43 protein-coding genes, 2 tRNA genes and 1 pseudogene (1 of these 46 running past the window's edge) are annotated in these 43,146 nt (G+C 73.1%); 31 read left to right on the forward strand and 15 right to left on the reverse strand.

Annotated elements, in window-relative coordinates:
• The 4 genes from ettA to ACGFI9_RS24245 form a co-directional block, all read left to right on the forward strand.
• On the forward strand, window positions 1-657 hold the 3' portion of the coding sequence (ettA, locus tag ACGFI9_RS24230; protein WP_393181177.1) for an energy-dependent translational throttle protein EttA. The gene continues 1,020 nt to the left of window position 1, outside the view; 657 of the gene's 1,677 nt are visible here — the last part of the coding sequence; the start codon falls outside the window, past its left edge; its stop codon occupies window positions 655-657.
• A complete protein-coding gene (locus ACGFI9_RS24235) occupies window positions 650-1,093 on the forward strand; it encodes an acyl-CoA thioesterase (RefSeq protein ID WP_393181178.1) in 444 nt (147 codons plus the stop codon). Before ettA ends, ACGFI9_RS24235 begins: the two co-directional genes overlap by 8 nt.
• Window positions 1,090-1,758, forward strand: coding sequence for a hypothetical protein (locus ACGFI9_RS24240; RefSeq protein ID WP_393181179.1), 669 nt, complete (start codon window positions 1,090-1,092; stop codon window positions 1,756-1,758). Before ACGFI9_RS24235 ends, ACGFI9_RS24240 begins: the two co-directional genes overlap by 4 nt.
• 131 nt (window positions 1,759-1,889) lie before the next feature.
• Window positions 1,890-2,471, forward strand: a complete 582-nt coding sequence (locus ACGFI9_RS24245; RefSeq protein WP_393181181.1) for a YbjN domain-containing protein — start codon at window positions 1,890-1,892, stop codon at window positions 2,469-2,471.
• A gap of 57 nt (window positions 2,472-2,528) precedes the next feature.
• Here ACGFI9_RS24245 and ACGFI9_RS24250 read toward each other — a convergent pair whose 3' ends face one another.
• The 3 genes from ACGFI9_RS24250 to ACGFI9_RS24260 all read right to left on the reverse strand — a co-directional run bounded on the left by ACGFI9_RS24250 (window position 2,529) and on the right by ACGFI9_RS24260 (window position 5,675).
• Window positions 2,529-2,918, reverse strand: a complete 390-nt coding sequence (locus tag ACGFI9_RS24250) for a globin (protein WP_393181275.1) — start codon at window positions 2,916-2,918, stop codon at window positions 2,529-2,531.
• An 84-nt stretch (window positions 2,919-3,002) separates the two neighbouring features.
• Window positions 3,003-4,394 carry an MFS transporter gene (locus ACGFI9_RS24255; RefSeq protein WP_393181183.1) on the reverse strand — a complete coding sequence of 464 codons (1,392 nt, stop codon included), beginning with the start codon at window positions 4,392-4,394 and terminating at the stop codon, window positions 3,003-3,005.
• Window positions 4,395-4,637: 243 nt separating this feature from the next.
• The gene (locus tag ACGFI9_RS24260) at window positions 4,638-5,675 is read right to left on the reverse strand and encodes a mechanosensitive ion channel family protein (RefSeq protein ID WP_393181277.1); all 1,038 of its coding nucleotides are present in this window, start codon (window positions 5,673-5,675) and stop codon (window positions 4,638-4,640) included.
• 307 nt (window positions 5,676-5,982) lie between these two features.
• Between ACGFI9_RS24260 and ACGFI9_RS24265 the strand changes: the two genes are divergently transcribed.
• Complete coding sequence (locus tag ACGFI9_RS24265) at window positions 5,983-6,522, forward strand: HNH endonuclease (RefSeq protein ID WP_393181185.1); 540 nt, start codon at window positions 5,983-5,985, stop codon at window positions 6,520-6,522.
• An 8-nt stretch (window positions 6,523-6,530) separates the two neighbouring features.
• Here the strand turns inward: ACGFI9_RS24265 and ACGFI9_RS24270 are convergent, their stop codons facing one another.
• From ACGFI9_RS24270 to ACGFI9_RS24280, 3 genes are all read right to left on the reverse strand, one after another.
• The gene (locus tag ACGFI9_RS24270; protein ID WP_393181278.1) at window positions 6,531-7,304 is read right to left on the reverse strand and encodes a class F sortase; all 774 of its coding nucleotides are present in this window, start codon (window positions 7,302-7,304) and stop codon (window positions 6,531-6,533) included.
• 369 nt (window positions 7,305-7,673) lie between these two features.
• Entirely contained in the window at window positions 7,674-8,183 is a 510-nt protein-coding gene (locus ACGFI9_RS24275; RefSeq protein ID WP_393181186.1) for a hypothetical protein, read from the reverse strand.
• A 121-nt stretch (window positions 8,184-8,304) separates the two neighbouring features.
• Window positions 8,305-8,775, reverse strand: coding sequence for an Lrp/AsnC family transcriptional regulator (locus ACGFI9_RS24280; RefSeq protein WP_393181188.1), 471 nt, complete (start codon window positions 8,773-8,775; stop codon window positions 8,305-8,307).
• A gap of 141 nt (window positions 8,776-8,916) precedes the next feature.
• On the opposite strand from ACGFI9_RS24280, the gene ACGFI9_RS24285 reads away from it, so the two are divergent.
• The 14 genes from ACGFI9_RS24285 (at window position 8,917) to ACGFI9_RS24350 (ending at window position 21,806) form a co-directional block, all read left to right on the forward strand.
• Window positions 8,917-9,801, forward strand: a complete 885-nt coding sequence (locus tag ACGFI9_RS24285) for a tryptophan 2,3-dioxygenase (protein WP_393181189.1) — start codon at window positions 8,917-8,919, stop codon at window positions 9,799-9,801.
• A gap of 14 nt (window positions 9,802-9,815) precedes the next feature.
• Window positions 9,816-11,093, forward strand: coding sequence for a kynureninase (gene kynU, locus ACGFI9_RS24290; protein WP_393181190.1), 1,278 nt, complete (start codon window positions 9,816-9,818; stop codon window positions 11,091-11,093).
• The gene (locus tag ACGFI9_RS24295; protein ID WP_393181191.1) at window positions 11,090-12,421 is read left to right on the forward strand and encodes an FAD-dependent oxidoreductase; all 1,332 of its coding nucleotides are present in this window, start codon (window positions 11,090-11,092) and stop codon (window positions 12,419-12,421) included. Before kynU ends, ACGFI9_RS24295 begins: the two co-directional genes overlap by 4 nt.
• 20 nt (window positions 12,422-12,441) lie before the next feature.
• Entirely contained in the window at window positions 12,442-13,923 is a 1,482-nt protein-coding gene (locus ACGFI9_RS24300) for a 2-hydroxymuconic semialdehyde dehydrogenase (protein WP_393181279.1), read from the forward strand.
• Window positions 13,924-13,979: 56 nt separating this feature from the next.
• Window positions 13,980-14,774, forward strand: a complete 795-nt coding sequence (locus ACGFI9_RS24305) for a 2-keto-4-pentenoate hydratase (protein ID WP_393181193.1) — start codon at window positions 13,980-13,982, stop codon at window positions 14,772-14,774.
• A complete protein-coding gene (locus tag ACGFI9_RS24310) occupies window positions 14,771-15,712 on the forward strand; it encodes an acetaldehyde dehydrogenase (acetylating) (RefSeq protein WP_393181195.1) in 942 nt (313 codons plus the stop codon). The genes ACGFI9_RS24305 and ACGFI9_RS24310 overlap by 4 nt, the downstream gene beginning before the upstream one ends.
• Complete coding sequence (dmpG, locus tag ACGFI9_RS24315; protein WP_393181197.1) at window positions 15,709-16,773, forward strand: 4-hydroxy-2-oxovalerate aldolase; 1,065 nt, start codon at window positions 15,709-15,711, stop codon at window positions 16,771-16,773. The genes ACGFI9_RS24310 and dmpG overlap by 4 nt, the downstream gene beginning before the upstream one ends.
• The gene (locus ACGFI9_RS24320; protein WP_393181199.1) at window positions 16,770-17,543 is read left to right on the forward strand and encodes a 2-keto-4-pentenoate hydratase; all 774 of its coding nucleotides are present in this window, start codon (window positions 16,770-16,772) and stop codon (window positions 17,541-17,543) included. Before dmpG ends, ACGFI9_RS24320 begins: the two co-directional genes overlap by 4 nt.
• Entirely contained in the window at window positions 17,540-17,962 is a 423-nt protein-coding gene (locus tag ACGFI9_RS24325; RefSeq protein WP_393181201.1) for a RidA family protein, read from the forward strand. The genes ACGFI9_RS24320 and ACGFI9_RS24325 overlap by 4 nt, the downstream gene beginning before the upstream one ends.
• Complete coding sequence (locus ACGFI9_RS24330; RefSeq protein WP_393181203.1) at window positions 17,959-18,483, forward strand: 3-hydroxyanthranilate 3,4-dioxygenase; 525 nt, start codon at window positions 17,959-17,961, stop codon at window positions 18,481-18,483. Before ACGFI9_RS24325 ends, ACGFI9_RS24330 begins: the two co-directional genes overlap by 4 nt.
• Entirely contained in the window at window positions 18,483-19,484 is a 1,002-nt protein-coding gene (locus ACGFI9_RS24335; RefSeq protein WP_393181205.1) for an amidohydrolase family protein, read from the forward strand. Before ACGFI9_RS24330 ends, ACGFI9_RS24335 begins: the two co-directional genes overlap by 1 nt.
• 97 nt (window positions 19,485-19,581) lie before the next feature.
• Window positions 19,582-21,045 (forward strand): amidase, encoded by a 1,464-nt coding sequence (locus ACGFI9_RS24340; RefSeq protein ID WP_393181207.1) that lies wholly within the window; start codon window positions 19,582-19,584, stop codon window positions 21,043-21,045.
• A 73-nt stretch (window positions 21,046-21,118) separates the two neighbouring features.
• Complete coding sequence (locus tag ACGFI9_RS24345; RefSeq protein ID WP_393181280.1) at window positions 21,119-21,406, forward strand: hypothetical protein; 288 nt, start codon at window positions 21,119-21,121, stop codon at window positions 21,404-21,406.
• Window positions 21,393-21,806 (forward strand): DUF5130 family protein, encoded by a 414-nt coding sequence (locus ACGFI9_RS24350; RefSeq protein WP_393181209.1) that lies wholly within the window; start codon window positions 21,393-21,395, stop codon window positions 21,804-21,806. Before ACGFI9_RS24345 ends, ACGFI9_RS24350 begins: the two co-directional genes overlap by 14 nt.
• Before the next feature lie 164 nt (window positions 21,807-21,970).
• Here the strand turns inward: ACGFI9_RS24350 and pepN are convergent, their stop codons facing one another.
• Window positions 21,971-24,517 carry an aminopeptidase N gene (pepN, locus tag ACGFI9_RS24355; RefSeq protein ID WP_393181211.1) on the reverse strand — a complete coding sequence of 849 codons (2,547 nt, stop codon included), beginning with the start codon at window positions 24,515-24,517 and terminating at the stop codon, window positions 21,971-21,973.
• Between the two features lie 225 nt (window positions 24,518-24,742).
• Between pepN and ACGFI9_RS24360 the strand changes: the two genes are divergently transcribed.
• The 4 genes from ACGFI9_RS24360 to ACGFI9_RS24375 all read left to right on the forward strand — a co-directional run bounded on the left by ACGFI9_RS24360 (window position 24,743) and on the right by ACGFI9_RS24375 (window position 27,819).
• The gene (locus ACGFI9_RS24360; protein WP_393181213.1) at window positions 24,743-25,366 is read left to right on the forward strand and encodes a DsbA family protein; all 624 of its coding nucleotides are present in this window, start codon (window positions 24,743-24,745) and stop codon (window positions 25,364-25,366) included.
• A gap of 174 nt (window positions 25,367-25,540) precedes the next feature.
• Complete coding sequence (locus ACGFI9_RS24365; RefSeq protein ID WP_393181215.1) at window positions 25,541-25,930, forward strand: hypothetical protein; 390 nt, start codon at window positions 25,541-25,543, stop codon at window positions 25,928-25,930.
• A gap of 145 nt (window positions 25,931-26,075) precedes the next feature.
• A complete protein-coding gene (locus ACGFI9_RS24370) occupies window positions 26,076-27,275 on the forward strand; it encodes a DUF1015 family protein (protein WP_393181216.1) in 1,200 nt (399 codons plus the stop codon).
• A gap of 73 nt (window positions 27,276-27,348) precedes the next feature.
• A complete protein-coding gene (locus ACGFI9_RS24375) occupies window positions 27,349-27,819 on the forward strand; it encodes a ribose-5-phosphate isomerase (protein ID WP_393181217.1) in 471 nt (156 codons plus the stop codon).
• A gap of 20 nt (window positions 27,820-27,839) precedes the next feature.
• Here the strand turns inward: ACGFI9_RS24375 and ACGFI9_RS24380 are convergent, their stop codons facing one another.
• Together ACGFI9_RS24380 and ACGFI9_RS24385 are read right to left on the reverse strand one after the other, a co-directional pair.
• The gene (locus ACGFI9_RS24380) at window positions 27,840-28,217 is read right to left on the reverse strand and encodes a hypothetical protein (protein WP_393181219.1); all 378 of its coding nucleotides are present in this window, start codon (window positions 28,215-28,217) and stop codon (window positions 27,840-27,842) included.
• A 131-nt stretch (window positions 28,218-28,348) separates the two neighbouring features.
• Complete coding sequence (locus ACGFI9_RS24385; RefSeq protein ID WP_393181221.1) at window positions 28,349-29,566, reverse strand: GNAT family N-acetyltransferase; 1,218 nt, start codon at window positions 29,564-29,566, stop codon at window positions 28,349-28,351.
• A gap of 99 nt (window positions 29,567-29,665) precedes the next feature.
• On the opposite strand from ACGFI9_RS24385, the gene ACGFI9_RS24390 reads away from it, so the two are divergent.
• Window positions 29,666-30,202, forward strand: coding sequence for a hypothetical protein (locus ACGFI9_RS24390; RefSeq protein ID WP_393181223.1), 537 nt, complete (start codon window positions 29,666-29,668; stop codon window positions 30,200-30,202).
• A 145-nt stretch (window positions 30,203-30,347) separates the two neighbouring features.
• Here the strand turns inward: ACGFI9_RS24390 and ACGFI9_RS24395 are convergent, their stop codons facing one another.
• The 4 genes and pseudogenes from ACGFI9_RS24395 to ACGFI9_RS24410 all read right to left on the reverse strand — a co-directional run bounded on the left by ACGFI9_RS24395 (window position 30,348) and on the right by ACGFI9_RS24410 (window position 35,032).
• A complete protein-coding gene (locus ACGFI9_RS24395; RefSeq protein ID WP_393181225.1) occupies window positions 30,348-30,602 on the reverse strand; it encodes a hypothetical protein in 255 nt (84 codons plus the stop codon).
• Window positions 30,603-30,689: 87 nt separating this feature from the next.
• Window positions 30,690-33,683: an Hsp70 family protein gene (locus tag ACGFI9_RS24400; protein ID WP_393181226.1), complete on the reverse strand. Its 2,994-nt coding sequence runs from the start codon at window positions 33,681-33,683 to the stop codon at window positions 30,690-30,692.
• Between the two features lie 137 nt (window positions 33,684-33,820).
• A pseudogene (locus ACGFI9_RS24405) lies at window positions 33,821-34,042 on the reverse strand (LPXTG cell wall anchor domain-containing protein); the annotation flags it as partial.
• Between the two features lie 916 nt (window positions 34,043-34,958).
• A tRNA-Gly gene (locus ACGFI9_RS24410) sits at window positions 34,959-35,032 on the reverse strand.
• A gap of 328 nt (window positions 35,033-35,360) precedes the next feature.
• On the opposite strand from ACGFI9_RS24410, the gene ACGFI9_RS24415 reads away from it, so the two are divergent.
• The 5 genes from ACGFI9_RS24415 to clpX all read left to right on the forward strand — a co-directional run bounded on the left by ACGFI9_RS24415 (window position 35,361) and on the right by clpX (window position 39,924).
• Window positions 35,361-35,434: transfer RNA gene (locus tag ACGFI9_RS24415), tRNA-Pro, on the forward strand.
• A 145-nt stretch (window positions 35,435-35,579) separates the two neighbouring features.
• Window positions 35,580-36,926, forward strand: a complete 1,347-nt coding sequence (tig, locus tag ACGFI9_RS24420) for a trigger factor (protein ID WP_393181228.1) — start codon at window positions 35,580-35,582, stop codon at window positions 36,924-36,926.
• 173 nt (window positions 36,927-37,099) lie between these two features.
• A complete protein-coding gene (locus ACGFI9_RS24425) occupies window positions 37,100-37,741 on the forward strand; it encodes an ATP-dependent Clp protease proteolytic subunit (RefSeq protein WP_393181230.1) in 642 nt (213 codons plus the stop codon).
• Between the two features lie 14 nt (window positions 37,742-37,755).
• On the forward strand, window positions 37,756-38,418 hold the full coding sequence (locus tag ACGFI9_RS24430; protein WP_393181232.1) for an ATP-dependent Clp protease proteolytic subunit: 663 nt from the start codon (window positions 37,756-37,758) through the stop codon (window positions 38,416-38,418).
• Between the two features lie 210 nt (window positions 38,419-38,628).
• Entirely contained in the window at window positions 38,629-39,924 is a 1,296-nt protein-coding gene (clpX, locus tag ACGFI9_RS24435) for an ATP-dependent Clp protease ATP-binding subunit ClpX (protein ID WP_393181234.1), read from the forward strand.
• Between the two features lie 60 nt (window positions 39,925-39,984).
• Here the strand turns inward: clpX and ACGFI9_RS24440 are convergent, their stop codons facing one another.
• Window positions 39,985-40,611, reverse strand: a complete 627-nt coding sequence (locus ACGFI9_RS24440) for a helix-turn-helix domain-containing protein (RefSeq protein WP_393181235.1) — start codon at window positions 40,609-40,611, stop codon at window positions 39,985-39,987.
• A 41-nt stretch (window positions 40,612-40,652) separates the two neighbouring features.
• On the opposite strand from ACGFI9_RS24440, the gene ACGFI9_RS24445 reads away from it, so the two are divergent.
• Both ACGFI9_RS24445 and ACGFI9_RS24450 read left to right on the forward strand, forming a co-directional pair.
• Window positions 40,653-41,486 (forward strand): EamA family transporter, encoded by an 834-nt coding sequence (locus tag ACGFI9_RS24445; protein ID WP_393181237.1) that lies wholly within the window; start codon window positions 40,653-40,655, stop codon window positions 41,484-41,486.
• Window positions 41,487-41,526: 40 nt separating this feature from the next.
• Window positions 41,527-42,324 carry a carbon-nitrogen hydrolase family protein gene (locus ACGFI9_RS24450; RefSeq protein ID WP_393181239.1) on the forward strand — a complete coding sequence of 266 codons (798 nt, stop codon included), beginning with the start codon at window positions 41,527-41,529 and terminating at the stop codon, window positions 42,322-42,324.
• A gap of 6 nt (window positions 42,325-42,330) precedes the next feature.
• On the opposite strand, the gene ACGFI9_RS24455 is transcribed toward ACGFI9_RS24450, so the two are convergent.
• Window positions 42,331-42,561, reverse strand: coding sequence for a hypothetical protein (locus ACGFI9_RS24455; RefSeq protein ID WP_393181241.1), 231 nt, complete (start codon window positions 42,559-42,561; stop codon window positions 42,331-42,333).
• Window positions 42,562-43,146: the final 585 nt, after the last annotated feature.

Below are 43,146 nucleotides of genomic sequence, written 5' to 3' on the forward strand. Positions count from 1 at the left end.
AGCTTCTCGCTGCCGCGCAACGGCATCGTCGGCGTGATCGGCCCGAACGGCGTCGGCAAGACCACCCTGTTCAAGACCATCGTCGGGCTGGAGGAGCCGACCTCCGGCTCGGTCCGGGTCGGCGAGACGGTGTCGCTGTCGTACGTCGACCAGAGCCGGGCCGGTCTGGCCGGCGACAAGACGGTCTGGGAGACGGTCTCCGACGGGCTGGACCACCTCCTCGTCGGCAAGGTCGAGATGCCGTCGCGGGCGTACATCGCCGCGTTCGGGTTCAAGGGGCCGGACCAGCAGAAGCCGACCAAGGTGCTCTCCGGTGGCGAGCGGAACCGGCTCAACCTGGCGCTGACCCTGAAGATCGGCGGCAACGTGATCCTGCTCGACGAGCCGACCAACGACCTCGACGTGGAGACCCTGGGCAGCCTGGAGAATGCGCTGCTGGAGTTCCCCGGCTGCGCCGTGGTCATCTCCCACGACCGGATGTTCCTCGACCGGGTCGCCACGCACATCCTGGCCTGGGAGGGCGACGACCAGAACCCGGCCAGGTGGTTCTGGTTCGAGGGCAACTTCGAGGCGTACGAGAAGAACAAGATCGACCGGCTCGGCGCCGAGGCCGCGCGTCCGCACCGGGTGACGTACCGCAAGCTCACCCGTGACTGACAAGTTCATCTACCACTGCACGCTGCGCTGGTCCGACCTGGACGCGTACGGCCACATCAACAACGCCCGCTTCCTCACCCTCTACGAGGAGGCGCGGGTGGCGATGATGTTCGCCGGCGGCCGGGCGTGGGGGGTGGGCTCGTTCGCCGACGGGGTCGTCATCCGCCGGCACGAGGTCGACTACCTGCGCCCGGTCGACTACTCGCTGGGCCGGGCCAGCGCGGAGGCGGCCCCGACGGTGCGGATCGAGCTGTGGGTGGAGCAGCTCAGGGCCGCCTCGTTCACGGTCGCCTACGAGCTGTACGACGGCGACGTGCTGGCCAGCACCGCCCGCTCGGTGCTGGTCCCGTTCGACCTGGCCGCGCAGCGGCCCCGCCGGATCTCCGCCGACGAGCGGGCCTTCCTGCTCCGCTACGCCCCCGGTCTGACGCCGTGAGCGCGCCGGGGGCGGGGCACGGGCTGGCCGGGGTGGCCGACGCGGGGGCGTTCCTGGCCCGGCTGGTCCGGCTGGACCCGGCCACCCTGGTCCGGCTCCGGCCGGTGCCGGGCGCGGGGCGTACCGCCCTCTGGGCCCGGCTGCCGTGGGACGTCCTGGCGGTCCGGACGGTCGCCGGGGTGGCGCCGGGCGACGTCACGGTGGCGGCGGCGGAGCTGCTGGCCGAGTTGGAGGCGGGCGGCGCGGCGCTGCCCCGGCGCCGGGACGACGGCTGGCGTTGGCCGCTGCCCCCGGCCGCCAGCCGGGCGGTGGAGGCGCTGCCCGCCGAGGACGTCCGCCGGATCGCCGCCGCGGCGGCCGGGGCCCTGCGCGAGGCGGCCACGCACGGCGTGGCGGGCCGCGCGGTGGGGCAGCGGGCGCTGCGCGACGCGCTGCTGGACCACGTCGCGGTGGTGGTCACCCCCGACGACGCGCCGGACGCCCCGGTGGAGGTCCGGCAGCGGCTCGTGCAGGGGCTGGTCCGGATGGGCTTCCTCGGCACCGGCGACGTCCAGGTGAGGGTCGCCGGCCGTTGGGTCGGTCTGGTCGGACCGTATGGGGCGGCGTGGTCGCGGAAGGTTTCCGAACTCAGCCTTACGCCCGCAACTGGTCGTCCGAACGGCTGACCCCCATTCATTCTTCCGGCTTGGGGCGTCCGTTGGGGGGATGCCTCATCCCGGCTGTCCGGGTACCGTCCATCCTCGGATCCAACGCACCGTAGGCGGCTGGATCCGCTGGGGAGTGAGGTGCGCGAGCGATGCCGTGGTGGTCATGGCGCCCAGGTCCCGCCGTTGGCGGCGATCCGGAAACTCGAAGCGGGATCACAGTGGATGACGCCGTCCGGGTCGGACCACCGACCCCCCGCCAGCCGGGGGACGACACCGCCGCCGAGCGGCCGGTGACGCCGGAGATGCCGGCCACCGTCGGCCCGGTCACCCTCCGCCGGGTCTGCGACGCGCTCGACCTGCTCGACGTGCGCTACCTGGCCGACGGCGACGGCAACCTGCTGGCGATGTGGGAGCGGCACGCCGTGCTGGTCACCCTCGAAGGGCCGGAGGACGAGATCCTGGTGATGCGCGCCCGGCCGCACGCGACGGTGCCGCCGGACTGGGCGGACCGGGCCTACCGCGTGGTCAACGAGTGGAACCACACCCGACGGTTCTGCAAGGCGTACATCGGCGACCCGACCGAGCGCGGCCAGCTCCCGATCTACGCGGAGCTCCAGGTCCCGCTCGGCGCCGGCGCCCACGACGCGTTGCTGGTCGAGATGCTCGACTGCGGGGCCGCGGTGGCCACCACCTTCGTGGACTGGCTGCACGACGAGGGCGCCCTGCTCTGAGTCGCCGCCCGGCCGCCCGGGGGCCACGGCCCCCGGCGGCGCGGTGGCGGGTCGCGGTCAGGCCCCGGCGGCCGGGTCCTCCATCACGTTCACCATGAAGTACGCGGCCCGCTCCAGGTAGTCCCAGAGCGCGCCGGCGATCTCCGGCGGCAGGTCCAACCGGTCCACCGCCCGCCGCATGTGGTGCAGCCAGGCGTCCCGCTCGGCCGCCCCGATCCGGAACGGCGCGTGCCGCATCCGCAGTCGCGGGTGGCCGCGCTGGTCGGAGTAGGTGTGCGGGCCACCCCAGTACTGCATGAGGAAGAGGGTCAGCCGGTCGGCCGCCGGGCCGAGGTCCTCCTCCGGGTACATCGGCCGCAGCAGCGGGTCGGTGGCGACGCCGGCGTAGAACTCGTCCACCAGCTTGCGGAAGGTGGGTTCGCCGCCGACCGCCTCGAAGAGGGTCATCGACTCGCCTGGGGAATTCACCGTTCCATCCTGCCAGGTGCGGGCGGCGGGCGACTCGCGCCCACCGGCCGGCCAGCATCCGGGTCAGGTCACCGCGTGCCGGCGGCGGTTGCGGTCACCGGACCGCTCCCCGGCGGTCGCCGGAGCCGCGCCCCGGCCCGCCAGGTGCGGTCGGGGTTCGGCCGCGGCGGCCGCCGTCGAGTTGGCCTTCTCCGCGGCCTCGACGGCCGCGTCCACCGTCTCCCGGCGTGGCCAGGTGAGCGCCGCCACCAGCATCAGCACGACGCCGGCCGCGCTCCACACGCCGACCACCCTGGGGATGGTGAAGTGCTCGGCGAGCGCCCCGGTGGCCAGCACGGCACCGCCCTGGATGACCTGCGTACCGCTGGCCATCACGCCGAACGCCCGGGCGCGGTAGCCGTCGGGCAGGGCGCGGACGAAGAGGCCGTTCGCGACCGGGACCAGCCCCGCGACGGCGAATCCGCACGCCGCAGCGAGGAGCGCCACCACGAGCGGCGACGGGTCGAGCAGCGCGGGGACGAGCACCGCCGGGGCGAGGACCGCCAGCGGACGCATCAGCGCCAGCCGCCGGGCCGGGGCCACCAGCCGGCCGACCAGCAACCCGCCCAGCACGTAGCCGACCGGGTTCGCGGCCATGATGATCGCCTGGGCGGCGCCGCTGTCGAGGCCGTGGCTGCGCTCGGCGGCCCACGCGGCGGCGAGGCCCTCCGGCACGATGGAGAAGAGCGACGAGCTGAACACCAGTACGGCGATGGCCCGTAGCACCCGCTGCCCGAAGACGATCTGGAAGCCCTGGCCGGTCTCCCGCAGCAGGTGGCTGCGGTGGGCCTCGGTCATCGCGGGTGGCCGGTCCCGCAGGCCGAACCGGACCAGGGCGGCGGACGCCGCGAAGGTGGCCGCGTTGATCAGCAGGGCGGCGGCCGGGCTGACCGCGGCGATCGCGGCGCCGATCAGGTAGCCGACGACCTGGGCGGCCTGGCCGGCGCTCGCCAGGACGGACAGGCCGACCACCAGCCGGTCGCCGTCGAGGATCTGGGGGGACACCGCGGAGCGGGCCGCCTGGCTGGGCGGATTGGCCAGCGTGGCGGCGAAGATCAGGGCGAGGATCGCCCAGGGCGGCATCCCGGGCACCGCGACCAGCACCATCAGCGCCATCCGGACCAGGTCGCAGGCCGCCATGACCTCCCGGTAGCGGTGCCGTTCGGCGAGCGCGGCGAGCAGCGGGCCACCGATCAACCAGGGCAGGTAGCTGACCGCGAACGCCGCCGCGGAGAGCGCCACCGAGTCGGTCTGCTGGTAGACCAGCACCGTGACGGCCGCCTTGGCGACGTAGTCGCCGACCCAGGACAGGGCGTTGGCCGCGAAGAGGGCGCGGAACTCGGACTGACCGAACACGTCGCGAAAGGTGGCGGGGCCTTCCGGGGCGGGTCGCTCGTCGGACACCGTCGCCTCCATTGTCCTCGGTTACGGCCACTCGTGATGGCCCGGCCGGGGACCGTCGTCAGATCTGAGGATCAGCGAGGACACGAGCACGCTCCCACCGGGAGCGTGTTCACCGGATTCTGCCCGATCGTCTGAGAGCTGGCTAGGGCGAACGGATTGATCGTCGCATCTCCGACTGAACGAACGGACGATACCCGAGGGGCCGCGCGATGCGCGACCCCTGAAATCGTCCGAGTGAACGACGAGTGGTGACGGTCAGGTGGCGCCGCCGGTGCCCGTCTCGCCCGGCGCCGGAGCGCGGGTCGGCACCCCGGGGTAGAGCCGCGCCGCCGCGATCCGCGCGGTGATGCCGGAGTTCTCCAGCGCCTCGGCCAGCCGGCGGCGCAGCTCGCGGCCGACCGCGAACTGCCCGTCGGCGGTCGTCTTGACCACCGTACGGATCACCGCGCCGTCCACCGTGATCTGTTCGACGCCGAGCACGTCCGGCTCCTCCACGATCTGTGGCGCCAGCTCCGGGTCCATCGCCACCGAGGCCGCCGCCGTCCGCAGCACCGCGGTGGCCTCCTCGGTGCCGGCGAAGCCGATCGGCAGGTCGACCACCACCAGCGCCCAGCCCTGGCTCTTGTTCCCGACCCGGATGATCTCGCCGTTGCGGATGTACCAGAGCACGCCGCGGCCGTCCCGGACCGTGGTGACCCGCAGGCCCACCGCCTCGACCACCCCGGTCGCCTCGCCCAGGTCGACGGTGTCGCCGACGCCGTACTGGTCCTCGATCAGCATGAACAGGCCGGCGATCAGGTCCTTGACCAGGCTCTGCGCCCCGAAGCCGAGCGCCACGCCGGCGATGCCGGCGCTGGCCAGCAGCGGAGCCAGGTCGAAGCTGAACTCCTTGAGCACCATCAGCAGCGCGATGCCGAAGATGAACGCGGTGACCATGCTGCGCAGCACCGAGCCGATCGCCTCGGCGCGCTGCCGGCGGCGTTCGGGCACGAACTGCTCCGGGTCGAGCGAGGCGCTGGGGATCCGCTCCCGCAGCGGCCTCAGCATGGTGGGCACCGCGCCTTCGGTGGTGGTGCGGACCAGCCGGTTGATCGTCCGGTGCAGCGCCCAGCGGGCGACGTACGCGAGCAGCAGGATCAGGATGATCCGCAGCGGCTTGAGGATGATCCAGTAGCTGCCCTCGGCGAACCAGGCCGATCCCGTGATCTCGTAGACGTTCTTGCACCAGGTGTCGGTGCGGCAGTCGGCGGACGGGGCCGGGCTCGGGCTCTCGGCGGTCAGGACGTGGAGCATCAGGTTGGCAGCACTACTCACCCTGCTTTCGTACCGCAAGGCGGCTGGGCGTCGGCTGCTGACCCACCGTCCGGCCACGGACCGGTCGACCGGTGATCATCCCGGGCGGAACCGGTCATCATGCCACGGCCGGAAAAAGCTTCATGAGGTACCCAGGATTAGTGCGTGCAATCCGGGGCGCGATCAGGGACGATTGGCGCAACGGACGTCGGTGATCCGGCCGGCGTCGGTGTCGTTCCCCGCTGCCCGCGGGGCGGGCGTCGACGCGACAGCGGCGGGAGCGGCTGGACCGGGAGGGTGATGCGCGATGCCTGACATACGACCCACGGTGGGCTCCGGTGCACTCGTTCTCAACGCCACCTACGAGCCGCTGTGTGTCGTGTCGGTGCGTCGTGCCGCGATTCTCGTGCTCTCCGCCAAGGCCGTCTGTGTCGCCGACGGCGACGGCGTCCTGCACAGTGCGCGCAACGCGTTGCCGGTCCCCTCGGTGGTCCGGCTGACCCGCTACGTCCGGGTGCCGTACCGGACCCACGTCGGGCTCTCCCGCCGGGCGATCTTCGCCCGGGACGGCTGGCGCTGCGCCTACTGCCGCGGGCCGGCCGAGACCATCGACCACGTCTTCCCGCGCAGCCGGGGCGGCCGGCACGCCTGGGAGAACGTGGTGGCCGCCTGCGCCCGCTGCAACCACACCAAGGGCGACAAGACACCGGCCGAGCTCGGCTGGCGGCTGCACAACCTGCCCGCCGCCCCCAAGGGCAACGCGTGGCGGGTGCTCGGCCACCGGGCGCCGGACCCGCGCTGGGCGGACTGGCTCGACCTGCGCGAGCCGGAGCCCGAGGCGGCCTGACCGGCCGTTCACCCGTCGCGCGCCTTCACCAGCGACGCGTACACCACGAGGTTGTCCGCGTACCCGGTCTCGCCACCCACCCACCGGCCGCCGCAGGTGATCAGCCGCAGGTTCGGCCGGCTGAAGTCGCCGTAGATCTCGTCCACCGGCAGCTTCTCCTTGCCGTACCGCTGCACCGAGGTGACCTCGAAGATCGCCACCGAGTGGTCCTCCCGGGTCACCTCGACCTGATCACCGTCGTCGAGTTTCTTGAGGTCGTGGAAGACCGCCGGGCCGGTGGTGGTGTCGACATGGCCGACGATCACCGCCGGGCCGTACTGCCCGGGGGTGGGTCCCTGGTCGTACCAGCCGGCCTCGCCGGCCTTGTCGAGCTCGGGCACCGCGATGGTGCCGTCAGGGGCCAGGCCCACCCGGTGCACCGGTGCCCGCAGGCCGACCTTGGCGATCGAGATGTCCGTCGGCGCGCTCGCCGGCAGCACCGGGAACTTCCTCGGCGGCGGCTGCAGCCCGGCGAACAGCCGGTCGGGCAGCACGCTGACCCCGGTCGCCCGTTCCACCCCGAGCATGGCCACGATCAGCACCATCAGCGTCGCCACCACCAGCACCGGTGCGCCCGGGCCGCGGTGGGCGGCGTACCGCCAGCGGCCGGCGGCCGTGGTGGGCCGGACCGCGACCGGGCGGTCCGGGGCGTCGGTGGTGGCGACGCTCGCGCTGGAGGCGTGGCCGGCGGCGCGGGCGAACCGACGGGCCGCCGCGGTCACCAGCCGGAGCGAGGTACGCAGCCGGGCGCCGGCGGAACCGCCGGACCGGGTGTGCCGGACCGGGCTCCGGTTGCTGCCGCCGCCCCTGGGTCCCGGCACCCGGCCGACACCGCGCGCCGGGGCGGTGCGCCGCGCGTCGCCCCGGTGGATCCGGCTGGTGCGGCCGTCGCCGTGGATCCGCGTCGCCGGGGTGTCCCGCCGGGTCGGCGCGGTGCGACAGGGATCGTGGATCCGGGACGTGCGGCCGTCGCCGTGGATGCGGGGCGCCGGGGCGTCCCGTCGGATCGGCGCGGTGCGACCGTCGCCCTTGATCCGCGTTGTCCGGTCGTCGTCCCGGGCGTCCGGCTGCCGGCCGGCTCGGGTCGGTTGGCGGGCCATGGCCGCACCTCGTCAGAAGCGCGACCCGGTCCTGCGACGGGCGCTCACGCCGGCCACCACCGCCACCGCGACGAGCCCGCCGACCAGCAGCAGCGAACCGGCGCCCCGGCCGCCCGCGGTGCCCCCGCCGCCGGTGGCCGGGCCCTTGCTGGGCGAGGCCATGTTCAGCACGGTGAGCACGGTCTGGGCCGTGTTGCCGTTGGAGCAGCGCAGGTCGACCGGGAAGTCCCCGGCCTGCTTGTTGGCCGGGATGGTCACCGCCCCGGTGAGGAAGCCGTTGTCCGGGCGGAGCATGACCCGCCCGAAGGCTTCCGAGTTCACCTCGGCCTGCCGGTTGTTCGCGTTGTCGCAGTTGGCCCGGATGCTCACCCGGGTGCCGGCCTGCGCCGGATTCGGCGTCACCTCGACGAAGACGTTCTCCCCGGCCCGCGCCGGGCTGACGGTCATCAGGACGAACGCCGCGACCAGTCCGAGCACGCTCAGGACGGCCGACAGGGCGCGACGTGCCACGAGCCCTCGCATGATTCCCCCCTTCCGGTGCGGGCGCACCGGAATCCTGCTGACGGGCAGTGGCGCTGGGTTCCCGGTGGGGCGGGGTGTTAACAGGGGGCCCGTGCTCCACGGCAGGCGTTGACCGGGGCCCTCAGCGGCGGCGGCCGGCGGCGGGCGGACCGGCGGGCGGGAGCGGGGTGACCGGGTGCCAGTCCAGCGGGGTGGAGAGGACCATCGTGCTGGACGGCTGGCCGTACGGGGCGAGCCGGTCGATGACCTGCTCGAACTCGCCCATCGACCCGGCCGCCACCTTGAGCATGCTGCACGCGTCCCCGGTGATCCGGTGGATCTCCATGATCTCCGGCCAGCCCGCCACCTCCGGGTCGTTGAGGATGCAGCGCGAGCCGTAGCAGGACATCCGGATCAGCGCGAGCACGGTCCGCCCGGCCCGGGTCAGGTCCACGTGCGCGTGGTAGCCGGTGATCACCCCGGACTCCTCCAGCCGGCGGACCCGCTCGGCCACCGCCGGCGGCGACAGGTGCACCCGGCGGGACAACTCGCTGTACGAGAGCCGGGCGTCGGCCTGGAGTTCCCGCAGCAGCGCCCAGTCCATGTCGTCCACGCGGTGACCTTTCTTCCGTGAAGTGAAGCCCAGGAGAAGCCTTCGGAGCGGCAGGTGAGACCACCGTACCGCCGTTGAAGAGGCATTCCATCTGCGGATCCACCAGCGGCATCATGTCGTCTACCCCGGGTTCGGAGGGAGATGACGGTGGAACAGACCACGGCGGTACGCCCGGCGACCGCCCAGCAGCGGGCGGCCCGGGCGGCGCGCAACGGCGGCGAACCGACCCTGGACTTCGCCGAGCGGGTGCCCTACGACGCGTACGTCCGGGCGAGCACGCTGCACCAGCTCCAGCAGCCGCTCAGCGACGACCCCGGCGAGATGTCCTTCCTGATGGTCAGCCAGATCATGGAGCTGTACTTCGGGCTGACCTGCCACGAGCTGCGGCACGCCCAGCGGGAGCTGCGGGCGAACCGGATCTGGGAGGCGCTGCCCGCGCTGCGCCGCGCCGCGCTGCACCTCGAGGGGCTCAACGCCGCCTGGCAGGGGCTGCGCTGGATGACCCCGGCCGACTTCAACCGCTTCCGGAACATGCTCGGCGAGGGCTCCGGCTTCCAGTCCGCGATGTACCGCCACCTGGAGTTCCTGCTCGGTCTGCGCGACCCGGCGCTGATCCGCCCGTTCCGCCGGCAGACCGAGGTGTACGCCGAGCTGACCGCCGCCCTCGCCGCGCCCAGCCTCTGGGACGACGTGGTCGCCCTGCTCGGCCGGCGCGGCTTCGACCTGCCGGCCGAGCTGCTGGACCGGGACGTGGCGACCGAGCACGAGCCGCACCCCGCGGTGGAGGCCGCCTGGGTGCGCGTCTACGCCGACGGCGGCCCGGACAACCACCTGCGGCTGCTGGGCGAGGCGCTGACCGAGGTGGCCGAGCGGTTCGGCGACTGGCGCTGGCACCACATCAAGGCGGTGCAGCGGACCATGGGCGCCAAGGTCGGCAGCGGCGGCTCCGCCGGGCTGGCCTGGTTGCAGCGCAGCATGGCCCGGGTGGTCTTCCCCGAGCTGTGGTCGGCCCGGACCGCGATGTGACCGGAGAACGCGACATGCACACCGAAGAAGAAGCCCGCAGCCTCGACGCCGCCGACCCGGGGCACCGGCACCTGTTCCACGTGCCGCCGGCCGAGGGCGGGCGCTACCCCGAGGTGGCGTACCTGGCCGGCAACTCGCTGGGCCTGCAACCCCGGGCAACCCGGGACGAGCTCCTCGCCGACCTGGACGCCTGGCGTCGGCTGGGCGTGGAGGGGCACCTGGAGGCGGACCGGCCCTGGCTGCCGTACCACGAGCTGTTGACCGCGCCGGCCGCGCGGCTGGTCGGCGCGCTTCCCGCGGAGACCGTGGTGATGAACTCGCTCACGGTCAACCTGCACCTGCTGATGGTGAGCTTCTACCGGCCGGCGGGCGAGCGGACCCGGATCGTCATCGAGGACAGCGCCTTCCCGTCCGACAGCTACGCGGTGCGCAGCCAGGCCCGGTTCCACGGCCTGGATCCGGACGCCGCGGTGGTCCGGCTGAAGCCGCGCCCGGGCGAGGACACCCTGCGTACCCAGGACGTCCTCGACTTCCTGGCCGCCGAGGGGCACACCGTGGCGCTGCTGCTGCTCGGCGGGGTCAACTACCTGACCGGCGAGCTGATGGACATCCCGGCGATCACCGCCGCCGGGCGGGCCGCCGGGGCGGTGGTCGGCTGGGACCTGGCGCACGCGGTCGGCAACGTCCCCCTCGCCCTGCACGACTGGGGCGTGGACTTCGCCGCCTGGTGCTCCTACAAGTACCTGAACTCCGGGCCGGGCGCCCTGGCCGGCGTCTTCGTCCACGAGCGACACCTCGGCGACCCGGCGCTGCCCCGCTTCGAGGGCTGGTGGAGCACCGAGGCCGCCACCCGGTTCGAGATGACCCCGGTCTCCCGGCCGCCGGCCACCGTCGAGGCGTGGCAGATCTCCAATCCGCCGATCTTCGCGATGGGCCCGGTGCGTACCTCGCTGGAGCTGTTCGACGCGGTCGGCATGCCGGCGCTGCGGGAGCGCAGCCTGCGGCTCACCGGCTACCTGGAGCGGCTGCTCGACGCGGTGACCGCCGACCGGCCGCTGACCGTGGTCACCCCGCGCGACCCCGCCCGCCGGGGCTGCCAGCTCTCCGTCCGGATCGGGGTCGGCAGCGCCAACGAGCTGACCAAGCGGCTGCGGCACGAGCACGGGGTGATCGCCGACGCCCGGGAGCCGGACATCGTCCGGTTCGCCCCGGTGCCGCTCTACTCGACGTACCACGACTGCTGGCGGGTCGCCGACGCGCTGGCCGCGACGGTTTCGGAGGAGGGCCGATGACGGAACGGGACGAGATCGCGGTGGTCGGCGCCGGGCTGGCCGGCTGCCTGCTGGCCTGCTTCCTGGCCCGGCGCGGCTACCCGGTGGCCCTGTACGAGCGCCGGCCGGACCCGCGTACCGGGACGGTCGAGCGGGGGCGCTCGATCAACCTGGCGCTCTCCGAGCGCGGCCTGGGCGCGCTGCGCCGGATCGGACTGGACGAGCAGGTGATGGCGGACGCGCTGCCGATGCGCGGGCGGATGATCCACCCGGTCGAGGGGGAGCCGCAGTTCCAGTCGTACAGCGTCTCCGGGGACCGGGCGATCAACTCGATCAGCCGGGGCGCGCTGAACAACGCGCTGCTGACCGCCGCCGCCGCGCTGCCGGGGGTGCGGATCGCCTTCGACCACCGGCTGGTCGGCCTCGACCCGACCACCGGCGAGATGACCTTCGAGACCCCGCAGGGCAAGGTCAGCGAGACCGCGTCGGTGGTCCTCGGCGCCGACGGCGCCGGCTCCGCCGTGCGCGGGCAGCTCCTCGCGTACGGGGTGCTGACCGAGAGCCTCGACTTCCTCGACTACGGCTACAAGGAACTCACCATCCCGCCGATCGGCGGCGAGTTCGCCCTCGACCCGGGCGCGCTGCACATCTGGCCGCGCGGCACCTCGATGATGATCGCGCTGCCCAACCCGGACCGCTCCTTCACCTGCACGCTCTTCTGGCCGACCCACGGCACGCACAGCTTCGCCTCGCTGGGCAGCCCGGCCGCCATCGAGAGGTACTTCGCCACCCACTACCCCGACCTGGTGCCGCTCGCCCCGAACCTGGTCGACGACTACCAGCACAACCCGGTCGGCGTGCTCGGCACGGTGCGCTGCACCCCGTGGCAGGTGGACGGGAAGGTGGGCCTGCTCGGCGACGCGGCGCACGCCATCGTGCCGTTCTACGGCCAGGGCGCGAACTGCGCGTTCGAGGACGTGGTCGAGCTGGACCGCTGCCTGGACGAGTGCGGCGACCACTGGGCGTCGGCGCTGCCGCTGTTCCAGCACCGCCGCCAGGCCAACGCCGAGGCGATCGCCCGGATGGCGCTGACCAACTTCGTGGAGATGCGGGACAAGGTCGCCTCGCCGGTGTTCCAGACCCGCAAGAAGATCGAGCACGCCTTGGAGCGCGCCCTGCCCGGCCGGTACGTGTCGCAGTACGAGCTGGTCTCCTTCTCCACCACCCCGTACGCCGAGGTGCGCCGCCGGGTGCGCCGGCAGTACCGGGTGGTGGGCGCGTTGGCGGCCGGGGCGGTCGCGGCGCTGGCCGGCGCGGCGGTGGCGTTCGGGAAGGGACGGCGGCGGTGACGCTCTGGGATCCCCGGCTGATGGCCGGGCACGCGCCGGACGGGCCCGGCCTGCTGCGCAACTTCGTCGGCGGCTCCTTCGTCGACACCGGACCGAGGTTCACCAAGCGCAGCCCGGTCACCGGCGAACCGGTCTTCGAGGTGGTCGAGGCTTCGTCGTCCCTCGTGGACGACGCGGTGGCCGCCGCCCGGGCGGCGCTGCGCGGGCCGTGGGGCCGGATGGGTGAGCGGGAGCGCGCCGAGGTGCTGCGCCGGGTCGCCGACGAGTTGGAGCGCCGCTTCGACGATCTGGTCGCCGCCGAGGTCGCGGACACCGGCAAGGCCATCTCCCAGGCCCGCACGCTGGACATCCCGCGCGGCGCGGCCAACTTCCGGGCGTTCGCCGAGATCGTGGCGACCGCGCCGACCGAGTCGTTCACCACGGTCACCCCGACCGGCGGCCGGGCGCTCAACTACGCGGTCCGCAAGCCGGTCGGCGTGGTCGCGGTGATCGTGCCGTGGAACCTGCCGCTGCTCCTCCTCACCTGGAAGGTCGCCCCCGCACTGGCCTGCGGCAACGCGGTGATCGTGAAGCCCAGCGAGGAGACCCCCGCCTCGGCCACCCTGCTCGCCGAGGTGATGGCCGCCGCGGGCGTGCCGGACGGGGTGTTCAACCTGGTGCACGGCTTCGGCCCCGGCTCGGCCGGCGAGTTCCTCACCCGGCACCCGGGCGTCGACGCGATCACCTTCACCGGCGAGTCGGCCACCGGCAGCGCCATCATGCGCGCCGCCGCCGACGGCGTGAAGGCGGTCTCCTTCGAACTGGGCGGCAAGAACGCCGGCCTGGTCTTCGCCGACGCCGACCTGGACGCCGCAGTGGCCGGCTCGGTCCGCTCCAGCTTCACCAACGGCGGCCAGGTGTGCCTCTGCACGGAACGGATCTACGTGCAGCGACCGGTCTTCGAGGAGTTCACCGCGCGGCTGGCCAAGCGCGCCGACGAGCTGGCGTACGGCTGGCCGGCCGACGAGGCGACGGTGAACATGCCGCTGATCTCGCACCCCCACCGGGACAAGGTGCTCGGCCACTACGAGCTGGCCCGCGCCGAGGGCGCCGAGGTACGCGCCGGCGGCGGCGTGCCGCGCTTCGGCGACGCCCGCGACGGTGGCGCGTACGTGCAGCCGACCGTGCTGACCGGGCTCGGGCCGGACGCCCGGACCAACCGGGAGGAGATCTTCGGCCCGGTGGTCCACGTCGCCCCCTTCGACGACGAGGACGAGGCGTACGCCCTGGCCAACGGCACCGACTACGGCCTGGCGGCGACCGTCTGGACCCGGGACGTGGGCCGGGCGCACCGGGCCGGGTCCCGGCTGGACGCCGGCATCGTCTGGGTGAACACCTGGTTCCTGCGGGACCTGCGTACCCCCTTCGGCGGGGTGAAGGCGTCGGGCATCGGCCGGGAGGGCGGCGTGCACTCGCTCGACTTCTACTCCGAACTCACCAACGTCTGCGTGGACCTCACATGAGTGACCGCCCCGGGCAGAATGGCCGGCGTCCCAAGAAAGGGAAGCGAGGAGCCGGCATGACCGTCGACATCGAAGCCGCCAACCGGGAACTGGCCGTCGCCCGGCAGGAGGAGAAGCCGTGCCCGCCGCTGCGCGGCCGGCTGCTGCCCGAGGGCGACATCGAGGCCGCCTACCAGGTGCAGCAGGTCTACACCCGGCAGCGCCTCGGCAAGGGCCACCGCCGGGTGGGCGCGAAGATCGGCCTCACCTCGCGGGCGGTGCAGGAGAACTTCGGCGTCTTCCAGCCCGACTTCGGGGTGCTCTTCGACGACATGGCCGTCGGGGACGGGGTCGAGGTGCCGATGAGCCGGCTGCTCCAGCCCCGGGTGGAGGCGGAGATCGCCTTCGTGCTCGGCGCGGACCTCCCCGACGAGCGGGTGACCGGTGTGGACCTGATCCGGGCGGTGGACCACGTGCTGCCGGCCATCGAGATCGTCGACTCGCGGATCGCCGCCTGGGACATCTCCATCGTGGACACCGTCGCGGACAACGCGTCCAGCGGGCTTTTCGTGCTCGGCACCGCGCCGCGTCGGCTGGCCGACGTGGACCTGCGGCTCTGCGGGATGGTGCTGGAGCACGCGGGGGAGCCGGTCTCCGTCGGGGCCGGGGCGGCCTGCCTCGGCAACCCGTTGCACGCCCTGGAGTGGCTGGCCGGGACGATGGCCCGGGCCGGCGACCCCCTGAAGGCCGGCGACGTGGTGCTCTCCGGGGCGCTCGGCCCGATGGTGCCGGTCACTCCCGGCGCGGCGTACGAGGCCCGGATCTCCGGGCTCGGCTCGGTACGGACCTGTTTCTCGAGGGAGGGGCGATGAGCGTCGGGGTGGCGGTGCTCGGGTCGGGCAACATCGGCACCGACCTGATGATCAAGGTGCTCCGGCTGTCGACGTCGCTGCGGATGGTGGCGATGGCCGGCATCGACCCGGCGTCGGACGGTCTGGCCCGGGCCCGCCGGCTCGGCGTGGCGACCACCGCCGAGGGCGTGGACGGGCTGGTCGCCCTGCCGGAGTTCGCCGACGTCGAGCTGGTCTTCGACGCCACCTCGGCCGGCGCGCACCGGCGGCACCACGAGGTGCTGCGGGCGCACGGCCGGACGGTGGTCGACCTGACGCCCGCCGCCATCGGTCCGTACGTGGTGCCCCCGGTCAACCTGGACGAGCACCTGCACGAGCCGAACGTGAACATGGTCACCTGCGGCGGGCAGGCCACCGTGCCGATCGTGCACGCGGTCGGCCGGGTCACCCCGGTCGCGTACGGGGAGATCGTCGCCTCGATCGCCTCGAAGTCGGCGGGGCCGGGCACCCGGGCCAACATCGACGAGTTCACCGAGACCACCGCCCGGGCCATCGAGGTGGTCGGTGGCGCCGGCCGCGGCAAGGCGATCATCGTGCTGAACCCGGCCGACCCGCCGCTGCTGATGCGGGACACCGTCTACTGCCTCTGCCCGGACGCCGACGCCGATCGCGCCGCGATCGCCGCCTCGGTCGCCGACATGGTGGCCACCGTGCAGGAGTACGTCCCGGGCTACCGGCTCAAGCAGGACGTGCAGTTCGACCGGGTCGACACCTACGTCCCGGCGCTGGGACGGCCGTTCACCGGGCTCCAGGTCTCGGTCTTCCTGGAGGTCTCCGGCGCCGGGCACTACCTGCCCGCGTACGCCGGGAACCTGGACATCATGACCTCGGCCGCGCTGCGTACCGCGGAGCGGCTGGTCGCGCTGGGCTCGACCACGACGGAGGTGGCCGCGCGATGACGGACCTCTACATCCAGGACGTGACGCTGCGGGACGGCATGCACGCCATCGCGCACCGGTACACCGTGGACCAGGTGCGGACCATCGCCGCGGCGCTGGACGCGGCCGGGGTGGCCGCGATCGAGGTGGCGCACGGCGACGGCCTCGCCGGCTCCAGCGTCAATTACGGCCACGGCGCGGCCGGCGACGCCGACTGGATCTCCGCCGCCGCCGAGGTGCTGACCACCGCGAGGCTCACCACCCTGCTGCTGCCCGGCATCGGCACCATCGCCGACCTCAAGGCGGCCAAGGCGCTCGGGGTGACCAGCGTGCGGATCGCCACCCACTGCACCGAGGCGGACATCTCCGCCCAGCACATCTCCTGGGCCCGGGAGAACGGCATGGACGTCTCCGGGTTCCTGATGATGTCGCACATGAACGACCCGGCCGGGCTGGCCGCCCAGGCCAAGCTCATGGAGTCGTACGGGGCGCACTGCGTCTACGTCACCGACTCCGGCGGCCGGCTGCTGATGTCCGACGTGGCCGCGCGGATCGACGCGTACCGGCAGGTGCTGGAGCCGGAGACGCAGATCGGCATCCACGCCCACCACAACCTGTCGCTCGGCGTCGCCAACAGCGTGGTGGCGGTCGAGCACGGCCGGATCCTCGGCTCCACCCCGGCCGGCCCGGACGCCGCACACGGGCGGACCGTCCGGGTGGACGCCTCGCTGGCCGGCATGGGCGCCGGGGCGGGCAACGCCCCGCTGGAGGTGTTCGTCGCGGTCGCCGAGCTGCACGGCTGGAAGCACGGCTGCGACGTGTTCGCGCTGATGGACGCGGCCGACGACGTGGTCCGCCCGCTCCAGGACCGGCCGGTCCAGGTGGACCGGGAGACGCTCTCCCTCGGGTACGCCGGCGTCTACTCCAGCTTCCTGCGGCACGCCGAGCGCGCCTCGGCGAAGTACGGCGTGGACGTCCGCTCGATCCTCGTCGAGCTGGGCCGGCGCCGGATGGTCGGCGGCCAGGAGGACATGATCGTGGACGTGGCGCTGGACCTCGCGAGCAAGGAGGGGACCGCATGATCGGACCGGACATCACGGGGATCGCCGAGAAGCTGGGGGCGGCGGCCGACACGGCCAGCGCGATCCCGCAGCTCGCCGCCGAGACCGGCCTCGACGTGGACGCCGCGTACGCGGTGCAGACCGCGCTGGTGCAGCGCCGCCTCGACCGGGGCGAGCGGCTGGTCGGGCTGAAGATGGGGCTGACCAGCAAGGCGAAGATGGCCCAGGTCGGGGTGGACGAGGTGATCTGGGGCCGGCTCACCGACGCGATGCGGGTGCCCGACGGCGGCACGGTCGACGTCGCCGACTTCATCCACCCCCGGGTCGAGCCCGAGGTGGCGTTCCTGCTCGACCGGCTGCCCGAGCCCGGCGAGCCGGTCGGCGCGTTCACCGACGCGGTCCGCGCGGTCGCCCCGGCGATCGAGCTGATCGACTCCCGGTACGCCAACTTCACCTTCTCCCTGCCGGACGTCGTCGCCGACAACACCTCGGCCGCGGCGTTCGTGGTCGGGCCGTGGTCGCCGGTGCCGGACGACCTGGACAACCTCGGTGTGCTGCTGGAGATCGACGGCCGGGTGGCGCAGGTCGGCTCGACCGCGGCGATCCTCGGCGACCCGCGGCGCGCGCTGGACGAGGGCATCCGCCTCGCCGGCCGGCACGGCGTCCGGCTGCGCGAGGGCTGGGTGTTCCTCGCGGGCGCCGCCACCGCTGCCGTTCCGCTGCGTCCCGGCGCTCACATCCGTGCCGTTGTCGAGAAGCTCGGCACGGCTTCCCTGAAGGCGGCGGCATGACCGCGCGCGTCGTCGCGGGCAAGGCGGTGCCGCGGGGGGCGTTCCCGCACGTCAAGGTCGCCGGGGGGTTCGTCTTCGTCTCGGGTACGTCGTCGCGGCGGCCGGACAACACCTTCGCCGGTGTGTCGGTCGACGAGTTCGGCACGACGGACCTGGACATCCGGGCGCAGACGCGGGCGGTCATCGAGAACGTCCGTGATCTGCTGCGGTCGGTCGGGGCTGACCTGACCGATCTGGTGCAGGTCACCAGCTACCTGGTCAACATGAATGACTTCGGTGGCTACAACGAGGTGTGGGCGGAGTTCTTCGACGCCACCGGGCCGACCCGGACCACGGTGGCCGTCCACCAGCTCCCGCACCCGCACCTGCTGATCGAGATGCAGGCCGTGGCCCTACTTCCGTCGGGAGGTCAGTCGTGAGTGAGATCGCCGAGCCGTTCAGCTTCCAGGGCTGGATCGGGGAGAACCAGCACCTGCTCAAGCCGCCGGTGGGCAACAAGGAGATGCTGCCCGGCAGTGACGACTTCATCGTCATGGTGGTGGGTGGCCCGAACCAGCGCACCGACTTCCACGTCGACCCGTACGAGGAGTTCTTCTACCAGGTCAAGGGCAACATGCACATCAACCTGATGCTCCCCGAGGGGCCGCGTACGGTGCACGTGCGCGAGGGTCAGATGTGGATGCTGCCGCGCAACACCCCGCACTCCCCGCAGCGGCCGGAGGCCGGCTCGATCGGCATGGTGATCGAGCGGGTCCGCGAGGAGGGCACCCTGGAGAAGTTCCAGTGGTACTGCCCCGAGTGCAGCCACAAGGTGCACGAGGTGGAGCTCCAGGTCCGGGACATCGCCGCCGACCTGCCCCCGGTCTTCGCGGCGTTCTACGCCGACGAGAAGGCCCGCACCTGCACCAACTGCGGCGCGCTGCACCCGGGCAAGGGCTGATGCCCGGACCGGTCGTGGACGTGCACACGCACGTCGTACCGAAGGGCTGGCCGGACCTCGCCGCCGCGTGCGGCGGGTCCGGCTGGCCCTGGCTGCGGGTGGACTCCGAGCGGGCCGCCATGATCATGGTGGGGGAGACCGAGTTCCGACCCGTCGGCGCGGAGTGCTGGGACGCGGACACCCGACTGTCCGACATGGTCGCCGACGGGGTCGACGTGCAGGTCGTCTCGCCCACCCCGGTCTTCTTCAGCTACGACCGGCCGGCCGACCAGGCGGTCAAGGTGGCCCGCATCTTCAACGACCTCACCCTGGAGGTCACCGCCGCCGGCGGTGACCGGCTGGTGCCGTTCTGCCAGGTGCCGTTGCAGGACCCGGACGCGGCCTGCGCCGAGCTGGACCGCTGCCTGGCCGCCGGCCACGCCGGTGTGGAGATCGGCAACCACGTCGGTGACCGGGACCTCGACGACGCCGGCATCGTGCAGTTCCTGACCCACTGCGCGCAGGTCGGCGCGCCCGTCTTCGTGCACCCCTGGGACATGCCGGGCGGCCCCCGGTTGGACCGCTGGATGGCCCGGTGGCTGACCGGGATGCCCGCCGAGACGCACCTGTCGGTGCTGGCGCTCATCCTCGGCGGGGTCTTCGACCGGGTGCCGGAGACGCTGCGGATCTGCTTCGCGCACGGCGGTGGCAGCTTCCCGTTCTGGCTGGGCCGCGCCGACAACGCCTGGCATCGCCGGGGCGACCTGGTACGCGGCGCCTCCACCGCCCCGCCCAGCGCGTACGTCGACCGGTTCTGCGTCGACTCGGTGGTCTTCGACCCGGCCGCGCTGCGGCTGCTGGTCGACACCATCGGGGAGGACCGGGTGCTGGTCGGCAGCGACTACCCGTACCCACTGGGGGAGCGCCCGGTCGGGCAGGTGGTCCGCAAGGCCGACTTCCTCACCCCCGACCAGCGCGACAAGCTCCTCGGCGGCAACGCCCTCCGCTTCCTGCACGGCTGACCGGGTTGCGGCAAGCCGGGGTGTCCCGGGTCGGGGACAGGCCGACTCGCCGCTAGGCGGTGTCGATTAAGCCGCAGCCAACGGGCAGGATGGGGGTATGGCCGAGCCGCACGACCTGACGGCGCTGGAGCAGGCCGACGCGATCCGCCGGGGCGAGCTGTCCAGCGTGGAGCTGGTCGAGCACCACCTGCGCCGGGTCGACGCGCTCGGCGACACCGTCGGCGCGTTCGTCACCGTCACGCCCGAACGCGCCCGGGCGGCTGCCCGGGCCGCCGACGCGGCGCCGGCGGAGGAACGCGGGCCGCTGCACGGCGTACCGACGGCCATCAAGGACCTGACCCTGACCGCCGGGGTGCGCACCACCTTCGGCTCGGCCGCCTTCGCCGACTTCGTGCCGCCGATCGACGCCGACGTGGTCCGCTTCATCACCGCCGCCGGGCTGGTCAGCCTCGGCAAGACCACCACCTCCGAGCTGGGCTGCTCGCTCTACTCCGAGGGCCGGGTGGCGCCGCCGGCCCGCAACCCGTGGGACCTGGCGTACACGGCGGGCGGGTCCAGCGGCGGCGCGGCGGCCGCGGTGGCGGCCGGGCTGGTGCCGGTGGCGCAGGGCTCCGACGGCGGCGGCTCGCTGCGCATCCCGGCGTCGCTGTGCGGCCTGGTCGGCTACAAGCCAAGCCGGGGGCTGGTCTCCGGCGGCCCGCTCGGCTTCGGCGCGTTCGGGCTGCCCACCAACGGCCCGCTCGGGCGGACCGCCGCCGACGTGGCCGCGCTGCTGGACGTCATGGCCCGCCCGGTGCCCGGCGAGCCGTACCTGCCGCCGGTCGCGCCCGCCGGCGGCTACCTGGGCGCGGCCCGTGAGGCGGCCCCGCGCCGGCTGCGGGTCGGCCGCTTCACCACGCCGATGCTCGCCGACGAGCCGGTCCACCCCGACTGCGTGGCCGCCGTCGACCGGGCCGCCACGCTGCTCGCCGCGGCCGGCCACGAGGTGGTCGAGGTCCCCGCGCCGCTCGGCCCCGAGGCGTGGCCGCTCTTCGAGACCGTCTGGTACGTGCTGGCGCTCACCCCGGTGCCCGCCGAGCGGGAGGGCGACCTGCTGCCGCTGACCCGGTTCCTCCGCGAGCGCGGCGCCGCGGTCGGGGCCGGTCCGCTGATGGCCGCGCTCGGCGAACTCCAGGCCCAGGTACGCCTCGGGGTGCGCCGTACCGCCAGCTGCGATCTGCTGCTCTGCCCGACCCTGGCCGCGCCGCAGGCGCCGGTCGGCGCGTTCGCCGCGCTCAACCCGGCGGAGGATTTCGACCGGCAACGCCGGTTCTCGCCGTACTGCGCCATCTTCAACGTGACCGGCGACCCGTCCGTTTCCCTGCCGCTCGGCCGGACCGCCGACGGCATGCCGGTCGGGGTGCTGCTCACCGGCCGGTACGGGGACGACGCGACATTGATAGCCACTGCCGCGCAACTGGAGCACGGCTGTGGCGGATGGGATCAGCACCCCGCAATCTGGCGGGCGGTCGACTCCGCTAACGTGAACATCACAAGCGGGGTCGGGCGCCCGTCGTCATGATCGTCGACCGACCCGGAAGATTCCTGGTCTCTATTTCCGCCTGGGGGCGTTGGGATTGTCTGTTACCGACACGTTGTTGCTCTTCGTCGGCGTCCCGGCGGCCGCGGTGCTGGTGATCGCCGGCCTGGCGTACGCCGGCAGCCGTGGCGGCGGCGGTGGCGGCGCCAAGCGCTACCGGCCGGGCCGGCCCTTTGACTTCACTCCGGTCTGGTTCCTGGGCCGTCCGGAGCAGCTGGCCGACTCGGCCGGCGCCGCACTGGCCGCCGGGGCGCAGGCGCCGGCGTTGACCAGTCACAAGCAGGAGCAGGCCGGCCGGGAGGCGCCGGCCGGTGGAACCGGAGGCGCAAGTGACCGTTGGTGAGAAGCAGGCCGCGACGGGGACGGGCACCCGGCCCCAGGTCCTGGACGGGCCGTTCTCGACCCGTCAGCTGCTCCGCATCGACGAGGCGCTCCGCCTGGCCGACCGGGGGACCGGGCTGGTGTTCTCGGTCTACGTGGGCGGCCTCGACGAGCCGATCCGGGAGCACGCCGAGCGGCTGCACCGGCAGCTCGCCGAGCCCGACAAGTCGGTGCTGATCGCCGTCTCGCCCAACCAGCGGCAGCTGGAGATCGTCACCGGCCGGTACGCCCGCAAGCGCATCCCCGACACGTACGCCAAGCTCGCCGCCCTCTCCATGGCGGGGTCCTTCGGCGGGGGCGACCTGACCGGCGGCATCATCCAGGGCCTCGACCAGCTCGCCAGCCACGCCGGCAAGGGCTGAGCCCTCCCGTACGACGAAGCCCGGCCCGCGAACCGCGGGCCGGGCTCTTTCGTGTGGTCGCTCGGCGGGGCCAGGCGCCGGGGTCGAGCCTCCTCGCCACCGTAACGGCCGGGGCCGGCGTGGGCTCCCACCCACGCCGGCCCCGGCCGCGTACTCCTCGCTGCTCAGGCGCTCCGGGCGTCCCGGGCGCGGGCCTTGAGGGCGCGGACCACGCCGTCGCGGCCCTCGGCCACCAGCCGGCGCAGCGGCGCCGGGTGCCCGTCCTGGGCCAGCCAGGCGTCGGTGGCCGCCACCGTGTCCTCCTCGACCAGGTACGCCGGGTAGGCGAGCTGGACGAACTCCTGCGCCGGCTCGCTGTCCCGCTGCGCCCAGACCTGCGCCACGGTGGCGAAGTACCGCTCCCGGTACGGCGCGGTGAGGTCCACCTGCGCCGGGTGGGTGAAGCCCTGCAGCAGGGCCCGGTTGCGCCAGTTCGGCAGCGGCTCCTTACCGGTGAGCTGCGCCCACACCGCCGCCTTGTTCTCCGCCGTCGGCACCAGCGCGTGCGCGTACGCCGCCTCCCGCTCACCGCTGGCGGTGCGGTCGTTCGCCAGCTCGGCCTCGACCTCGGCCGCCCCGGCCGCGCCGTTGGCCACCAGCGACTGGAGCACCGCCCAGCGCAGCTCGGTGTCCACGGTCAGCCCGGCGGTCACGTCGACGCCGGCCAGCCAGCCGCGCAGGACCGCCAGGTCCTCATCGGAGCGGGCCGCCGACACGTACGCCCGGGCCCACGCGAGCTGGAAGCCGCTGCCCGGCTCGGCCGCGGCCAGGGCCGCCCTGGCGGTACGGGCCAGCTCGGCCCAGCCGGTCGGCGCCCAGGCCGGGTCGACGTAGAAGGTGAGCGTGGTGGTCGCCTGCCGCAGGGTGGCGGTGACCAGGTTGATGTCGGTCTCCGCCGGCAGCCCGGCCAGCACCAGCGCCACGTAGTCCCGGGCCGCCAGCTCGGCGTCCCGGGTCATGTCCCAGGCGGCGGTCCAGCACAGCGCCCGGGCCAGCGACGAGTCGAAGCCGGCGATGTGCTGCACCACGGTGGCCATCGACCGCTCGTCCAGCCGCAGCTTGGTGTAGGTGAGGTCGTCGTCGTTGAGCAGCAGCACGTCGGCGGCGGGCTTGCCGTGCAGCACGGACAGCTCGGTCGCCTCGCCGGTCACGTCCACCTCGACCAGTTCCCGGCGGACCAGCCGGCCGTCGGTCAGGTCGTAGAGGCCCACCCCGATCCGGTGGGTACGCAGCGTCGGGTGCCCGGCCGGCGCCTCCTGGCGGACCAGCACCCGCTCGTACGTGCCGTCGGCGCCGATGGTGACCTCGGGGCGCAGGGTGTTGACCTGCGCGGTCTCCAGCCACTGCGCGGCGAACTTGCGCAGCTCCCGGCCCGACGCCGTCTCCAGCTCGGAGAGCAGGTCGTCGAAGGTGGCGTTGCCCCAGGCGTGCTTACCGAAGTACGCCCGCAGGCCGGCCAGGAACGGCTCCTCGCCGACGTACGCGACGAGCTGCTTGAGCACGCTGGCGCCCTTGGCGTAGGTGATGCCGTCGAAGTTGACCTCGACCGCCTCCAGGTCCGGCATCTCGCAGTAGACCGGGTGGGTGGAGGAGAGCTGGTCCTGCCGGTAGCCCCAGTTCTTGCGGATGGACAGGAAGGTCGTCCAGGCGTCGCGGAACCGGGTGGCGTGGGTGTTGCACCAGTGGCTGGCCCACTCGGCGAACGACTCGTTCAGCCACAGGTCGTTCCACCAACGCATGGTGACCAGGTCACCGAACCACATGTGCGCCAGCTCGTGCAGGATCGTGTTGGCCCGCTGCTCGTACTCGAAGTCGGTGACCTGCGAGCGGAAGATGTAGTGCGACTCGGCGTGCGTGACGCAGCCGAAGTTCTCCATCGCGCCGGCGTTGAAGTCCGGCACCCAGAGCTGGTCGTACTTGGGCAGTGGGTAGCGCACCCCGAACTTCTCGTGGAAGAAGTCGAAGCCCTGCTTGGTGATCAGGAACAGGTCGTCCGAGTCCAGGTAGCGCGCCATCGAGGCCCGGCAGTACACGCCCAGGTCGATGCCGTCGTGGCTGTCCCGCACCTCGTGGTACGGCCCGGCGCAGAGCGCGGTGATGTAGGTGCTCATCCGCACCGACTCGGCGAAGTGGATGGTCTTCAGCCCCTCGCCGGCCGGCTCCTCCCGCGCCACCGGCATGTTGGAGACCACCCGCCAGTGCTCCGGGACGGTGGCGTGCCAGGTGTAGACGCTCTTCAGGTCGGGCTGGTCGAAGCAGGCGAAGACGCGCTGCGCGTCCGCCGTCTCGAACTGGCTGTACAGGTAGGTCTCGCCGTCCACCGGGTCGACCGTGCGGTGCAGGCCCTGCCCGCTGTTCGAGTACGCGAAGTCGGCGTCGACCACGAGGACGTTCTCGGCGGCCAGGCCGGTGAGGGTGAGGCCCTTCTCGGCCGACCAGCCACCGAGGTCGACCGCCGCGCCGTTGAGCGTGGCGGAGCGCACCGACTCGGCGGCGGTCTCGATGAAGGTGGTGGCCCCCGGCTCGGCACAGCGGAACCGGACCTCGGTCACCGAGCGGAACGTGCGGCCGGTGGCCTGCACGGCGGTCGACAGGTCAAGGCTGATGTCGTACCCGGTCACCTCGAGCAGGCGGGCCCGCTCGGTGGCCTCGACCTGGGTCAGGTTGCGCACTCCCGGCACTGTTCGTCTCCATCCCACTCTTCTCGCCGCGCCCCGCGGCACCGGCCTCACCGGTCCGCTCGTGACGGCCGGCCCGGACCGAGTCTTCCATGCACCGTCACCCTTCGGTGGCCGAGGTCACGCTCTCATTCCGGTACCGGTCGATCCCGCCCGGGGTGAGGATCGGTAAGGACAGCGCCGGAGTTCCGGCGCGTGGAGTCGTGAAGGGATATCACCGTGACCGAACGTGTCGCTGTGGACATGTGGTTCGACCCGCTGTGCCCGTGGGCGTGGATCACCTCCCGCTGGCTGCTGGAGGTCGAGCAGGTCCGGGACGTGGAGATCCGCTTCCACGTGATGAGCCTCTCCGTGCTGAACGAGGGGCGCGACCTGCCCGAGCAGTACCAGGACCTGATGAAGAAGGGCTGGGGCCCGGTGCGGGTCTGCATCGCGGTGGAGCAGGCGCACGGCGGGGAGACGCTGGCGAAGCTCTACACCGCCATGGGCACCCGGATCCACCTGGGCAAGGAGGAACTCGGCCGGGACATGCTGGTCGGTGCGCTGACCGACGTCGGGCTGGACCCGGCGTTCGCCGACGCCGCCGACTCGGCCGAGTACGACGAGTCGCTGCGGGCCAGCCACGAGGCGGGCATGCGGCCGGTCGGCACCGACGTCGGCACCCCGGTGATCCACGCGCCGGGTCCGGACGGCGGCCAGGTCGCCTTCTTCGGCCCGGTGATCACCCCGGCGCCGAAGGGCGAGGCGGCCGGCAAGCTCTGGGACGGCGTCCTGCTGGTCGCCGGCACCCCCGGCTTCTACGAGCTGAAGCGCACCCGCGAGCTGGGCCCCATCTTCGACTGAGGGGTAGGGAAGGGCCCCCTGTTGACGCCTCCGGTAGAGCAGGGGTCCCTTCTCAACCAAGGTCCGAGCCCCGCGCCGCCCGCGTCACCCGGGCGGCGCGGGGCTCGTTTCATCAGGTGTCCCAGCCGGCGGCCCGCCCGCGGCCGCACCCCGGCAGCTCCTGGAGGCGTACCCATGGGTAAGCACCGCCACCTGTCCGACGACGCGCCGCTGACGGCGACCGAGGACGCCGGTGCGACGTACTGGTCCGTGACCGAGGGTGACTGGCCGGAGGTCCGGCCGACCCTGCCGGCCGAGATGGTCGACCTGCTGGCGCCGCCGATCGTGGTCGGCGTGGCCCGGGTCGTGGCCACCTCGCGGATGACCCCACCGGTCGACGCGAGCCTGCCGGCCCGCACCCCCGGTCCGGTCCGGCCCAGCGCCGCGGCCGGCCGTCCGAGCCCGCCCGGATCGACGACGGTGCGCCTCGGTCCCGCCGGCGGCTCCCGCCCGGCCGCCCCGACGCCGGGTCGCCGCCCGGCCCCCGGCCGGCACCGCAGCGCCACCGCCGACCGCAACGGCTGACCCCTGTCGACCGGGCACGGGCAGAACGTTAGAAGGGGGCCCCTGCTACACCAGAGGCGTTGACAAGGGGCCCGTCCTTTCAACTGGTGGACGCGGCGCGGGTCCGGGTCCGGCGCGGCAGGGGATCCGGGTAGCGTCAGCGGGCATGACGGTCGTGCATCCGATCGCCCGGGCCTGGATCACCACTGGCGGCACCGGCGCGCAGAACTACGACGAGTTCGCCGACGACGCGGAGATCACCGCCATCGTGGCGGCCAACCCGCACAGCGCCCTGGGCATCGAGATGCCCCACCGGGCGCCGGAGAGCCTCGGGAAGTCCTTCCTCGACGCGCTCCCCGACGCCGCGGCCCGCCTCGCCGAGGCCAAGGCGGACGGCAGCTACACCCCGGCCGAGCAGGTCGTGGTGCTCTACCGGATCAGCGCGCCGGGCGAGGAGAACGCGTACGGCCTGTTCGCCATGGTCGACACCGACCAGATCTCCACCCGGGCCGACGAGCCCGGCCTGGTGATCCGCAACGAGGACGTCTTCATCGCCAAGGTGCGGGAGCGGGTCGCCCTCGCCGAGGCGCTGGGTCACCTGCTCTCGCCCGTACTCCTGCTCCAGACCGGGCGCGGCGACGAGCTGCACGCCGCGCTCGCGGCGGCGACCGAGACGGCCGGCGCCCCCGCGGCGACCGACGTCGACCAGGCCGGGCGGACGCACGCCATCTGGCTGCTCGGCCCGGGCGCGGCGCAGGACGAGCTGACCGCCCTGGCCGGCGGTGGCGAGCTGGTGGTCGCGGACGGCAACCACCGCAGCCTGGCCGCGCAGACCGGCGGCTTCCCGCGCTTCCTCTCGGTGATCACCACGCCCGCCTCGGTCGCCATCCAGCCCTACAACCGGCTGGTCAGCGAGCTGACCACCACCCCGGCGGAGCTGCTCGACCGGCTCCGCGCCGCCGGCGCGGAGGTCACCCCGGCCGGCGGCCCGGTCGAGGTCCCGGCGGGCGGCGGCACCGTCCACCTCTACCTCGCTGGCCAGGGGTACGCGGTCCGCCTGCCGCACGTCGAGGGCGGCCGGCTGGAGAACCTCGACCACGCGCTGGTCGAGCGGCTGCTGCTGCGGGACGCGCTCGGCCTCGACCCGGGCGACAAGCGGATCACGTACGTCGGCGGCGACTACCCGGCGAGCTGGCTCACCGGCGAGGTGGACGCCGGCCGGGCCGAGCTGGCGGTGCTGATCGCCCCGGTGACCGTGGACGACTTCGTCGCGGTCAACCTGGCGCGGGAGAAGATGCCCCGGAAGAGCACCTGGTTCACCCCGAAGGCGCGGGCCGGCCTGGTCGTCGCCGAGCTGCCGCAGTAGATCCTGTGACGAATCCGCCTCCGTGCCGCCGCCCGCGCGGCGGCGCGGAGGCCGGCCTGTCAGACTGCGCGGTATGCGCGTCTACCTGGGATCCGATCACGCCGGCTTCGAGCTGAAGGTGCACCTGGCCAACCACCTGGCCAAGCAGGGGTACGAGGTGGTCGACGTCGGTCCGCACGCCTTCGACCCGGACGACGACTACCCGGCGTTCTGCCTGCACACCGGGGACCGGGTGGTCGGCGACCCGGGCAGCCTCGGGGTGGTCATCGGCGGCTCCGGCAACGGCGAGCAGATCGCCGCCAACAAAATCCCCGGCGTCCGCGCCGCGCTCGCCTGGAACATCGACACCGCCCAGCTCGCCCGGGAGCACAACGACGCCAACATCATCGCCGTGGGCGCCCGCCAGCACACCCTGGACGAGGCGACCGCCCTGGTGGAGGCGTTCCTGACCACGCCGTTCTCGGGCAACCCCCGGCACGCCCGCCGGATCGCCCAGATGGCCGAGTACGAGCGGACCCGCCAGCTCCCCGACCTGCCCGCCTGACACCGTCCCGCGGACGGCCGCTACCGGCCGGTGCGGGGCAGTTCGTCGCGGGGCACCCAGTTGCGGCGGACGATCACGACGCGGGCCTCGGCCTCGGCCAGGTCCGCGTCGGCCGGCCGGGCCGCGTCCCGCGCCCGCAGCGCGGCGGTCACGCTCACCTGGGACGATCCGGAGCCGACCAGCCCGCGCAGCCCACGCTCGCCCTCCTCGGCGGGGCCGGCTCGGCGGCCCCGGGGCGCCGGCTCGTCGTGGACCCTGGATGTGGTCGCGCTCGGCCCGTCCGCGAAGGTGCCGACGGGTTCATCCCGGCCGGCTCGCCCGGCCGCACCGTCGCCGTCCGGCGTCCCGCCGTCGCCGTGGTGCCGCAGCCGGCGTCGCCGTCGCTCCGCATCACCCATCCCCCGACCGTACCGCCCCGGCCGCCGAACGGCGTCCGCCGCCCACCGGCCAGCCCCGCCCGCGATCATGAGGTTGGCGGTGACGAAGGGGCGGGTCGCGCCGCCAATCTCATGACCGACCTCGCGGAGGGTCAGAAGACCTCCATGGGGGCGGGGGCACGGTGCCAGGTGAAGGCGGGCGCGGCCGCCGCCACCGTGCCGGGGACCAGTTCGCGGAGGCGACCGGCGGCGGCGAGCGCGGCCAGTCCGGACCCACCCAGGTAGAGCTCGCCGAGGGCGCGTACGTCGCAGGCGAGCTGGGCCGGCGCGGTGGTGGCCACGCACTCGGCGCCGGACCGGCCGCCGACCAGCCGCCACCGGCCGGAGTTCTCCGGCAGCAGCTCGTCGGTCACCTCGACCACCAGGTCGACGTCGGTGGCGTACCGGCGGGCGGCCAGGGCGGCCGGTACGTCGACCACCCGTACCCAGAGCCCGTCGGTGAGCTGGGCGGACAGCCTGCGCGGCTCGTTCACCAGCCACAGCAGCGGCTCGTCCACGGCGGCCGGACACGACAGCCGTCGGGTCAGGTCGAGCGAGAACAGCAGCCGCCACAGCGCCAGGTACGCCTCCGGGGTCGCGGCGACCACCTCGTCGACCCGGACCTCGCCGCGTGGGCCGCTCCGGTCCCACTCCTCCTTCGTCCGGTACAGCGCGTACCCGTCGACGCCGGTCGCCCCGTCGTGCAGCAGCACCCGGCGCTCGGTCGCCCCGCCCCGCAGGCTCTTCACGTCGGCGAGCAGGTACGCCCACCAGCGCTCGTCCCGGCTCGACCAGCCGGGCCGGTCGGCGCGCAGCCGCTCGTACAGCCTGGCCAGCTCGGCCCGGTGCGCGGCCGGGCGGTCCAGGCGGAGGCCGCTCGCCGCGGACGCCGGTTCCGGCAGCCGCAGCTCGGTGGTGTCGCACTGGAGCGTGTACCGCTGCGCGGCCAGCCCGTAGCCGAAGCGGGGGTAGATCCGCCCCTCGCTGGCCCAGAGCACCGCCACCGGCTCCCGGCGGGTGTCCCGGATCTCCCGGAGCTGCCGGCGCATCAGGGTGCTGAGCAGGCCCCGCCGGCGGTGGGTGGGGGCGACCGAGACCATCGTCACGTGCGCGGCCGGCACGCTGGCGCCGGGCACCGTCAGGTCCCGGGTGAACGCGGCGGCGTGCGCCACCGCGATCCCGCCGTCGCGGACCAGCAGGGAGCGCTCGGGCTCGAACACCCCGCGCTCCACCTCGCGCAGGTCGGGGTCCGACTCGCCGTGGAACGCCAGGGCGAGCAGCGCCGCGATCTCGTCGAAATCCTCGGCCCGGGGCACCGTCACGTCTGTCATCGGATGTGTGTAGCCCATCACGTCCGGGGTCGGCGACCGATTTGCCGGCTCGCTACCCTCGGAAGCGTGGCCGGCGTCGGTCGAGGGGGAGGACACGAGATGGCGGACCAGACACAGCCGTGGGCCGAGCGCACCGTGGAGGTGCCGCCGCAGCCGGGTGTCGGGGTGGTGCCACCGCAGCGGGACGCGTTCCAGCGCGGCGTGGCCCAGGTCGGGCCGGGCCGTACGCCCCGGACCGAGCAGTTCCCCACCGTCGACCCGACCGGCTGGGCGGGCGACTCCGCCCCGCGCCGCCCGATGAGCTGGCACCTGGCGCAGCTGCGCCGGGGCGGCGAGTGGAGCGCGGCCGGCGGGCTCTTCGCCTTCGTCTGCTGGGGCATCTGGGCGATCTCCGGCCGGGGCAACCTGGCCACCCCGCTGCTCACCTTCGTGCTCAGCCTGCTCACCGGGGTCGGCCTCTTCGCGCTCGCCCGGCTGCTCGGCCGGGTCGTCTGGGAGCGGCAGCTCGGCCGGATCCGCCGCAGCGCCCGCGGCGCGCACCTGGTGACCGCGCTCTTCCTGGCCGGGGTGGGGGTGGCCTACCTGCAACAGACCGAGTGGGTGGTCAGCGCCTGGAACTGGGTCACCGGCAACTGAGCCACCGTGCCGCGGGCGGGTCGGCGTCCCGCCGCCCGCCCGCGCACCCGGTCGCGGTACGCCGCGACGCCGGTCGTCACTCCACCAGGACGGCGCTCGCATTACCCCGCTCGGCCCGGTTCATCCGTGGTCCGTCGAGCCGGCGTCACCGGCCCTCGGCGTCGGCCTTCGGCGAGGCGACCCGCGCCGCCGGGTCCTCGACGCCCGGCTCGCCCCCGCCCGGGGCCACCATGCCGTCGTAGTTGTAGACGGTGCCGTCCTCGCCGTGCCGCTTCGTGGTGCGGATGTAGCGGTGGATCATGCCGTCGATCTCGATCTCCAACAGGGCCCTGTCGTCCACGTCCTGGCTGCTGCCGTCCCGCGGACCGCCCACCAGGTACGCCTTCGTGTTCGTCTCCATGGGCCCAGCCGTACCCCTGGCCCGCAGGGCGGAAACGGCGACCGCCCACCGGCCGGACGGGCCCGTTCGGCGCGGATCGGGGCTGACTCAGCCGACGAAGCGGTACAGCACCAGCTCCTTCTCCGCCCCGCAGGCGATCACCTGTGTGTTCCACGAGCACGAGTCGCTGCGTACGCCCATGAGTTGGCCCATCTCGACCGGCTCGTCGGCGTCCACCGCCAGCCCGGCCAGGCTGCGGTCGTCCTCGGAGGTGCTCGGCGTCTTGTCCAAGAGCAGCAGGTTGCCGGCGTCCAGCCGGGCGGCCACCCCCTCCCGGTCGCGCAGCCGGGTCCCGTCCGGCGCGAACAGGGTCACCGTGGCCCGCGGCGAGTCGCGCCCGGCGAGCAGGTACTCGCCGAGCGGGACCAGCGTCTCGGCCTCGGGGGCCGGCCAGCTGTGGGTCTTCTTCCCCTCCGCGACCGCCACCACCCGCGTCCCCTCGGCCCCGGAATCCGGCACCTCCAGCAGGCAGGCCCGGTGCTCGCCGCAGGTGACCAGCGACTTCGCCCGGCTGCCGTCGTCGCTCGAGGTATAGAGCGTGGCGGGCTCACCGAGGCTGCCCAGGTCGTAGGAGAGGAGCCGGAGGCCCCGGTTGTCCTCGACGACGTAGAGCCGGTCGTCCCGGGCCGCCACCGGGTCGTCCACGTCGGCGACGTTCTTCCGGCTCCGCAGGATCTCGCCGCTGTCCATTCCGATCACCCGTACCGAGCGGTCCGCCCCCAGTTGGACCAGCCGGTCCGCGTCGCCCAGCCAGGGCGCCCGCGGCGAGCCGTCGAGGTACGCCGGGCCGCTCAGCGCCTCGCCGGTGCGGACCGGCACCACGGCGGTCCGCGGGTCGCCGTACTCGTTGCGGGGATTGTCCCGCCGCCACCGCTCGTGGCGGTCGCTGAGCCGCAGCCCGACCAGCCGGTCGCCGGTCCGGTCGAGCCAGACCGCCGTGCGGGCGGTGAAGTACACCGCGTCGTCGCCGTGGATGCTGAGCACCCAGCGCTGCTCGCCGGCGCCGTCGAGCATCACCAGGTCGCGGGGGGTGCTGTCGCCGGAGGCGTCGGCGAACACGGCCACCCCGTCGGGCAGCGCGCGGATCCCCGCCCACCGCTCAGCGGTCGCCCGGGTCTGCTTGCGCCACACCTGCTCGCCGGTGCCCGCGTCGAACGCCACCACCTCGAGGTGGTCGTCCGGCCTCGGGTAGGCCAGGTAGGCGCGGTCGGCCAGCACCGCGGTGAACATGTCGGGCGGCCGCTCGTCGCCCGTCTCCACCCGGGCGATCACCGTGGGATTGTGGAACTCCAGGGCCGGATAGCGGTCCCGGAGCACCCACCATGCGGTCGTGACCAGCACGGCGACCACCACGAGGCCGGCGGCCGGCACGAGCCAGCGGCCACCCCGGCCGCGCCCCGGCCCGGTCGCGCCGGCGGGCGCGGGGGAGACCGGCGACCCATCGAGGGGTACGCCTGGCGGCCGCCCGCCCGCTCCCGGATGCGGGGCGGGACCGGGGTGCCCGGCGTACGGCGACGGGGTCGGCCCGCCCACCGCGACCATGGTCCCGTGCGGGCCGGCAGCCGGTGCCGCGCTCCCGGGCGCCACCGCGGTGTACGGCAGGGTGCCGTGCGGGCCGCCGGCCGGCGGCCCGCTCACGGGCAGCGTCCCGTGCGAGCTTCCGGCTGCGGGCGCCGTGGCCTCGGGCAGTGTCCCGTGCGAGCTTCCGGCTGCGGGCGTCGTGGCCTCGGGCAGCGTGCCGTGCCTGCCGCCGGCTGCCGGCGCCGCCTCAGGGAGCGTGCCGTGAGGGCCGACGGCGGGCTCGGTGGGGCGGCTGCCGGACGAATCGGCGGCCGGCTCGGTGGGCCGGGTGTCCGGTGGCCCGGCCGGGGCCGGTACGACCACTCCGGGATGCCCGGCCCGCCGGGGCAACGGGAGGTCGGTCAGCGCGCCCTCGGCGACCGGCAGTTCCGGCTGCTCCAGCACCGTCGGGGCGATCCCCAGATCGGCGTGCAGCATCCGGGCCACCAGCGGCACCCGGGTCGACCCGCCGACCAGGAAGAGACCGGAGAGCTGCCCGGGGGCCAGCCCGGCGGCGGCGATCACCTGCCGGGTCTCGGCCACCGCCCGGGCCAGCAGGGGCGCGGCGAGCCGTTCCAGGTCCTCCCGGGAGAGCGGGACCGCCGCCGCCACCCCCGGCACGGCCACCGGCGCGACCATGGCCCGGGAGAGCATCTCCTTCGCGCCGCGTACGTTCTCCCAGAGCTGCTGCCGGTCCCGCCACTCGGGCGTGCTCTCCGGACCGGTCAGCCGGGCCCACTGCCGCGGATGCGCCGGGGCGACCAGTTCGCCGACCCGGCGCAGCAGCGCGGCGTCCAGGTCCAGGCCACCGAGGTCGGCGACCCCGCCGCTGGCGACCAGGTGGAACCCGGAGTCGCCCCACGGGTCGGCGCCCTCGTTGCGCAGCACCGCCACGTCCAGGGTGCCGCCGCCGAAGTCGAACACCGCGACCGAGCCGCCCACCGGCACCGGCCGGCGCAGCACCTGGGTGTAGTAGCGGGCCGCGGCGACCGGCTCGCGCAGCAGGCGGGTGCCGGGCGCGATCGGGGCGGACAGGGTGTGCTCGGCCGCGGCGGGCCAGCCGGCCAGTTCCAGCGCGTCGTGCAGCACCTGCCGGCGCGGCGCCGCCCAGGCCGCCGGATGGGTGACCACCGCCGGCGGGAGGAAGCCCACCGCGGCCACCGCGGCCTCGCCGACCGCCCGCAGCGTCGCCGCCAGCAGCTCCGCCGGCCGGTACGCCCGGCCGCCCAGCTCGACCGTCTCCTCGTCGACCCGGCGCTTCGGATTCGCCTCGTACCGGGTCGGATCGGCCTGGGCCAGCCGCTGGGCGTCCCGCCCGACGTGCAGGTGCCCGTCGATGTCGGCGTAGACCCCGGAGGGGAGGATCGGGTGCCCGTCCACCAGCAGCGGGCGGGTCCGCCCGTCCGGCCAGCGCAGCACGGCCACCGTGTTCGAGGTGCCGAGGTCCACGCCGAGGGCGAATCCGTCCTGCTGGCCTGACATCCGTGCCTACCTCCACCCGACGAGGGGATGCCCGGCCCCGCATCGTACGCAGCCCGCGCCGCGCGTCGATCCCGTGTCCGCAACGGAAAGCGCCCCCGGACCGACGAAGCATCGGGCCGGGGGCGCTTCGAGTGGGGCTAAGCCACGAAGCGGGTACGGCGGCGGCGGGCGATCAGGTAGCCCGTGCCGCCGAGAAGCAGGAGCGCGCCGCCGATGCCGGCCACGGTGGCGGTGTCGGCACCGGTCACGGGCAGCCCACCGCCCTCGCCGCCGGCGGTGCCCGGGCTGGCGGAGGAAGCAGGGGTCGGTGCGACCGTCGTCGTGGCGCTGGGCGTGGCGGTCGGTGTCGGCGTCACGGTGGGCTCACCGGTGGGCGGCGTCACGAGCTTGACGCCGGCGAAGCCGATCGGACCCCCCAGCCCTCCGAGCTGCCCGGCCGGGGTCGTCAACGTCAGCGAATCACCGGTGCCACGCACTGCCTTCGTGCCCTGCCCGGCCCACTCGTCGGCCAGCACCTGGATGCCGCCCCGTTGGTCGACGTAATCCTTGCTGACCCAGCGGTAGATGATCGACGAGATGTTCTCGGCGCGCGCGTCCGGCTTGGTGGAGATTCCCGCCCCCGTCACGGCCAGGCTGGCGCCCGGAGCCAGTTCCTCATCGAACTCGCACCAGGCCGACTCCTGGTTGCTGTCGACGGCGTACCAACAGTTCTCGTACTTCTTGGTGAAGTCGAGGTCGTTGAGGATCCGTACGTGGACGACGAGACCGTCGACGGGCGCGTCGCCGAGGTTCGTCACCCCGAGCACGGCGGGCACGTCCTCGCCCTGGCCCACCAGATACTGGCGGTTCTGTCCCGTCTGCGGGTCCTTCTCCGTGCCGGCGGCGAGCTTTGCCGTGTCGGGTTCGTTCGGAGCCGGTGCGGCGCCGGCGGGCGCGGCGGCGAGGCCAGCCGCGAGGATCGTGGCGCTCACGGCGAAACCGGCGTAACGGCGGACTGTCATAGAAACCCCCGTACATAAGGTGCGACAACCGCGACACCCTACAGCTCCCTGCCTGCGGCCTTCCGTCCCAATCAATCCGGCGAAGCGCATCAGGTACGACAAGATCGACATCGCATCGGGTGGCGTACGCCACACGCCACCAGTCAGCGTGATCGCGAAATCGCTGCCGCGATCGATCGGATGGCACGCGGATGGCATGCACGATCCAACATGGGGGAGAGGGCCGGAAGTGCCCAGGTGCCGCGATCGTGCGGTCTGCCTGGGCCTTCGCATGTGGAGCGGGCGACGGGAATCGAACCCGCACCGTCAGTTTGGAAGACTGAAGCTCTGCCATTGAGCTACGCCCGCGAGCACCCCGCTGTCGCGGGGCGCGCGGGCACAGCCTACCGAATCCCGAAACCGGACGCGCAGCCCGTATCGCGCGCCGCGCCGCTCGCCGGCTCCCATGATCCGCACAACTTCAGGGAAATAGTGGCCTCCCGGCGACGGGAGGCCACTATTTCCCTGAAAGAGGGCCTTCGCGTCGCCGCTGGCGCGGCTCCGCGTCGCCGGCGGGGCGGCGGGGAGCTTGCGGGGCGGCGAGGGTCTCGCGTCGGCGGGCAAGGGGGGCGGGAGGCGGCGCGGGCGGCCCGGTGACCGTCCTTCGGGCACGGACGGCATACACTTCTCGTCGCCACGGGGTGTGGCGCAGCTTGGTAGCGCACTCGCTTTGGGAGCGAGGGGCCGTGGGTTCAAATCCCGCCACCCCGACTGTCGTTCGCGACCAGCTCGTCCCGGGAACCGCTGATTTTTCCGCGCGGTACCCGGGCGCTGCCGATGCAGCAGGCCGGCTCGCCTACACTCGATGCGCGCAATCACGCCCAGACTCAACTGAGATCCGTCAAGGAGTACGCCTGTGAAGAGCACCGTCGAGACTCTGAGCCCGACGCGCGTGCGGCTCGCCATCGAGGTGCCGTTCGTCGAGCTCGAGCCGAGCCTCAAGAAGGCGTACCGGGAGATCGGCCAGCAGGTCCAGGTTCCCGGCTTCCGCCGGGGCAAGGTTCCCGCCGCGGTCATCGACCAGCGGGTGGGCCGGGGCACCGTCCTCAACGAGGCGGTGCAGGAGGCCATCCCGCAGAACATCCTCGCCGCGGTCCGCGAGCACGACCTGAAGACCCTCGGCCGCCCGGAGGTCGAGATCACCGAGTTCGCCGACGGCGACTCGCTGAACTTCACCGCCGAGGTCGACGTGCGTCCGGAGATCACCCTCCCGGACCCGGCCACCATCGAGGTGACCGTCGACGAGATCCAGGTCGCCGACAGCGAGATCGACGAGCAGGTCAACAGCCTGCGCGAGCGGTTCGCCACGCTGAAGACCGTCGAGCGGGCCGCCCAGGAGGGCGACTACGTCCAGATCGACCTGAACGCCACCGTCGACGGCGAGGACGTGCCGGGCGGCCAGGCGAGCAACATCTCGCACGAGGTCGGCAGCAAGCAGCTCCTGCCGGGCCTGGACGAGGCCCTGGTCGGCCTGGCCGCCGGCGACAGCACCACCTTCTCCACGCAGCTGGTGGGCGGCGACTTCGCCGGCCGGGACGCCGAGGTGGCGGTGACCGTCCGCACGGTCAAGGAGAAGGAGCTGCCGGAGCTCGACGACGACTTCGCCCAGATGGCGAGCGAGTTCGACACCATCGAGGAGCTCCGCAACGACCTGCGCGAGCGGGTCACCCGGGGCAAGCAGGTCGAGCAGATCTACGCCGCCCGGGACAAGGCCCTCGAGCAGCTGGTCGAGGCCGCCGAGGTGCCGGCGCCGGAGGGCGTCGTCAAGGAGGAGGTCGAGAGCCGCAAGGCCGCGATGATCGACCAGCTCGAGCGGATCGGCGCCTCGCTGGAGGAGTACCTCGCCGCCGAGGAGAAGACCGAGGAGCAGATCGACGCCGAGCTGAAGGACGCGGCGACCGACGGCGTCAAGATCCAGCTGCTGCTGGACACCCTCGCCGACGCCGAGGACGTCCAGGTCTCCGACGACGAGTTCGGCCACGAGATCGTGCACCGCGCCCAGCGTGCCGGCATGGCCCCGCAGCAGTACTACGACCAGCTGGTCCGCTCGGGTGCCGCCGCGGCCGTCTTCGGCGACGTCCGCCGGGGTAAGGCGCTCGCCTCGGTGATGGAGAAGATCAAGATCAAGGACTCGGCGGGCAACGAGGTCACCCTCGACGCGCTGCGGGCCCAGAACGAGGCCGAGCACAACCACGAGCACTGATCATCCGGTGTCGGCCGCCGTCCCTCGCTGCGCGCTGGGCGGCGGCCGAAACCCTTTTCGGGGTACGCCCCGAGGGTGACTGCGCTGAGAGCGAACAGTGCCCCGACCGGGAGTACGCCCCCCGGCTGAGCGGTTAGTGTCGGGTAGGACGGTACGGAGAGCGAAGGGCTGCCATGACCGACATGCACATCCCAGCGAAGCCGCTCCGGGCGATCGACGCCCGCGGTGGCGACACCATTGGCAACCTCGACGACTCGGTCTACAACCGGTTGCTCAAGGAGCGGATCATCTTCCTGGGCAGCGAGGTGACCGACCAGGTCGCCAACCGCATCTGCGCGCAGCTCCTGCTGCTCGCCGCGGAGGACCCGGACCGCGACATCAACCTCTGGATCAACTCGCCGGGTGGCTCGGTCTACTCCGGCATGGCGATCTACGACACCATGCAGTTCATCGACAACGACGTGTCGACCGTGGCGATGGGCATGGCGGCCTCCATGGGCCAGCTGCTGCTCTGCGCGGGCACCAAGGGCAAGCGCTACGCCCTGCCGCACGCGCGGATCATGATGCACCAGCCCTCCGGCGGCATGGGCGGCACGGCCGCCGACATCGCCATCCAGGCCGAGCAGATGCTCTACACCAAGCGGATGTTCCAGGAGCGGGTCGCCTTCCACACCGGGCGGAGTGCCGCGGAGATCGAGGCGGACTCGGACCGCGACCGCTGGTTCACTGCCCAGGAGGCCATGGACTACGGCTTCATCGACAAGGTGATCACCGGAGCCGCCCAGGTTCCGGAAGGCGCCGGGACCCTGAGCTGACCGAGGAGCTGACGATGACCGACCTGAGCCTGCCGCCCCAGTTCGCGGCCGTGCACAACCGCTACGTTCTGCCGTCGTTCGTCGAGCGCACGTCGTACGGGATGAAGGAGTCCAACCCGTACAACAAGCTCTTCGAGGACCGGATCATCTTCCTCGGCGTCCAGGTGGACGACGCCTCGGCCAACGACGTGATGGCCCAGCTGCTGACGCTCGAGGGCACCGACCCGGACCGCGACATCATCATGTACATCAACTCGCCCGGTGGCTCCTTCACCGCCATGACGGCGATCTACGACACCATGCAGTACGTCCGCCCGGACATCCAGACGGTCTGCCTGGGCCAGGCGGCCAGCGCGGCGGCGGTGCTGCTCTCCGCGGGCACCCCGGGCAAGCGGATGGCGCTGCCCAACTCCCGGATCATCATCCACCAGCCGGCCACCGAGGGCGGCTACGGCCAGGGCTCGGACATCGAGATCCAGGCCCGGGAGATCCTGCGGATGCGGACGCAGTTGGAGACGATGCTCTCCCAGCACTGCAACCGGCCGATCGAGCAGGTCCGCAAGGACATCGACCGCGACAAGATCATGACGGCCGAGGAGTCCAAGGAGTACGGGCTGGTCGACACCATTCTGACCAGCCGCAAGAAGGGTCTGCTGGCGGCGCACGCCGCGAGCTGAGCAGTATCTGGTCGGAGGTCGGCCGGGACGTGGTTCCCGGCCGACCTCTGACACACCCGCTCTGGGGGTCGGAGAAACTCCCGCCAGCGGGTAACGTCAGGTCTGTACCGCTTCGCTGGGTCGGACCGGCAGGGTGGGACGACAGGACGGGCGCCCGGCGCCCGCAGGTCAGGGCCGGCGCTCCGGCCGACGAGTGCAGGGAGAACGTAGGTGGCACGGATCGGTGACGGCGGCGACCTACTCAAGTGCTCCTTCTGTGGCAAGTCGCAGAAGCAGGTCAAGAAGCTCATCGCGGGCCCTGGCGTCTACATCTGTGACGAGTGCATCGATCTCTGCAACGAGATCATCGAGGAGGAGCTGGCCGAGTCCGGCGAGGTGAAGTGGGAAGAGCTTCCCAAGCCGATGGAGATCTGCCAGTTCCTCGACAACTACGTCGTCGGCCAGGAGCAGGCCAAGAAGGCGCTCGCCGTCGCGGTCTACAACCACTACAAGCGGATCCAGGCCGAGGCGGCCGGCGCGCCCGGCTCGGGCAGCGACAGCGTCGAGCTGGCCAAGTCCAACATCCTGCTGCTCGGCCCCACCGGGTGCGGCAAGACCCATCTGGCGCAGACCCTGGCCCGGATGCTCAACGTCCCGTTCGCGATCGCGGACGCCACCGCGCTCACCGAGGCCGGCTACGTCGGCGAGGACGTGGAGAACATCCTCCTCAAGCTGATCCAGGCGGCCGACTACGACATCAAGCGCGCCGAGACCGGGATCATCTACATCGACGAGGTCGACAAGATCGCCCGTAAGTCGGAGAACCCGTCGATCACCCGGGACGTCTCCGGCGAGGGCGTGCAGCAGGCGCTGCTGAAGATGCTCGAGGGCACGGTGGCCAACGTGCCGCCGCAGGGCGGACGCAAGCACCCGCACCAGGAGTTCATCCAGATCGACACCACCAACGTGCTGTTCATCTGCGGTGGCGCCTTCGCCGGGCTCGACCAGATCATCGAGGCCCGCACCGGTTCTGGCGGCACCGGCTTCGGCGCCCGGCTCCGGTCGGTCTCCGAGCGGTCGACCGACGACATCTTCAGCCAGGTCATGCCGGAGGACATGCTCAAGTTCGGCCTGATCCCCGAGTTCATCGGCCGGCTTCCCGTGATCACCAACGTGCGCAGCCTCGACCGCACCGCCCTGGTGCGGATCCTCACCGAGCCGCGCAACGCCCTGGTCCGGCAGTACCAGCGCCTCTTCGAGCTGGACGGCGTCGAGCTGGAGTTCGAGCAGCCCGCGCTCGAGGCCATCGCCGACCAGGCGATGCTGCGCGGCACCGGCGCCCGCGGCCTGCGGGCGATCATGGAAGAGGTGCTGCTCTCCGTGATGTACGAGGTGCCGAGCAACCCCGACGCCGCCCGGGTGCTGATCACCCGCGAGGTCGTTCTGGAGAACGTCAACCCGACCATCGTGCCCCGCGAGTTCACCGGTCGCCGGGCCCGTCGGGACCGCGAGGAGAAGTCCGCCTGACCACCCGCCCCGACGGGCTGCCGGGGCGAGGGCTTGGGCGCGGTAGGCGGCGGGTCCGGGTCAGCTCGGGCGCGGTCCGCGTGAGCGGGTCCGCCGGTCCCACTCGCCCGACGGGGTGACCACCACCATCACCAGTCGCACCGGCTCGTCGCCCGACGTGCGGTAGCCGTGCTCCCGGTCGGCGTGGAACTCGATGGTCTCCCCGGCGCGTACGTCGTGGTCGACGCCGTCGACGGTCACCGTGGCGGTGCCGGCCAGCACGTGCAGGATCTCCCGGGTGCCGCGGGGATGGTCGGGGGAGCGGTGCCCCTCGCCCGGCTGGAGGCGCCACTCCCAGAGCTCGACCAGGTCGGGCTCGCCGAGGCCGTTGAGCAGGCGGGCGGTCCCACCCCGGTCACCCTGCCAGAGGACCGGCGCGTCGGCGGCCGCGGAGATGCGTACGCCGCGCTCCTCGGCTGGCTCCAGCAGCCGGGCGATGCTGACGCCGAAGGCGTCGGCGACCCGGCAGAGCGTACCGATGCTCGGGTTGGTCCGCGCCCCCTCGATCTGCACCAGCATGCCCTTGCTGACCCCGGAGCGGCCGGCCAACTCCTCGAAGGACCAGCCGCGGGCGGCCCGCAGCTCGTGCACCTGCCGGGCCACGGCGGAGGTCACCGCGCTCACCCGCCCCGTTCCGGCGTCGGTCATCACACTATCCTTCGCGGTCAATATTGTGGTACGACTGCCTGATGTTCCCCATTGTGCTCGCGGCGGTGTCCGCGGTCGCGTTCGGCACGGCCGACTTCTCCGGCGGCAAGGCGTCCCGGCGGGCCGACCCGATCGCCGTCACCGTGGTCTCGCAGATCCTCAGCGTGCCGCTGCTGCTCGCCCTGGTCCTCCTGGTGCCCGGCACGCCCGGCGCACTCGACCTGGGCTGGGGACTGCTCGCCGGGGTGGCCGGCGCCGGCGGCGTGATGCTGCTCTACCGGGCGCTGGCGACCGGCATGATGGCCGTCGTCGCGCCGGTCACCGCGATCACCGCGGCGGTGGTGCCGATCGTCGCCGGACTGTTCACCGCGCACTCCCCGGGCCCCCTGGCGCTCTGCGGCGCGGGCCTCGCCGTGGTGGCCATCGCCCTGGTCAGCCTCGGCGCGGGTGGGGTCACCGGCCGGGTGTCGAGCCGGGTGCTCGGCATGGCGCTCGGCGCGGGCCTGCTCTTCGGCGTCTTCTTCGCCCTGCTCGGCCAGGCCGACGAGGACGCGGGCATGTGGCCGGTGCTCGCCGTACGGGTCAGCTCGATCACCTTCGGGCTCGCCCTCGCCGCACGTACCGGAACGGGCCTGCGGATCGAGCGGCGGGTGCTGGGCTGGGCCGCGGCGGCGGGCCTGCTGGACTCCGCGGCGAACGCGCTCTACCTGGCCGCCGCCGCGCGCGGCCACCTGAGCATCGTCGCCGCCATCGCCTCCCTCTATCCGGCGAGCACCGTGCTGCTCGCGCTCGGCGTCGACCGGGAGCGGCTCCGGCCCGTGCAGCTCGCCGGCCTCGGCTTCGCCGCCGGGGCACTGGTGCTGGCGAGCATCTGAGCTCTGTCGCGGGTCCGTCCCCGCCCGTACGCTGGGCCCCATGCGCGTCGCCGTCTGCCAGCTCAACGCCCGCGACGACCGGGAGGCGAACCTCGCCGCCGCCGAGGCCCTGCTGGTCAGGGCCGCGGCGGCCGGCGCCGACCTCGCCGTCCTCCCGGAGTACGTCGACTACCTCGGCCTCGGCGACCGGATGCCCCCGGCCGAGCCGGTCGACGGCGTGGTGGGCAGCTTCTTCGCCGAGGTCGCCCGCCGGCTCGGCATGTGGGTGATCGCCGGCTCGTTCCACGAGGCCGGACCGGACCCCGAGCGCACCTGGAACACCTCGCTGGTCTTCGACCGGACGGGCGCCCTCGCCGCCAGCTACCGCAAGATCCACCTGTACGACGTGGAGATTCCCGGCCGGGTGTCGTACCGGGAGTCGGCGACGGTCGCCCCCGGCGACCAGCCGGTGGTGGTCGATGTCGAGGGCCTGCGGGTCGGCCTGTCGATCTGCTACGACCTGCGCTTCCCGGAGCTCTACCGCCGGCTGGCCACGGACGGGGGCGCCGAGCTGCTGGTCGTGCCGGCGGCGTTCATGATGCACACCGGGCGGGACCACTGGGAGGTCCTGCTGCGGGCCCGCGCGATCGAGAACCAGTGCTACGTCGCGGCCGCCGGCCAGACCGGTGATCACGAGCCGGCGCGGACCTGCTTCGGGCGCAGCATGGTGGTGGACCCGTGGGGGACGGTGCTCAGCCAGGTCCCGGACGGACCGGGGCTGGCCGTGACCGAGCTGGACCTGGACCGGTTGCGGACGATCCGTGCCGAGCTGCCCAGCCTGGCCAACCGTCGGCTCTGAGCCCGGTCAGCTCTCCAGCAGTACGCCCACCACGGTGAAGCCCGCGATCGCGATCGCGGTGACGACCAGGGCGGTGGTCATCCGGGACGGGCCGCGCCGGAGGAGCCGGCCGAGCGACACCAGGACGACGACCACCACGAAGGCGCCGATGACCAGCTGCCAGAACGGCAGCAGCAGGCCGAGCAGGGTCTCCTCGGCGAGGGTCGTCGCCGCCGGGAGCCGGGACACGTCATCCATGTCGAACACTCTGGCACGCGGAGGCGCGGGGTGGTCCCCTCCGCTCGTCGGTTTCCGCCGTCCGGAATCCGCCCGGAGCCGGCGCTTAGCGCAATGACGATCATTGATTTGCCTTCTCCGGGCCGTCCGCGTAACTTTCTCTCTGCACGCGGGAGGCCGGACAAACCGGCCGAGAGCGGGCGCCAGGCTGGTGGCGGAGACGCCGAGCCAGACTGAGGATCCGGGCGGTGCGAGACACTCCGAGAAACGCGGAGTTGCGATCGCGAAGCCGACCGGGTAGAGTTCGAAAGCCGGCAGGGAGCCGGGCGGGTGGCCGCGAGAGCGGCGCCGGCCGGTCCGCCGAAATCCACGACAGCAACGACCGCCAGACATGGCGTGCGTCGGCGTGGTTCGGACTGACCAAGTTGATCACCTCGAACATGAGGTTGACAGCGAGGATCGGGCCGGGTAAGTTGGAGAGGTTGCCCCGGACAGGGGCCCTGCGGATGCAGGGTTTCTGGATGGTGTGTGGTTGTTCTTTGAGAACTCAACAGGGTGCTTGATAAGCCAGTGCCAAATTGTTTTATACCCCGGACTGGTCGAGCC

The organism is Micromonospora sp. NPDC048930 (assembly GCF_043197935.1).
GTDB lineage: Bacteria > Actinomycetota > Actinomycetes > Mycobacteriales > Micromonosporaceae > Micromonospora.

What these genes read in the sequence shown, in the direction of transcription:
- ACGFI9_RS24440 (WP_393181235.1), bottom strand. Translation starts at nt 40,611, where the DNA reads ATGACCGACGCCGGAACGGGGCGGGTGAGCGCGGTGACCTCCGCCGTG.
- ACGFI9_RS24320 (WP_393181199.1), top strand. Translation starts at nt 16,770, where the DNA reads ATGATCGGACCGGACATCACGGGGATCGCCGAGAAGCTGGGGGCGGCG.
- ACGFI9_RS24255 (WP_393181183.1), bottom strand. Translation starts at nt 4,394, where the DNA reads ATGGAGGCGACGGTGTCCGACGAGCGACCCGCCCCGGAAGGCCCCGCC.
- ACGFI9_RS24295 (WP_393181191.1), top strand. Translation starts at nt 11,090, where the DNA reads ATGACGGAACGGGACGAGATCGCGGTGGTCGGCGCCGGGCTGGCCGGC.
- ACGFI9_RS24445 (WP_393181237.1), top strand. Translation starts at nt 40,653, where the DNA reads ATGTTCCCCATTGTGCTCGCGGCGGTGTCCGCGGTCGCGTTCGGCACG.
- ACGFI9_RS24335 (WP_393181205.1), top strand. Translation starts at nt 18,483, where the DNA reads ATGCCCGGACCGGTCGTGGACGTGCACACGCACGTCGTACCGAAGGGC.
- ACGFI9_RS24265 (WP_393181185.1), top strand. Translation starts at nt 5,983, where the DNA reads ATGCCTGACATACGACCCACGGTGGGCTCCGGTGCACTCGTTCTCAAC.
- ACGFI9_RS24325 (WP_393181201.1), top strand. Translation starts at nt 17,540, where the DNA reads ATGACCGCGCGCGTCGTCGCGGGCAAGGCGGTGCCGCGGGGGGCGTTC.
- ACGFI9_RS24385 (WP_393181221.1), bottom strand. Translation starts at nt 29,566, where the DNA reads ATGACAGACGTGACGGTGCCCCGGGCCGAGGATTTCGACGAGATCGCG.
- ACGFI9_RS24430 (WP_393181232.1), top strand. Translation starts at nt 37,756, where the DNA reads ATGACCGACCTGAGCCTGCCGCCCCAGTTCGCGGCCGTGCACAACCGC.
- ACGFI9_RS24455 (WP_393181241.1), bottom strand. Translation starts at nt 42,561, where the DNA reads ATGGATGACGTGTCCCGGCTCCCGGCGGCGACGACCCTCGCCGAGGAG.
- ACGFI9_RS24375 (WP_393181217.1), top strand. Translation starts at nt 27,349, where the DNA reads ATGCGCGTCTACCTGGGATCCGATCACGCCGGCTTCGAGCTGAAGGTG.
- ACGFI9_RS24250 (WP_393181275.1), bottom strand. Translation starts at nt 2,918, where the DNA reads ATGACCCTCTTCGAGGCGGTCGGCGGCGAACCCACCTTCCGCAAGCTG.
- ACGFI9_RS24285 (WP_393181189.1), top strand. Translation starts at nt 8,917, where the DNA reads ATGACGGTGGAACAGACCACGGCGGTACGCCCGGCGACCGCCCAGCAG.
- ACGFI9_RS24450 (WP_393181239.1), top strand. Translation starts at nt 41,527, where the DNA reads ATGCGCGTCGCCGTCTGCCAGCTCAACGCCCGCGACGACCGGGAGGCG.
- ACGFI9_RS24365 (WP_393181215.1), top strand. Translation starts at nt 25,541, where the DNA reads ATGGGTAAGCACCGCCACCTGTCCGACGACGCGCCGCTGACGGCGACC.
- ACGFI9_RS24275 (WP_393181186.1), bottom strand. Translation starts at nt 8,183, where the DNA reads ATGCGAGGGCTCGTGGCACGTCGCGCCCTGTCGGCCGTCCTGAGCGTG.
- ACGFI9_RS24245 (WP_393181181.1), top strand. Translation starts at nt 1,890, where the DNA reads ATGCCGTGGTGGTCATGGCGCCCAGGTCCCGCCGTTGGCGGCGATCCG.
- ACGFI9_RS24305 (WP_393181193.1), top strand. Translation starts at nt 13,980, where the DNA reads ATGACCGTCGACATCGAAGCCGCCAACCGGGAACTGGCCGTCGCCCGG.
- ACGFI9_RS24370 (WP_393181216.1), top strand. Translation starts at nt 26,076, where the DNA reads ATGACGGTCGTGCATCCGATCGCCCGGGCCTGGATCACCACTGGCGGC.
- kynU (WP_393181190.1), top strand. Translation starts at nt 9,816, where the DNA reads ATGCACACCGAAGAAGAAGCCCGCAGCCTCGACGCCGCCGACCCGGGG.
- ACGFI9_RS24395 (WP_393181225.1), bottom strand. Translation starts at nt 30,602, where the DNA reads ATGGAGACGAACACGAAGGCGTACCTGGTGGGCGGTCCGCGGGACGGC.
- dmpG (WP_393181197.1), top strand. Translation starts at nt 15,709, where the DNA reads ATGACGGACCTCTACATCCAGGACGTGACGCTGCGGGACGGCATGCAC.
- ACGFI9_RS24260 (WP_393181277.1), bottom strand. Translation starts at nt 5,675, where the DNA reads ATGCTCCACGTCCTGACCGCCGAGAGCCCGAGCCCGGCCCCGTCCGCC.
- ACGFI9_RS24425 (WP_393181230.1), top strand. Translation starts at nt 37,100, where the DNA reads ATGACCGACATGCACATCCCAGCGAAGCCGCTCCGGGCGATCGACGCC.
- ACGFI9_RS24310 (WP_393181195.1), top strand. Translation starts at nt 14,771, where the DNA reads ATGAGCGTCGGGGTGGCGGTGCTCGGGTCGGGCAACATCGGCACCGAC.
- ACGFI9_RS24340 (WP_393181207.1), top strand. Translation starts at nt 19,582, where the DNA reads ATGGCCGAGCCGCACGACCTGACGGCGCTGGAGCAGGCCGACGCGATC.
- ACGFI9_RS24400 (WP_393181226.1), bottom strand. Translation starts at nt 33,683, where the DNA reads ATGTCAGGCCAGCAGGACGGATTCGCCCTCGGCGTGGACCTCGGCACC.
- ACGFI9_RS24390 (WP_393181223.1), top strand. Translation starts at nt 29,666, where the DNA reads ATGGCGGACCAGACACAGCCGTGGGCCGAGCGCACCGTGGAGGTGCCG.
- ACGFI9_RS24380 (WP_393181219.1), bottom strand. Translation starts at nt 28,217, where the DNA reads ATGGGTGATGCGGAGCGACGGCGACGCCGGCTGCGGCACCACGGCGAC.
- ACGFI9_RS24300 (WP_393181279.1), top strand. Translation starts at nt 12,442, where the DNA reads ATGGCCGGGCACGCGCCGGACGGGCCCGGCCTGCTGCGCAACTTCGTC.